The sequence below is a fragment of the Chryseobacterium caseinilyticum genome (assembly GCF_014837145.1).
Taxonomy (GTDB): Bacteria; Bacteroidota; Bacteroidia; order Flavobacteriales; family Weeksellaceae; genus Chryseobacterium; species Chryseobacterium caseinilyticum.
Map to the genome: position 1 here is coordinate 1,037,661 of NZ_JACYFS010000001.1, position 57,671 is coordinate 1,095,331.

At 35.8% G+C, this 57,671-nt stretch carries 57 protein-coding genes and 1 pseudogene (2 of these 58 cut by a window edge); 14 read left to right on the forward strand and 44 right to left on the reverse strand.

What is annotated here, in order from left to right; translation table 11 throughout:
* Window positions 1-1,173 carry the start of a glycosyltransferase family 117 protein gene (locus IC610_RS05000; RefSeq protein WP_191735503.1) on the reverse strand. It extends 2,316 nt beyond the left edge of the window, so only the first 1,173 of its 3,489 coding nucleotides appear in the window; its start codon is at window positions 1,171-1,173; its stop codon lies off the left edge, out of view.
* Window positions 1,174-1,397: 224 nt separating this feature from the next.
* Between IC610_RS05000 and IC610_RS05005 the strand changes: the two genes are divergently transcribed.
* The 5 genes from IC610_RS05005 (at window position 1,398) to IC610_RS05025 (ending at window position 7,852) form a co-directional block, all read left to right on the forward strand.
* The gene (locus tag IC610_RS05005; RefSeq protein WP_056080413.1) at window positions 1,398-2,435 is read left to right on the forward strand and encodes a PLP-dependent cysteine synthase family protein; all 1,038 of its coding nucleotides are present in this window, start codon (window positions 1,398-1,400) and stop codon (window positions 2,433-2,435) included.
* A gap of 106 nt (window positions 2,436-2,541) precedes the next feature.
* Window positions 2,542-3,804 carry an aminotransferase class I/II-fold pyridoxal phosphate-dependent enzyme gene (locus tag IC610_RS05010; RefSeq protein ID WP_056080416.1) on the forward strand — a complete coding sequence of 421 codons (1,263 nt, stop codon included), beginning with the start codon at window positions 2,542-2,544 and terminating at the stop codon, window positions 3,802-3,804.
* A gap of 448 nt (window positions 3,805-4,252) precedes the next feature.
* Window positions 4,253-4,717 carry a glucosaminidase domain-containing protein gene (locus tag IC610_RS05015; protein WP_056082378.1) on the forward strand — a complete coding sequence of 155 codons (465 nt, stop codon included), beginning with the start codon at window positions 4,253-4,255 and terminating at the stop codon, window positions 4,715-4,717.
* A 130-nt stretch (window positions 4,718-4,847) separates the two neighbouring features.
* Complete coding sequence (locus IC610_RS05020) at window positions 4,848-6,194, forward strand: SGNH/GDSL hydrolase family protein (RefSeq protein ID WP_191735504.1); 1,347 nt, start codon at window positions 4,848-4,850, stop codon at window positions 6,192-6,194.
* Window positions 6,191-7,852 (forward strand): MBOAT family O-acyltransferase, encoded by a 1,662-nt coding sequence (locus IC610_RS05025; protein ID WP_191735505.1) that lies wholly within the window; start codon window positions 6,191-6,193, stop codon window positions 7,850-7,852. The genes IC610_RS05020 and IC610_RS05025 overlap by 4 nt, the downstream gene beginning before the upstream one ends.
* Window positions 7,853-7,870: 18 nt before the next feature.
* Here the strand turns inward: IC610_RS05025 and IC610_RS05030 are convergent, their stop codons facing one another.
* Window positions 7,871-9,190 (reverse strand): GDSL-type esterase/lipase family protein, encoded by a 1,320-nt coding sequence (locus IC610_RS05030; protein ID WP_191735506.1) that lies wholly within the window; start codon window positions 9,188-9,190, stop codon window positions 7,871-7,873.
* 93 nt (window positions 9,191-9,283) lie between these two features.
* Here IC610_RS05030 and IC610_RS05035 point away from each other — a divergent pair, with 93 nt between their 5' ends.
* A complete protein-coding gene (locus IC610_RS05035; protein WP_191735507.1) occupies window positions 9,284-11,470 on the forward strand; it encodes a B12-binding domain-containing radical SAM protein in 2,187 nt (728 codons plus the stop codon).
* 229 nt (window positions 11,471-11,699) lie between these two features.
* On the opposite strand, the gene IC610_RS05040 is transcribed toward IC610_RS05035, so the two are convergent.
* The 3 genes from IC610_RS05040 to atpD form a co-directional block, all read right to left on the reverse strand.
* Window positions 11,700-12,530 (reverse strand): hypothetical protein, encoded by an 831-nt coding sequence (locus tag IC610_RS05040; protein WP_191735508.1) that lies wholly within the window; start codon window positions 12,528-12,530, stop codon window positions 11,700-11,702.
* An 86-nt stretch (window positions 12,531-12,616) separates the two neighbouring features.
* Window positions 12,617-12,898, reverse strand: coding sequence for a FoF1 ATP synthase subunit delta/epsilon (locus IC610_RS05045; protein ID WP_056082381.1), 282 nt, complete (start codon window positions 12,896-12,898; stop codon window positions 12,617-12,619).
* 79 nt (window positions 12,899-12,977) lie between these two features.
* A complete protein-coding gene (gene atpD, locus IC610_RS05050; RefSeq protein ID WP_191735509.1) occupies window positions 12,978-14,486 on the reverse strand; it encodes a F0F1 ATP synthase subunit beta in 1,509 nt (502 codons plus the stop codon).
* Between the two features lie 226 nt (window positions 14,487-14,712).
* On the opposite strand from atpD, the gene IC610_RS05055 reads away from it, so the two are divergent.
* Window positions 14,713-15,633, forward strand: a complete 921-nt coding sequence (locus IC610_RS05055) for a bifunctional riboflavin kinase/FAD synthetase (RefSeq protein WP_191735510.1) — start codon at window positions 14,713-14,715, stop codon at window positions 15,631-15,633.
* A 35-nt stretch (window positions 15,634-15,668) separates the two neighbouring features.
* Here IC610_RS05055 and IC610_RS05060 read toward each other — a convergent pair whose 3' ends face one another.
* Entirely contained in the window at window positions 15,669-16,022 is a 354-nt protein-coding gene (locus tag IC610_RS05060) for an MmcQ/YjbR family DNA-binding protein (protein ID WP_191735511.1), read from the reverse strand.
* A 302-nt stretch (window positions 16,023-16,324) separates the two neighbouring features.
* On the opposite strand from IC610_RS05060, the gene IC610_RS05065 reads away from it, so the two are divergent.
* On the forward strand, window positions 16,325-16,831 hold the full coding sequence (locus IC610_RS05065) for a DUF4920 domain-containing protein (RefSeq protein ID WP_191735512.1): 507 nt from the start codon (window positions 16,325-16,327) through the stop codon (window positions 16,829-16,831).
* 853 nt (window positions 16,832-17,684) lie between these two features.
* Here the strand turns inward: IC610_RS05065 and IC610_RS05070 are convergent.
* Window positions 17,685-18,791: a M14 family zinc carboxypeptidase gene (locus tag IC610_RS05070; RefSeq protein WP_191735513.1), complete on the reverse strand. Its 1,107-nt coding sequence runs from the start codon at window positions 18,789-18,791 to the stop codon at window positions 17,685-17,687.
* Window positions 18,792-19,641: 850 nt separating this feature from the next.
* Between IC610_RS05070 and IC610_RS05075 the strand changes: the two genes are divergently transcribed.
* Window positions 19,642-20,175: a helix-turn-helix domain-containing protein gene (locus IC610_RS05075; protein WP_191735514.1), complete on the forward strand. Its 534-nt coding sequence runs from the start codon at window positions 19,642-19,644 to the stop codon at window positions 20,173-20,175.
* Between the two features lie 77 nt (window positions 20,176-20,252).
* Here the strand turns inward: IC610_RS05075 and IC610_RS05080 are convergent, their stop codons facing one another.
* From IC610_RS05080 to atpB, 31 genes are all read right to left on the reverse strand, one after another.
* The gene (locus IC610_RS05080) at window positions 20,253-21,419 is read right to left on the reverse strand and encodes a proline dehydrogenase family protein (protein ID WP_191735515.1); all 1,167 of its coding nucleotides are present in this window, start codon (window positions 21,417-21,419) and stop codon (window positions 20,253-20,255) included.
* A 63-nt stretch (window positions 21,420-21,482) separates the two neighbouring features.
* Window positions 21,483-22,412, reverse strand: a complete 930-nt coding sequence (locus tag IC610_RS05085) for a UbiA family prenyltransferase (RefSeq protein WP_191735516.1) — start codon at window positions 22,410-22,412, stop codon at window positions 21,483-21,485.
* 13 nt (window positions 22,413-22,425) lie between these two features.
* The gene (locus tag IC610_RS05090) at window positions 22,426-23,352 is read right to left on the reverse strand and encodes a mevalonate kinase family protein (RefSeq protein ID WP_191735517.1); all 927 of its coding nucleotides are present in this window, start codon (window positions 23,350-23,352) and stop codon (window positions 22,426-22,428) included.
* 74 nt (window positions 23,353-23,426) lie between these two features.
* A complete protein-coding gene (locus IC610_RS05095) occupies window positions 23,427-24,905 on the reverse strand; it encodes an MFS transporter (RefSeq protein WP_191735518.1) in 1,479 nt (492 codons plus the stop codon).
* A 524-nt stretch (window positions 24,906-25,429) separates the two neighbouring features.
* The gene (locus tag IC610_RS05100; protein WP_191735519.1) at window positions 25,430-25,621 is read right to left on the reverse strand and encodes a hypothetical protein; all 192 of its coding nucleotides are present in this window, start codon (window positions 25,619-25,621) and stop codon (window positions 25,430-25,432) included.
* A 6-nt stretch (window positions 25,622-25,627) separates the two neighbouring features.
* Entirely contained in the window at window positions 25,628-26,806 is a 1,179-nt protein-coding gene (locus tag IC610_RS05105) for an acetyl-CoA C-acyltransferase (protein ID WP_191735520.1), read from the reverse strand.
* A 168-nt stretch (window positions 26,807-26,974) separates the two neighbouring features.
* Window positions 26,975-27,376: a hypothetical protein gene (locus IC610_RS05110; RefSeq protein WP_191735521.1), complete on the reverse strand. Its 402-nt coding sequence runs from the start codon at window positions 27,374-27,376 to the stop codon at window positions 26,975-26,977.
* Between the two features lie 170 nt (window positions 27,377-27,546).
* Window positions 27,547-28,629 carry a hypothetical protein gene (locus IC610_RS05115; RefSeq protein WP_191735522.1) on the reverse strand — a complete coding sequence of 361 codons (1,083 nt, stop codon included), beginning with the start codon at window positions 28,627-28,629 and terminating at the stop codon, window positions 27,547-27,549.
* A gap of 75 nt (window positions 28,630-28,704) precedes the next feature.
* Window positions 28,705-29,388 carry a hypothetical protein gene (locus IC610_RS05120; protein WP_191735523.1) on the reverse strand — a complete coding sequence of 228 codons (684 nt, stop codon included), beginning with the start codon at window positions 29,386-29,388 and terminating at the stop codon, window positions 28,705-28,707.
* On the reverse strand, window positions 29,354-29,836 hold the full coding sequence (locus tag IC610_RS05125; protein WP_228462851.1) for an RNA polymerase sigma factor: 483 nt from the start codon (window positions 29,834-29,836) through the stop codon (window positions 29,354-29,356). Before IC610_RS05125 ends, IC610_RS05120 begins: the two co-directional genes overlap by 35 nt.
* A 178-nt stretch (window positions 29,837-30,014) precedes the next feature.
* On the reverse strand, window positions 30,015-31,397 hold the full coding sequence (locus IC610_RS05130) for a nucleoside permease (RefSeq protein WP_191735524.1): 1,383 nt from the start codon (window positions 31,395-31,397) through the stop codon (window positions 30,015-30,017).
* Between the two features lie 18 nt (window positions 31,398-31,415).
* Window positions 31,416-32,015 carry a bifunctional nuclease family protein gene (locus IC610_RS05135; protein WP_191735525.1) on the reverse strand — a complete coding sequence of 200 codons (600 nt, stop codon included), beginning with the start codon at window positions 32,013-32,015 and terminating at the stop codon, window positions 31,416-31,418.
* A 190-nt stretch (window positions 32,016-32,205) separates the two neighbouring features.
* Window positions 32,206-33,153 (reverse strand): electron transfer flavoprotein subunit alpha/FixB family protein, encoded by a 948-nt coding sequence (locus IC610_RS05140; protein WP_191735526.1) that lies wholly within the window; start codon window positions 33,151-33,153, stop codon window positions 32,206-32,208.
* Window positions 33,154-33,270: 117 nt separating this feature from the next.
* Window positions 33,271-34,017 (reverse strand): electron transfer flavoprotein subunit beta/FixA family protein, encoded by a 747-nt coding sequence (locus tag IC610_RS05145; RefSeq protein WP_056080500.1) that lies wholly within the window; start codon window positions 34,015-34,017, stop codon window positions 33,271-33,273.
* Between the two features lie 140 nt (window positions 34,018-34,157).
* Complete coding sequence (locus IC610_RS05150) at window positions 34,158-34,865, reverse strand: SDR family oxidoreductase (RefSeq protein ID WP_191735527.1); 708 nt, start codon at window positions 34,863-34,865, stop codon at window positions 34,158-34,160.
* Window positions 34,866-34,945: 80 nt separating this feature from the next.
* The gene (locus IC610_RS05155) at window positions 34,946-36,502 is read right to left on the reverse strand and encodes a GEVED domain-containing protein (protein ID WP_191735528.1); all 1,557 of its coding nucleotides are present in this window, start codon (window positions 36,500-36,502) and stop codon (window positions 34,946-34,948) included.
* A gap of 126 nt (window positions 36,503-36,628) precedes the next feature.
* The gene (locus IC610_RS05160; protein WP_191735529.1) at window positions 36,629-38,008 is read right to left on the reverse strand and encodes a dipeptidase; all 1,380 of its coding nucleotides are present in this window, start codon (window positions 38,006-38,008) and stop codon (window positions 36,629-36,631) included.
* 127 nt (window positions 38,009-38,135) lie between these two features.
* Window positions 38,136-38,417: a hypothetical protein gene (locus IC610_RS05165; RefSeq protein WP_056080513.1), complete on the reverse strand. Its 282-nt coding sequence runs from the start codon at window positions 38,415-38,417 to the stop codon at window positions 38,136-38,138.
* 123 nt (window positions 38,418-38,540) lie between these two features.
* Entirely contained in the window at window positions 38,541-39,689 is a 1,149-nt protein-coding gene (locus tag IC610_RS05170; RefSeq protein ID WP_191735530.1) for a class I SAM-dependent methyltransferase, read from the reverse strand.
* A 3-nt stretch (window positions 39,690-39,692) separates the two neighbouring features.
* Entirely contained in the window at window positions 39,693-40,856 is a 1,164-nt protein-coding gene (locus IC610_RS05175) for a methylmalonyl-CoA mutase family protein (protein ID WP_191735531.1), read from the reverse strand.
* A gap of 86 nt (window positions 40,857-40,942) precedes the next feature.
* Complete coding sequence (locus IC610_RS05180) at window positions 40,943-41,299, reverse strand: FtsB family cell division protein (RefSeq protein WP_056080524.1); 357 nt, start codon at window positions 41,297-41,299, stop codon at window positions 40,943-40,945.
* A gap of 11 nt (window positions 41,300-41,310) precedes the next feature.
* Window positions 41,311-41,925: a uridine kinase gene (gene udk / locus IC610_RS05185; RefSeq protein WP_056031542.1), complete on the reverse strand. Its 615-nt coding sequence runs from the start codon at window positions 41,923-41,925 to the stop codon at window positions 41,311-41,313.
* Window positions 41,926-42,093: 168 nt separating this feature from the next.
* Window positions 42,094-42,399 carry an ATP-dependent Clp protease adaptor ClpS gene (locus IC610_RS05190; RefSeq protein ID WP_056080525.1) on the reverse strand — a complete coding sequence of 102 codons (306 nt, stop codon included), beginning with the start codon at window positions 42,397-42,399 and terminating at the stop codon, window positions 42,094-42,096.
* A gap of 11 nt (window positions 42,400-42,410) precedes the next feature.
* Window positions 42,411-43,766, reverse strand: a complete 1,356-nt coding sequence (locus tag IC610_RS05195) for a hemolysin family protein (RefSeq protein WP_056080528.1) — start codon at window positions 43,764-43,766, stop codon at window positions 42,411-42,413.
* A gap of 354 nt (window positions 43,767-44,120) precedes the next feature.
* The gene (gene atpG / locus IC610_RS05200) at window positions 44,121-44,984 is read right to left on the reverse strand and encodes an ATP synthase F1 subunit gamma (protein ID WP_056080530.1); all 864 of its coding nucleotides are present in this window, start codon (window positions 44,982-44,984) and stop codon (window positions 44,121-44,123) included.
* A 68-nt stretch (window positions 44,985-45,052) separates the two neighbouring features.
* Window positions 45,053-46,630 carry a F0F1 ATP synthase subunit alpha gene (atpA, locus tag IC610_RS05205; protein WP_056080534.1) on the reverse strand — a complete coding sequence of 526 codons (1,578 nt, stop codon included), beginning with the start codon at window positions 46,628-46,630 and terminating at the stop codon, window positions 45,053-45,055.
* Between the two features lie 33 nt (window positions 46,631-46,663).
* Window positions 46,664-47,167 (reverse strand): hypothetical protein, encoded by a 504-nt coding sequence (locus IC610_RS05210; protein ID WP_191735532.1) that lies wholly within the window; start codon window positions 47,165-47,167, stop codon window positions 46,664-46,666.
* Window positions 47,168-47,180: 13 nt separating this feature from the next.
* Window positions 47,181-47,720, reverse strand: coding sequence for an ATP synthase F1 subunit delta (gene atpH, locus IC610_RS05215; protein WP_191735533.1), 540 nt, complete (start codon window positions 47,718-47,720; stop codon window positions 47,181-47,183).
* A 2-nt stretch (window positions 47,721-47,722) separates the two neighbouring features.
* A complete protein-coding gene (locus IC610_RS05220; RefSeq protein ID WP_056080542.1) occupies window positions 47,723-48,217 on the reverse strand; it encodes a F0F1 ATP synthase subunit B in 495 nt (164 codons plus the stop codon).
* Window positions 48,218-48,320: 103 nt separating this feature from the next.
* The gene (locus IC610_RS05225; RefSeq protein WP_007844726.1) at window positions 48,321-48,539 is read right to left on the reverse strand and encodes an ATP synthase F0 subunit C; all 219 of its coding nucleotides are present in this window, start codon (window positions 48,537-48,539) and stop codon (window positions 48,321-48,323) included.
* Window positions 48,540-48,585: 46 nt separating this feature from the next.
* Window positions 48,586-49,698: a F0F1 ATP synthase subunit A gene (gene atpB / locus IC610_RS05230; RefSeq protein WP_056080546.1), complete on the reverse strand. Its 1,113-nt coding sequence runs from the start codon at window positions 49,696-49,698 to the stop codon at window positions 48,586-48,588.
* A gap of 450 nt (window positions 49,699-50,148) precedes the next feature.
* Between atpB and ffh the strand changes: the two genes are divergently transcribed.
* From ffh to IC610_RS05255, 5 genes are all read left to right on the forward strand, one after another.
* Window positions 50,149-51,510: a signal recognition particle protein gene (gene ffh / locus IC610_RS05235; protein ID WP_191735534.1), complete on the forward strand. Its 1,362-nt coding sequence runs from the start codon at window positions 50,149-50,151 to the stop codon at window positions 51,508-51,510.
* Window positions 51,511-51,550: 40 nt separating this feature from the next.
* Window positions 51,551-51,814, forward strand: a complete 264-nt coding sequence (locus IC610_RS05240; protein ID WP_191735535.1) for a TM2 domain-containing protein — start codon at window positions 51,551-51,553, stop codon at window positions 51,812-51,814.
* Window positions 51,815-51,943: 129 nt separating this feature from the next.
* Window positions 51,944-52,804, forward strand: coding sequence for an AadS family aminoglycoside 6-adenylyltransferase (locus IC610_RS05245; RefSeq protein WP_191735536.1), 861 nt, complete (start codon window positions 51,944-51,946; stop codon window positions 52,802-52,804).
* 125 nt (window positions 52,805-52,929) lie between these two features.
* The gene (locus IC610_RS05250; RefSeq protein ID WP_191735537.1) at window positions 52,930-53,820 is read left to right on the forward strand and encodes a hypothetical protein; all 891 of its coding nucleotides are present in this window, start codon (window positions 52,930-52,932) and stop codon (window positions 53,818-53,820) included.
* 57 nt (window positions 53,821-53,877) lie between these two features.
* Complete coding sequence (locus IC610_RS05255; protein WP_191735538.1) at window positions 53,878-54,264, forward strand: MmcQ/YjbR family DNA-binding protein; 387 nt, start codon at window positions 53,878-53,880, stop codon at window positions 54,262-54,264.
* 163 nt (window positions 54,265-54,427) lie between these two features.
* Here IC610_RS05255 and IC610_RS05260 read toward each other — a convergent pair.
* The 6 genes and pseudogenes from IC610_RS05260 to IC610_RS05280 form a co-directional block, all read right to left on the reverse strand.
* Window positions 54,428-54,901, reverse strand: a pseudogene (locus tag IC610_RS05260) (OmpW family outer membrane protein); the annotation flags it as partial.
* 39 nt (window positions 54,902-54,940) lie between these two features.
* Window positions 54,941-55,075: a hypothetical protein gene (locus tag IC610_RS20125; RefSeq protein WP_262891677.1), complete on the reverse strand. Its 135-nt coding sequence runs from the start codon at window positions 55,073-55,075 to the stop codon at window positions 54,941-54,943.
* An 82-nt stretch (window positions 55,076-55,157) separates the two neighbouring features.
* Window positions 55,158-55,835 (reverse strand): outer membrane beta-barrel protein, encoded by a 678-nt coding sequence (locus IC610_RS05265; RefSeq protein WP_191735539.1) that lies wholly within the window; start codon window positions 55,833-55,835, stop codon window positions 55,158-55,160.
* A 209-nt stretch (window positions 55,836-56,044) separates the two neighbouring features.
* The gene (locus IC610_RS05270) at window positions 56,045-56,551 is read right to left on the reverse strand and encodes a hypothetical protein (protein ID WP_191735540.1); all 507 of its coding nucleotides are present in this window, start codon (window positions 56,549-56,551) and stop codon (window positions 56,045-56,047) included.
* A 105-nt stretch (window positions 56,552-56,656) separates the two neighbouring features.
* Window positions 56,657-57,334 carry a porin family protein gene (locus IC610_RS05275; RefSeq protein WP_191735541.1) on the reverse strand — a complete coding sequence of 226 codons (678 nt, stop codon included), beginning with the start codon at window positions 57,332-57,334 and terminating at the stop codon, window positions 56,657-56,659.
* Between the two features lie 82 nt (window positions 57,335-57,416).
* Window positions 57,417-57,671, reverse strand: the final stretch of a protein-coding gene (locus IC610_RS05280) for a PhoH family protein (RefSeq protein WP_191735542.1). Its footprint extends 702 nt past the window's final position; 255 of the gene's 957 nt are visible here — the last part of the coding sequence; its start codon lies off the right edge, out of view — the gene reads right to left on this strand; the stop codon is at window positions 57,417-57,419.

Consider the following 57,671-nt stretch of genomic DNA (forward strand, 5'->3'; position numbering starts at 1 on the left):
ACCAGTTTTTCTGTAGGTTCCGGTTTTTTCATCTTTTTCGTAGATCTCTCCGGTTTTATCGGTTTTAAAACTTCCATCCTCATTTTTTTCAATACCGTTGGCATCTAAAAATGCAGTATAGTTCTGTCCGTAAATCGTTGGCCAGTCACCGTACTGTTCTCTGTTGTAATAATCAAGCATACCGATGGCAGTATCCGGATCATTAAGGTTCATTGGCGGGTTGGCGTTTGCTCTGATTGGAATAACCATCCAACATGAGAAACCGATAACCATAAATACGGAGGAAAGAGCTACCGTCTGATAAATTTTCTTTTTTGCTTTTCTTGCATATTTAATGATGAAATAAGAAACAGCAACCATCACGATAAATCCGGCAATCGTTCCTGAGTGGAAAGGCAGTCCTACTCCGTTTACCATAAAAATTTCCAGTCTTCCGAACATTGTCATGATCAGTGGGAAGATCAGTTTAAATACAATGATTAAAATTAAAAGCGTCACCCCATTGGCTACGATGAAATTCTTCCATGTAAATTCATAGTTTCTTGCGTAATAAACAAGACAAACTGCAGGAATTGCAAGCATACACATCATGTGAACACCTACAGAAAGACCTACAATGAAAAATATCAGTACAATCCAACGGTCAGCATCCGGAGCGAGATATTCGTTTTCCCACTTTGTAATCAGCCAAACAAGCAATGCAATAAACATCGATGCCATGGAATATACCTCGCCTTCTACTGCAGAAAACCAGAAAGTATCTGAAAATGTGAAACACAATGACCCGATTACCCCTGCGAACAGAATGGCAATTTCCTGATGTCTGTTGATTTCTTCAAATTCTTTATTCAGAAGTCTTCTTACGAAGTGCGTAATCGTCCAGAACAGAAAAAGAATTGTGAAAGCACTGAAAAGAGCAGACATTCCGTTGATCACAATTGAATAATTTTCGCCTTTGCCGAAAGCAAAAATACCAGCCACAGCACCCACGATTTGGAAAAGCGCGGCGCCCGGAGCGTGGGTCACTTCAAGTTTTACGGCAGAAGAAATGTACTCACCACAATCCCAAAAACTAAAGTTGGGTTCTATGGTTGAGAGGTACGTGATAAAGGCAATGGCGAATATCACCCATCCGAGAACGGTATTCCATCGCCTGAAAGTCCAGTTTTTCATAGTATTAAATCAATCATGCGAAAATAAGATTTTTAGATGATTTTATACTGATTTTAACAAAATTTAAAAAAAATGGCGTAAATTTTGGCTGCGAAATCAGAAAACTGCAAAACTCAAGTGAAGATTTTTAAACATCATTGCTGTAGTTTCAAACAAAAGTTTAGAGATTATTTATTTTTTTGTATTTTTGCGGTCAGATTTTTATTGAAAAAATTAATAAAATAATGAGTAATGTTTACGATAATATTCTTGGCCTTATAGGAAACACTCCTATGGTGAAGCTTAACACTGTCACAAAAGACATCCCAGCAACCGTATATGCCAAGTTAGAATCATGTAATCCCGGACATTCAACCAAAGATAGAATTGCTCTTCATATTATAGAAAACGCAGAAAAAAAAGGTTTATTGAACAGTGAATCTGTAGTAGTGGAAACCACTTCCGGAAATACCGGATTTTCTATTGCTATGGTGTGTATTATAAAAGGATACAAATGTATTCTTGCAGTAAGTGACAAAACGAAGGCCGAGAAAATCGCCTACCTCAAGTCTTTGGGAGCACAGGTTTATATTTGCCCGGCAAACGTTCCGGCAAATGATCCGAGATCATACTACGAAGTTGCAAAGAGAATCGCAGCCGAAACGCCAAATTCTGTTTACATCAATCAATATTTCAACGAACTTAACGTTGATGCCCACTACCAGACTACAGGTCCTGAAATCTGGGAGCAGACTCAGGGAAAAATCACCCATCTTTTTGCATGCACAGGAACGGGTGGAACTTTATCCGGATCAGCTAAGTTTTTAAAAGAAAAAAATCCAAACATCAAAATCATTGGTGTTGATGCTGACGGATCTATTCTGAAAAGTTTCCACGAAACGGGAGAAATCCATAAAGAAGATGTGCATCCTTATCAGATCGAAGGAATGGGAAAAAATTTAATCCCTTCTGCCCTGTTATTTGATAAAATTGATGAGTTTGTAAGGGTAAACGACGAAATGTCTGCCTACAGAACCAGAGAAATTGCTTTAAAAGAAGCTATAATGGGAGGTTACACAACAGGAGCTGTTACTCAGGGACTTATCCAATATGCCAATTCTCATCAGTTTGCAGAAAATGATCTTGTAGTTTTAATTTATCCTGACCACGGCTCGCGTTACATCACAAAAGTCTACAGCGATAAATGGATGGAAGAACAGGGATTCATCAACAACTGTTTTCATAATTATGATGAAGTTTTCAAAACAGAAATCATAAAATAAGAAATAAAATAAAAGCCTTTTGAAAAAAAACAAAAGGCTTTTTTCATTCTATATAATTTAACTAAATTTGTTCGTTAAAATTTACAATTAAACCCTTTACAAAAAAATGGTAGATATATTTGAAAGAATAAAGCAAAATCCGGGGCCATTGGGTCAGTTTGCCGATTACGCAGAAGGATATTTTGTTTTCCCGAAACTGGAAGGACCTATTGGCCCGCGAATGAGATTTCAAGGTAAAGAAGTAATTTTCTGGAGCGCCAACGATTATTTGGGATTGTGTAATCATCCTGAAGTTTTGGAAGCAGATGCAAAAGCAGCGGCAGAATACGGAATGTTTTATCCGATGGGAGCAAGAGCAATGTCAGGAGAAACCCAGCAGCACCAGCAACTGGAGAAGGAATTGGCAGAGTTTACACAAAAGGAAGCTTCTTATCTTTTGAATTTTGGATATCAGGGAATGGTTTCGTGTATCGATGCGTTGGTTACAAGACACGACGTCATCGTTTATGATGCCGATTCTCACGCATGTATTGTTGACGGAGTACGTCTTCACATGGGAAAAAGTTTTACTTTCAAACACAATGATATTGAAAGTTTAGAAAAAAACCTCGCAAGAGCGACAAAAGTAGCTGAAGAAAACGGTGGCGGAATTTTGGTAATCACCGAGGGTGTTTTCGGAATGAGAGGAATGCAGGGTAAACTGAAAGAAATCTGTGATTTAAAATCTAAATTCAATTTCAGACTTTTGGTGGATGATGCACACGGTTTCGGAACTTTGGGTAAAACCGGAGCGGGAGCTGGTGAAGAGCAGGGATGTCAGGATCAGATCGATGTTTACTTCTCTACATTTGCAAAGTCAATGGCTGGCTTCGGAGCATTTTTATCCGGAGATCATAAAATTATTCAGTTTTTAAAGTATAATCTCCGTTCTCAGATTTTTGCTAAATCTTTAACAATGCCAATGGTAATTGGAGGTTTAAAAAGACTTGAGCTTTTAAGAACGCGTCCGGAAATCAAAGATAAATTGTGGGAAAATGTAACCAAGCTTCAAGACGGTCTTAAAGAAAGAGGTTTTAACTTAGGAAATACCAACACCTGCGTAACTCCTGTTTTCATTCAGGGAACAACAATTGAGGCGACACTTTTAGCAAAAGACTTGAGAGAAAACTACGGTGTGTTCACTTCAGTTGTGGTATATCCGGTAATTCCAAAAGGAATGATACTGTTGAGATTAATTCCTACTGCGTCACATACAGATTCGGAAATCAATGAAACTTTAGCTGCTTTTGAAGGCATCAAAGAAAAACTGGAAACCGGTGTATATGCCGAAATGGAAAAAGAAATGAATATCGAGTACAAGCAGTTGTAAATTCAGAATTCATTCAGTATAATTCAGACCAGCGGAATATTTTCGCTGGTTTTTCTTTGTCTGCCGAAGTAAATTATTTAGATAAGATATTTAAAATCAGATCATTTTCTATTCCTGATTCTAAAAATTTAACTCAATTTGAATATAATTTTCACAATTAAAATTCATCAGTTAAACTTAAAATTTAGATTTCTCAAAAATTCGCCAAAAGCAACACATCCCTTGAAATAATTAAATATCCAACAACAATCTGTTAAATTATTACAATTTCATAATATGATATAGACTTTTTGACTATAAAATTTAAACAATTTATAAATCCTAATTTTTAACAATTTTTAACTAATTAAAGTCACAGGACGTCGATTGGGCGTTATATTCTGTTAAAAATTAGGCTGTTAGTATGTGTAGGGGTAAATTTGCAACCATGATTTCAAAACATACAATTATGAAACACAGTTTTAGGTACTTAAGAATTGTAATTTTGAGTTTGGTATTCAGCTTCGTTTCGTCACAGGTAAATGCACAGACACAAAGCTATATACAAAAAAACAAAACTCTCGCAGAAAAATTATCATCAAAGTACGGCATACCAAGTTCTGTAATACTTGCAATAGCATTCGTAGAAACAGGAGGCGGAACAAGCAGAAATTCCAAAGCATTAAATAATCACTTCGGAATTGTAGGCAAAAACAACATAGGTTCCAAATACAAACAATTTGAATCCAAAGAAGAAAGTTACGAAGCATTTTGCAAACTGGTCGTAAAAAAGAAATACTACACCGCCCTGAAAGGCACAGAAGATTTCGGAAAATGGGTAAAAGCAATGGCCGGTGCAGGCTACTCTACCCAGCCAGGAGAATGGATGAGAAGAATTAATTCTATCATTCACAAATACCAGCTCAAGGACTAAATTCTCAGAATTCAGAACAGAAAAAGAAAAAAGTAAAGCTTCAAAAATAATTTGAAGCTTTTTTTTATTTCATATTGTGTGGAATACTGAAACTGATTAAATTAGCATTCTAAATTTCCCCTAAAATTTTATGTTTGAAAATAAGAATTGGCGGGTGGTATCTCTGATTACCATTTGTTTCGGTATATACTTTATTCTCTCGGTATTGAGTTTTGCTTTTGGTTTCAGCTGGGAACCATTCGAAAAAGTAAATCTGATTACCGATGTTTTTAAAAAAAATGACAGAGAAAGTACAGAGGCAGGGAAATTGGCAAAATCAGATCCTAAAAAACAAAATTTAGCTACAGATTTTGAGCTGTATAAAAAACCGGATCTTATCACGCGTTTTTACAAAGATCAGAATGTAAATGTACTTCCCCATTTTTCGGAAAAACTTCATCAGATCAAATCCACAGGAAAAGGGAAACTCAGAATTGCTTATTTCGGCGACAGCATGATTGAAGGTGATTTGCTTACCCAGACTCTCCGTCAACTTCTTCAGAAAGAGTTTGGCGGTTATGGTGTAGGTTTTCTTCCCGTGCAGACCAATGTGGGAAGTTTCAGAAAGACTGCGTCCATTAAAGGCTCCGGGTGGAAGACCACTAACTTTATGGATAAAGGTGCAAAAAACATGTACATTTCAGGGTTCAGTTTCAGCGGACTGGGAAATTCTGTACTGACGGATAAATCGGTTTCATCTGCCCAAACTTTGCAAAAATATCTACTCTACGGAAACGCAGGTGGGGGAAGTATCAATTTCAATGGCAGCAATGTAAGGCTGAACGGAAATTCTCTCGTTAATTCTCAGTTGCTTTCCTCAGATACTTTGGCAACGGTTAATTTCAAAAGTAATTCTGCAGCAATGCCAGTCTACGGGATGAGTTTTGAATCTGAAAACGGAATTATTCTCGATAATTTTTCATTCAGAGGAATTACAGGAATTGAATTTAAAAAAATTGATGAAGACTTTTTGAAAGCTGTTCAGAATTCCAGTCAATATGATCTGATTGTTATGCAATATGGTGTAAACCTTCTCTGGAAGCCTGATACAGAAGATTTTTCATTCTACACCAAAAATATGAAACCTGTACTGGAAAAATTTAATAAAGCTTTTCCGAAAACAGACATTCTTCTTGTAAGCAGCGCCGACAGAGCCTTTATGTACAACGGAACGTACGAAACCGCAACCGGCCTCCCAAATGTTCTGGAAACTCAGGCACAACTGGCTTTTGATTATAATCTGGCATTTTTCAATCTGTTTGAAACGATGGGCGGGAAAAATTCAATCGTAGGCTGGGCATTGCAGAATCCACCTCTGGCGAATAAAGATTACATTCATCCCAATGCAAAAGGAACTGATGTTCTGGCTCAGAAAATTTATCAGGCGCTTATCAAAGATTACAAAAAATACAAACCAACTACCCCAACAGCAAAATGAAACAGTTAGAAAATCTTTTTTCTTCATTTGACTGGAATGCTTTTCTGAACCAGTTTCTATATGATCCAAAAAATCCTTTGCTATTCAACAATGGTTTTTTTGTATATTTTTTCACACTCTTCATATTGCTTTTTTTCCTGCTGAAAAATCATCACACGGCAAGAAGATATGTTTTTACATTTTTCTCCCTTTACTTTTTTTATAAGGCGAGCGGATGGTTTGTAGGATTGGTGGTGGTTTCAGCGCTCATTAATTTTGCATTATCCAATCTTATTTACAGATCAAAAGTTAAATCGGGAAAGACCTCGCTTTTGGTTTTAAGTATTGTGATCAACCTGGCGATTTTGTTTTATTACAAGTACACCAATTTTTTCATTACAATTTCCAATGAAATTTTTACGACAGAACTTCATCCTTTGCATATTATCTTGCCAATCGGGATTTCGTTTTTCACGTTTGAAAATTTAAGCTACACCATCGACGTTTACCGCGGAGATTTTGAACCGGCGAAAAAGTTCACAGATTATTTACTTTTCCTGTCGTTTTTCCCAAAACTGATGATGGGACCGATTGTAAGAGCACACGATTTTGTTCCGCAAATCAATAAACCTTATGTCATTTCTGAACGGGATTTCGCAATGGGGTTTTATCTCATTGTCTCCGGATTGATCAAAAAACTCGTTATATCAGATTATATCACACTTAATTTAGTTAATTACATCTTTGATACGCCCTCACTTCACACCGGACTCGAAAATTTATTCGCAGTTTATGGTTATGCAATGGTAATTTATTGTGATTTCAGCGGCTACAGCGATATTGCAATTGGAATTGCGCTATGGTTAGGTTTTAAAATTCCTGCCAACTTTTTCTCACCTTATCAAAGTAAAAATATTACAGAATTTTGGAGAAGATGGCATATTTCACTGTCTTCGTGGCTGAAAGATTACCTTTACATTCCACTTGGCGGAAACAGAAAATTCTCTGTTGCTTCGATTATTTTTGTTACTTTATTTTTAGTCGGCGCATTTTTAATGTCGGTGAATTTATTTAAATTAAATTATACATTCGCCTCTCTCGTTGCAATAGTTTTACTTTTAATATTTCTGCTTCCCGCCATTATTACCAAAAACTCAAAAGGAATTGCCGCCAATTTCAATCTTCTGACAACAATGCTTTTAGGCGGTTTCTGGCACGGTGCAAGCTGGAATTTCATCATTTGGGGAGCCATTCACGGTATCGGACTTGGACTTCATAAAATCTGGATGCTTCTCACCGGGAAAGCTTTGTCAGGAATTAATAATTCTGTGGTTTACAGAGTAATAATGGGAATTTTCACCTTTCACTTTGTCTGTTTTGGGTGGATATTTTTCAGAGCAGAAAACTATGATGCTGCCATCACCATGATCAATCAGATCCTTTATAATTTTGATGCCGAAGTATTCTTACCGTTCTACGACAATTATAAAAAAGTGATCTGGATGATTGTTTTTGCGATGATGATCCATTTAATTCCGGATGATTGGGCAGAAAAAGGAGTTGCTAAACTAAAAACAGTTCCACTCACGGCATACATCATTGTATTTTTTGGATTTTTAATTCTCTACGGATATTTTAAATCTGCAGAACAGGTTTTACCGATTTACCTTCAGTTTTAAAAAATAAAAACCTGCAGATTAATTTTCTGCAGGTTTTTTAATCACTTTCCAAATAGCTTCAGCTTGTTTTTCATAGCCTGGTTTCAGGTAATGAACGCCATCGCCACTTGCCTCTTTTCTTGCCTGAGCTTTCTTGAAAGAACCTTTTCCACCCGTTGCTTCAAAGAGATTAAAGAAAGCAACGTTGTTTTGTCCCGCACTTTCCTGAATCCAGCTGATTACTTCAATCGTTCTTCCTTCCCTTGGTGAATTATCCGGCGGACCGATCAGTAAAACCGGAAGATTTGGATTTTCATTTCTGAATTTAGAAATTACGTCAGTTACATTTTTTTGAAATTCTTCTTTTTCAACTTTTCCGAAAGCTTCGTTTGTTCCCAAAGCAATAATCAGAATATCTGACTTCATTTTTGAAAGTTGCTGAAGCTGAAGCGGATACTTCAGAAAATCACTGTATGTTGCGCCGTTCACTCCAACAGTATTAAAAACGACACCTTTATTCACATTTTTAAGAAACTGAAAACCATAAAACGTATTTCCATCCGGATGATTGGTTTTTATCAGAAAAACATTCTGAGGCTTTTTAAAATCAATTTCAGTTTTTGAACTGGCGAACTTATACGAACCTATTTCGTCAATATTCTGCTCAAAATCAGGATTATAATTTAAAAAATTCCTTTCAACTTTATAAACAGCGCCTTCTTTAGGCTTTAAAATCTTTTCCCCATTCATTGCGCGCAGTTTCGTTGTCGTTGTGTTATATTTAGAGACAATTTCATGAAAAGTCTGATTTGCCGAAGCTGTATGATTCAGTCTTTCAGTTTTTTTCTGAACAAAATCTTTCAGCGGCTGTCGTTCATTATACAGTGAAAAACTTCCTTCATTCATTTGAGCATTATTGTAAATCACAACCTTTTCGAAACTGTCTTCAGGATTTTTGAAAGAAATTTCCAAAAAAGATTCTTCTTGATTTCCAATCACAAAACCTGCAACACCGATTTCCGGAAAAAGTTTCTGTTCATGTACCAACCTGAAGGTTTCCCATGCCTGATTACTTGCAGACGAAAAATCCTCAGCACCATTTGTATTAGCAACCTGATACGGAAAGACCAGTCCGCGACCTGCATTTCCGTACTGATCCTGAAATTTTTTCCGAAGATAACCGGTCAGATGATCAGCCTGAATATGAGAATCTCCGATAAAAAGAATTTGCGTAACCTGATTTTTGGTTAACTTTTCAAAGAAAGGTTTTAAAACCATCTCATTTTCAATAGTTTGTGCTCTTGCACTTAAAGAGAATGCGATAAAAGCCGCTGATAAAATCGTAAGAGAAAATTTCATGATGTGAATTTAGAAATTTTTATCTGAAATTTATTCTATCCAAATGGAATATGTTGGTTTCATTTTAAACCGTAAATTTGCAAAAAATTTTTGTTGAAAGATCTTCTGCTCATTACTCCGCCTTTTACGCAACTCAATACGCCCTATCCTGCTACAGCTTATATCAAAGGTTTTTTGAATACAAAAAATATCTCAAGCTTTCAGATCGATTTGGGAATTGAGGTAATTCTGCAGTTGTTTTCGCGAAAAGGTCTGCACAAAATTTTTTCAGAAAATATCAGTCTTCATTTAATTTCAGAAAATTCCCAACGGATTTTCAGTTTAAAAGATGAATACATCAAGACGGTCGATCAGGTGATTTCTTTCCTTCAGGGGAAAAATCCGACGCTGGCAAGACAGATCTGTTCGATGAATTTTTTGCCCGAAGCATCAAGGTTCAATCAGTTGGATGATATGGAATTTGCTTTCGGAAACATGGGTTTGCAGGACAAAGCCAAACATCTGTCTACATTATACTTAGAAGATTTATCTGATTTTATAGTTGAAGCTGTAGATTCGGATTTTGGTTTCAGCAGATATGCTGAAAGATTGGGTAAATCGGCAAATTCTTTTGATGAGTTATACTTGAAAATTACAGGAAACAAAACATTTATTGATGAAATAACTTTAGAAATTCTTGATGAAAAACTAAAGATTGTTCAGCCGAAACTTGTATGTTTTTCAGTTCCTTTTCCCGGAAATTTATATTCTGCTTTTCGCTGTGCGAAGTTGATCAAAGAAAAATATCCTCACATAAAAACTGCGATGGGTGGCGGTTTTCCGAATACGGAACTGAGGGAAATAAAAGACAAAAGAGTTTTTGAGTTTTTCGATTTCATCACTTTGGATGACGGCGAAGTTCCATTGGAATTGCTATGCGAAAATTTAGATAAAAGGGAAAATTTAGAATTTAAAAGAACTTTTTTACTTGAAAATGAAGAGGTTGTATATATAAATAATTCCAAAAGACACGATTACAAACAGGCAGATATCGGAACGCCGGATTATACTGATTTACAGTTAGATCAATATATTTCGGTAATTGAAATTGCGAATCCCATGCACAGTTTATGGAGTGACGGACGGTGGAATAAACTCACGATGGCGCATGGTTGCTACTGGGGCAAATGTACTTTCTGCGATATTTCTTTAGATTACATTAAAATTTACGAACCGATTTCAGCCAAAATTCTGGTTGACAGAATGGAAGAACTGATTGCTCAAACCGGCGAAACAGGATTTCATTTTGTGGATGAAGCCGCTCCACCAGCATTGATGCGGGAAGTTGCCCTCGAAATTCTGAGAAGAAATCTGGTTGTGACGTGGTGGACCAATATCCGTTTTGAAAAAAGTTTTACAAGAGATTTATGTTTTCTGCTGAAACTTTCTGGTTGTGTTGCTGTTTCCGGTGGACTGGAAGTGGCAAGTGACCGCTTGTTAAAATTGATCGACAAAGGAATTTCTGTAGAACAGGTTGCCAAAGTAACAAGAAATTTCACAGAAGCCGGAATTATGATTCATGCTTATCTGATGTACGGTTACCCGACTCAGACGGTTCAGGAAACAATTGATTCTCTGGAAATGGTTCGCCAGCTTTTTGAAATGGGAATTTTACAGAGCGGCTTCTGGCACCAGTTTGCAATGACTGCCCACTCGCCGGTCGGTTTAAATCCTGAAGAGTTTGGTGTGACGCCATTAAAACAGGAAATTGTATTTGCCAACAACGATATTGATTTTACAGACAGAACCGGAATCGATCACGGAAAATTCAGTTTTGGATTGAAAAAATCTCTTTTCAATTATATGCACGGAATCAATTTTGAAATTCCTCTGCAGGATTGGTTTGATTTTAAAATTCCAAGAACAACGGTTCATCCCGATTATATTCACGACTGTTTGCTGGAGGAAGATGATTTTACATTTAAACCCAATTCAAAAATACTGTTTTTAGCTAAAAATGTAATCGCTGAGAATCGTTTAAAAAAGAAAAAACAAACTGAATATCCGTATACGAAAATTACAGTCCATTTGAAAACAAATGTTGTAAGCATCGATCTGGAGCCTGGTCACGCAGAATGGCTGATGAAAATGATGAAGGAAAATTATGTAGATCAGTCTCAAAAAATTACGCTTCAGCAACTTAAAACTCAATTTGAAAATACTTCCGAAAATTTTGAGTTATTTTGGTTTTCAAAACCGATACAGCAGTTGAAAGAAAATGGTGTGATTTTGAGTCTTTAAAATTTAAGATTCAAGATTTGAGATTTGAGATTTGAGATTTAAAGATATTAAATGTATTTTCAATTCGGATCGACAGGATTAAATTATAAAAACATTCTGAGATTCCTGAGAATAACCTAAAGAAAAAATTCTGAAAAAATATTTTCAGAATTTTATTTTTTACAGAAGCGTAGCTATTTTATGACAAGAAAATAAACGACTACATTTTTTTTCAGAACGATGAAGAAATTTATTTTTTATCTTTTTCAATTCCATCTCTCACAACTTCACCAACAGTTACCTTTTCCTGAATTTTTATAAAGTTCGGATCCATGATTGCCATTCTTTCGGCAATGGCTTTGTAAGTCGGAAATTTCAGAATGGAAGCTCTGCCAGACATTTCCCTGTAGAGAGTGAATGTTTTGCCACCTGCACTTTTGAGTTGTTTTGTTGTGGTAATATATCTTCCGATGTACTTACTTTTAGCATCATAAATTTCAATATCTACAAATGTTTTATCTGAAATAGTCTCTTCAGAACCAAAACTTACGGGCAGATTTGTAAAATAACCTACTGGTTTTCCGTTGCTTAAAATTTCACCAACATTGTTTACGGTAATATTTAATCTGTCAACTTTCGATTTTATGGTGTAGGCATCTTTGGTCCGGTTATCAAATTTTCGTTTAGGAGAATTTGTGAAGATGGCATCCAGATTTTTAATATTGATTCCTCTGTTGTCGATGACTTTAAGTTCTTTGATGCAGGTAAAAACTGCAGATTTTTCTTCACCCGAAAATGCTGATGGAGAAACATAATCCATCTCAAGTGTTTTATCCTGATTGTAAATACGGTTGAGTTTGATGTAGCTGTCGCGCACAGAATCTGTTACGCTTTTGTCGACAAATTCTATGGTGTACATTGGAGTTTCCTTCAGATCCATGAATGTGTAAATTCCACTTTTGTAATTCACTTTGGCAACGTGAACACCATCAATCGTTACAATTCCTCTTTTGGTTTTGATAATCTGGCCATTAAAAATACTGCTGCAAACGGAAAATAAGATGACGAAAAATATTCTCATGAAGACAGTTTATGATTTGGTTGAATAAAAAAAAAGTGTAACAAAGTTACACTTTCCTTGAAAATATATTTAGCTTTTCAATTTAATTATTCGCAAAGAATGATTCCTTTGTTATGATTAAACTCTACAACACCGCTTTTGATCGGGAAAGAAAAAATAGAATCTTTATCATTTTCTTTGGTAAGGTTTTTAGCAAAAGCTTCGTCCACAGACTGTGTAAAAAGTTTTACTTTACCACCAACGAGTGAAGAAACAATCCCTGCGTGATTTTTCATAATATGAAATTCACCGTTTTTCCCGGGAAGCAAAACTGAGCTTACTTCTCCTTCAAAAACTACGTGTTCCGGTGTTAAAATTTTTATGATCATATAAACAAATTTGAAATTTGATGTTTGAAATTTGAAATTACCAGGAATCTCAAATTTCAAATCTCAAATTGTTATTATTTTAAGCGTTATCCGCCAACATTTTTTCTCCGGCTTCAATTGCCTCCTCGATAGTTCCTTTCAAGTTGAAAGCAGCTTCCGGTAAGTGATCCAATTCACCATCCATAATCATGTTGAATCCTTTGATGGTATCTTTAATATCTACCAAAGATCCAGGGATACCTGTAAACTGTTCAGCTACGTGGAAAGGCTGAGATAAGAATCTCTGAACTTTTCTTGCACGGTAAACCACTGATTTATCTTCTTCAGAAAGTTCTTCCATACCAAGAATTGCGATGATATCCTGAAGAGCTTTGTATCTCTGAAGAATTTCTTTTACTCTCTGAGCACAGTCATAATGTTCTGCACCAATGATTTCCGGAGCTAGGATTCTTGAAGTAGAAGCCAATGGATCTACCGCTGGATAAATACCTAATGAAGCAATTTTTCTGTCCAGTACTGTTGTTGCATCTAAGTGAGCAAACGTTGTAGCAGGAGCAGGGTCAGTTAAGTCATCCGCAGGTACGTAAACCGCCTGTACTGAAGTAATTGAACCGTTTTTAGTTGAAGTAATTCTTTCCTGCATCGCACCCATTTCAGATGCCAAAGTCGGTTGGTAACCTACCGCAGAAGGCATACGACCTAGAAGTGCAGATACTTCAGAACCAGCTTGTGTAAAACGGAAGATGTTATCAACAAAGAAAAGTACGTCTCTTCCCTGTCCTGTTTCACCACCGTCTCTGTAGTACTCAGCTAATGTAAGACCAGAAAGTGCTACTCTGGCTCTTGCTCCTGGCGGCTCATTCATCTGTCCGAATACGAAAGCAGCTTTAGATTCTTTCATTGCCTCAAGGTCAACTTTAGAAAGATCCCATCCACCGTTTTCCATAGAATGCATGAAGTCATCACCGTATTTAATAATACCTGATTCAAGCATTTCTCTCAAAAGGTCATTTCCTTCTCTCGTTCTTTCACCTACACCGGCAAAAACAGAAAGACCACCGTGTCCTTTTGCAATATTGTTAATCAACTCCTGAATCAATACAGTTTTACCAACACCTGCACCACCGAACAATCCGATTTTACCTCCCTTTGCGTAAGGCTCAACCAAGTCGATTACTTTAATACCTGTGAATAAAACTTCTGCAGAAGTTGAAAGCTGATCAAATTTCGGAGCTGGTCTGTGAATAGGAAGACCACCTTCTTTAGAAATATTCTGAAGCCCATCGATAGCGTCACCTACAACGTTGAAAAGTCTTCCGTTTACCGCATCACCGATTGGCATAGTAATAGGATTTCCGTATCCAATAACTTCCTGACCTCTTTTAAGACCATCGGTAGCATCCATAGCGATACATCTTACTGTATCTTCGCCAATGTGCTGCTCAACTTCCAATACTACTTTTTCACCGTTTTCTTTTGTAATTTCTAATGCATCATAAATGCTTGGTACTACTTCTACGTTTGAAAACACAACGTCGATTACCGGACCAATGATTTGAGAAATTTTACCTACTATTTGGTTTGCCATTGCTAAATTTTTTCTTGGTGCAAATATAACGATTCTTCATAAACACGCAATTGCTAAAAAAAAGATTTTTATCATACTTTTTTACTAATTTACCAATCTAACAATGGATCAGTTTACCAATAATTTTTCCCGAAAATATTTGAATTTACTGCATTAATATATTGTTACACTATTACATTGGTACATTGTTACATTATCTTTATATTTGCAGTCAAATTTTTTCAGGTTGAAAGTTTTCAAAAATTTTAGCGATTATCAGTCTCAGAAGCCTTTGGCGCTGTCTCTAGGAATGTTTGACGGGGTTCATTTGGGGCATAAAAGCATTATTGACGAACTCACTAAAACAGGTTCTGAGAAAAATCTTGATACCGCAATTCTTACTTTCTGGCCTCATCCGAGATTTGTTTTTAATCCCAATGAAGACTTAAAACTTCTCAATACATTGGAAGAGAAACAGGTTCTGATGGAAAAATATGGTGTAAACAATCTTTTTCTTAAGGAATTTGACGAAGAATTCAGAAATCTTACCGGAGAAGAATTTGTAAGACAGATTTTAGTTGAAAAACTCAACGTAAAATATCTGATCGTTGGCTACGACCACGTCTTCGGAAAAAATAAAAGCGGAAATTTTGAATTGCTGCAGAAACTTTCAAAAGAACTCGGCTTTGAGGTTGAACAGATGGAAGCCATCAACATTCATGAAAACAACATCAGCTCGACCAAAATAAGAAATGCCCTTCTGGCTGGAGATATAAGAGAGGCCAACGAAATGCTCGGTTACTCCTACTCTGTTTCCGGAACTGTGGTTCATGGGAAAAAATTAGGCAGAACCATTGGCTATCCTACCGCTAATATTGAAACCGCATCATTAAAGCTTTTGCCTAAAAAAGGGGCGTACATCGTAGAAGTTTTTGTGAAAAATCTGCAGTACAGAGGAATGCTGAGTGTGGGAACAAACCCAACGGTAAATGGAGAAAAATTAACAGTTGAAGTTTACATTCTTGACTTTGAGCGTGATATTTATGATGAAAAAATCACTGTGAAATTCAGAGATTTTCTTCATGAGGAAATTAAGTTTGAAGGGATTGAAAAGTTGGTAGAGAGATTGGATGAGGATAAAAGACTGACGGAGGCTTTTTCGTTTTAAATTTTCCCATTCTTTATCATACTAATCTGTAGTTACTACAAATTCTTAATCTCTTCCATCGCTTTTTTCGTCAGAGACTGAAATACCAGATCGTAAGAATGATCAATCAGTTTTAAAATCAAATCTTTTTTCAAACCGTCCAGAGAAACAGAATTCCAGTGCGTTTTGTTCATGTGATAAGCTCCCGTGATTTGCGGATGTTGTTCACGAAGCTCCTCACTCCATTCAGGATTGGTTTTCACAGCAATGCTGAGCGGTTGCTTATCAAGTGATATGAGCAGAAACATTTTGGTTCCTACTTTCATTACCAAAGTTTCCTGATCAAAAGGAAAATTTTCTGTAACGCCTTTTTTTGCTAAACAGTAATCTAAAACTTCGTTGGCATCCATTTTTTATTTTTGACGAATTTAATAAAAAGCCAATAATAATCACGACTGTACTGTACTTTAAATTTCTTGTCCCGAGAGTCTATTTAACTTCATCCAACTTAATTTCACAACCATTAAAGATTCTCATTTTGATGAAAATTAGTGAGCTTTAAATCTAGAAAAGCTCTGACAGAGACAATTTTGAAAATTTACCTTTAAATCTTTTCTGAATAAAATCAAAAACCTTACAGGAAAATGCATGATTTTTATTTAATTTTTATTTGCATTCATTATAATTAGTATTTTTGTAAAAATTATTTTATATGAAAATCAAATCTTTGATATTGGTATTTGCGGTGAGCGCATCAACTTTTGCTTTCGCACAGGAAACCAAAAAAGCAGGTCCACCGGAAGGAAACGCTATCGTAGGCGACACTTACGGATCAGCTGTTGCGGCCAAATCTGAATCTAAAGCAATAAATGTTGACAAGCTTGGAAAAAAGCTGAAAAAAGAAAAGAAAATTGAAAATGTTGCTGTAAAAGGTACGGTAACCGACGTTTGCCAGAAAAAAGGATGCTGGTTGACGATAAAGACTGACGATAATTCTGAGTTTTTTGTAAAAATGAAAGATTATGCGTTTTTCGTTCCTACAGCGTTGAAAGGTAAAAACGTTGTAATGGAAGGAACTGCAGAGGTGAAAACCATTTCAGTGGACGAACAGAAGCATTATGCTACTGATGCAAAAAAATCTCAGGCTGAAATTGATGCCATTACAAAAACAAAAGAAGAAATCAGGTTTGTAGCTACAGGAATCAAAGTTGTGAACTAATTTCTAAAAAATTTAAACGGAAATCGGCGAAGCTTCTTGCCTCGCCGATTTATTGATGATAATTATTCCATCTCATCTGCTCCTGATGATTCTGTATTAGTAGAAATCTTTTCGGAAAAAAAATAATAGAGCCCAACAAATTGTTGGGTTTTTTTAGTATTTAAAAATGTATATAAATTTTTAAATAAATACGTAAAAACTAATTTGAATAATTTTGACAGTACAGCTCTGTGGAAGGTTCGTTACATCTGTTATTATCAAGATATTGACAATCGCCTTTATTTATTTCATATAAATATTTGCTCTAACTTTAGTTTTATTCCTCCTTTCTTGATAAATAATTGTACTTATTAAATATCTTAAAATAGTTATAAATGTAAATTGGAAAAAAAGCTATGAAAATAGAAAATAGAGTAATTTTTTTATCTAGTTTAGAGTAGTCTTCAAATAAACAAATATCAATTATATAAAATACATATATCATTATAGGAACAAGAATGCTGACAAGTTTATTTCTTTTCGAATAGAAAATAATTGTTGATATTGTATATAATATCGCAAATAAAACAAAATTAATTAAATAGTACATTATCCCCCCATGCCCACGTCCATGTTCATTTAAATGAAAAATTTGATTTTCAAAATAGTCTGTTGATAAGTGAAGAAGAATTGTTCCTGTTAAAAAATCTAATATTACATTAATCAACACATTTTTTCTAAATAAATATTTATAACAAACAATAAAACAAAACAATAAGATTAAAATGATTGGTTGTGAAAAATGTAATATCATAAATTTATTTTAAAATTGTTATTTGAAAAGCTTCTGTTCTGAAAAACCCTTTTTTATTTTTTATTCAAATGAAAATTTTACAGTCTCATCCAGTTTCGGGTATTTGGTTTCTGAAATAAACTTTTTCCCTCTACAGTCGATTTCTTTCCAACCCTTTTTATTTTTCACATCACCTACTGCAATAACATAAGGTACAAATGTGATTTCTTCGCTTCCCTCTTCGTAAAGTTCCCTGTACTGAACTGCAATATCCAAAATGCAGTCGTGATCAGTATTCAGCTTTACATTTCTGTAAATAATGTCATAATGCGTTTCTTTATTTTCAGGAATATTAAAATAAGTTTCCCAACCTTCAGTTCCACCTTTCAGTTTTGCTATTGAATTTAAGGCGTAATACAGAGCGATTGTGTAATACTTTCTTGTCTCTTTTCTCAGATAGTCATCCTGAAAATGTCCGCCTTCAAAAAGTATCGTAGGCAAACCTGCTTTTATGAAATTATCGCCGGTGGACGTAGGATAAAACTCGTCAGAATACCGACCAATATGATTAGGAATCAGCTTTTGCAGTTCACTGTTGACTTCAGCGATAACAGCCATGCATTTTTTCCTGTTCTCTGTAATTTTCCTGTCTGCGTCTTCTGACGGTGAGAGAAATGACAGCGTAGCGGGATGTATGCCGTCGGTTGTAAAAATCGTACGTTGCTCATGAAGATTGAGCGCGTAGTCATAATTCCCTGCTTCAATCTTTTTTTTCAGAAACTTCAGTTCCGCCGTCTGATTGGCGTGGAAATCCCGGTTGAGATCGAGCTCCTGGGCATTAAGGCGGATCCATTTATCAGATCCGTCAGGATTCAGCATAAAAATAAAATCAAGCGTAATCTGGCTCATAAGATTATTCTTCAGATCATCCTCATTTTCGAGGCTGTAAAGCAAATCGATCATTGCGTGGGTGGCATTAGACTCGTTTCCGTGCATCTGAGACCAGGCAATAACTTTTACAGAACCAGTTCCGATAGTCAGACAGTAAATTGGTTGATTATAAAACGATCTTCCAATCTCTGTAATCAAATCGCTGTAGCTGCTCTGCAGGAAGGAAAATAATTTTTGAGGAGAAATATAGCGGTTAGGGAAGTCAGGTTTAGGTTTGTAACAATCTTCGAATTTCATTCTAATAACAATTTACATCGTTCAAAAATACTACAATTTAAGTTAATTTTAAAATTTACATTTGTTACATAGTTAAACAATGTAAATTGTCAGATTGTCTGTGGATAAAATTGTTAATTAAGAATAATTTAATTAAATAAGTGTAATTATATGTGAATCAAATATTTATAAAATCTAATTGAAGCTTTAATTATCATTTACTTTAAGTATGAAATATCCACAAAATGCACATTAGAGCGTAAAAAACCTAAACATGTATATTGTGGATTACCAACTAAAGATTCTTTTTGTTACAGAAGTAAACTACTGAAAATATTGTTTATAACTTTTAAAATCATCAGAAAATAATGCTTGAAATAATCTAGCTAAAATAATTGGTGGAATTACAAGATAATGTAGACTGTGTAAAGCTTAACATATGTTAAAACTCCTTACAGAAAGTGGATACGGATCAATTAAGTCTTTATTAATGTAATTAGAAACGTTTTAAAAGCATTTTAAGGACGTTTCAGCCCGTCTCCTACTCTACGATGAGTTGACGGACGAAAAAACCAGTGATAGAAGTAGTTTATAGCGAATACAGAACAAATACACCCGTTGAAAGGTCTGAGAATTTTCATTTAAATAATTTACTTCATCTGTTACTTTAAGATCATTAACCTGCCAAATTTATGTGGATTAATATTGGAATGTATCTATGTAAAATATTTTGCAATATGTAATTTACTGTAAATTAACAATTTAACATATTTACTTTTGTATATCATCTGTATTATACTTGTTTACATTTGTATTTGTTTGATGTAAACTAATTATTTACATTTGTAATAGGTAATTTTACACATGTTTTATGAGTTTAAATGAAAGAATTTCGAGAGTTATAGAATATTCCGGTTTTACTCCGTCAGAATTTGCTGATGAAGTTGATGTGCAGCGTTCATCAATTTCTCATGTGACATCAGGTAGGAATAAACCTTCTTTAGAATTTATCATTAAAATAAAATCAAGGTTTCCTGAAATCTTGTGGGATTGGCTGGTTAATGGTGATGGTGAAATGCTAAAATCTGAACTCCCAAGTGAGGAAGAGATTGTTGAAGAGAAAACAAAGCCTACTTCACTCCCAGATCTTTTTACATTAATTACTGATGAGGAAGAGGAAGAAATTGAGGAAGAAGAAATAATTGAAAAAACGTCTCCACAGGAAAGCCCTTCAGAATCGTTTAAAACTTACGGGAGTAAAGCCAACGAAAAAATTTCCGATTCTCAGCGATTAGAGAAATCTACCAAAGAAATTGTGAGTCAAGTTATTGAAAACCAATCCAATAAGATAAAACGTATAGTTCTGTTCTACGAAAACGGAAAATTTGAAAGTTTTGAGCCTTAAAATATAATTTTACTCAATTGTATAGAAATGAAAAAAGCTCAGCCATGATGACCGAGCTTTATATATTTAGTAGAAAACTATTTGTTTCTTCTGTCGAGTTCTTTTTTAATTAAACCCAACTCTCTACCGGTTTGTCCGGCAACAGAAGTATTCTCTCTCGCTCTTCTGGTAAGATACGGAACAACATCTTTCACAGGTCCGTAAGGAAGGTATTTTGCAGCATTATAACCTTTAGCTGACAGGTAGAATGTAATGTTATCGCTCATGCCGTAAAGTTGTCCGAAATAGATATTAGGGTGGTTGTTTGGCAGACCCGCTGCTTTCATTTTATCCATCACCAGTTCAGAAGAAACCTCATTGTGGGTGCCAAAAAATGCGGAAACTTTATCTAAATTCTGCATTACAAAATCGATTCCCGCGTTATAATTTTTATCCGAAGCTTCTTTCGTTGGCTGGATTGGATCGGCATACCCTTTTTCGGTTGCTCTCGCCCTTTCTTTTTCCATATAAGCACCGCGAACGATCTTGTATCCGATGAAATAGTTCTTTTCTTTTGCACGCTGAAGATGCTGCTGCATGTACTCAAGACGGCCGGTTCTGTACATCTGTATCGTGTTCCAGACGATTGGTTTTTCCTGATTGTATTTTTCCATCATCTCTTCGCAAAGATGATCTGCCGCATCCTGCATCCAGGTTTCTTCGGCATCAACCATTACTTTTTTGCTGTGCTCATGGCAGAGTTTACATACTTCATCAAATCTTTTCACCACTCGCGCCCATTCTTCTTTCTGACTTGAAGTCAATTCAGAACCATTTCCAACAGCCTCATACAGATCAATTCTTCCGAATGCCGTTGGTTTAAAAACGATAAAAGGAATGGCCGGATTGCCTACAGAAAATTTAATAATATCTTTAATTTCCTGACAGACAGAGTCGAAAGTTTCTTCATCTTCCTTACCCTCAATTGAATAATCGAAAATACTTCCAACACCTCTTTTGAAAAGCTGTTTCACTGCTTTCATACTCTCCTCGCGCGTTTCGCCACCGCAGAACTGCTCAAAAAGTGTCGTCTTAACAATACTTTTTACGAACGGAAAATTGTTGTGAACGGTAAAGTTAAGAACGGAAGTTCCAAGACTTGTAAGTGCAGGCTGCTCAATCATTTTGAACATCCAGTACGCTTTTCTTAACTGCGCATCGCTTTTGTCGGCAAATGCAACTTTAGTGTCGTTAAAAATGGACATTATTTAAGTTAGATTAGATTTTTGCAAATGTAAACAAATCATTAATGCTGATAAAACTAAATTTCAGATTTTACCATAAATACCATTCAGCAACATTGAAATAATGCCGATGAACACCCAAAAACGCAAAATATTAAGGGTTATAAATTTGTTTCTTCTCGTAGAATTGATCAGTAAAAAAATGCAGGTAATAAAAACAAACAAACCTGCGGCAAAATAATATGCCATAAAGCCTGTAAGTCCACTTTTATCAACGATTTTACCTGAAACGAGCATAGTGATGACAATAAGAGAAATGATGATTGTGATTGTCGTTTTCTTTGAGAAAAAGTTTGGAATTGTGATGTACCCAAAAACATCATCCACTTTTCGCGTCAGTGTATCTTTCACAATATCGATGATGAGAAGAATTAAAAACAAAAAGATGGCCATAAGCAGTACTTTTCTGGAAAATGTCTGGTAATATACCATCATTCCAAAGAAAGGATAAAGTGTCAACGCTACAAAAGTGAGGTTGTTGACAATTAAAATTCTGCTCAATTTATGGCTGTAATACCACATGACAAACTGATAAAATATGAAAAACAACAAAACTCTATAAGAAATAAAAGTGGCGATTCCCAAGGAAATAATCGAAAGAAAAAGATAGATGTAAAGAAAATACTTTTGTTTAAGAAAGCTCTGAATCCTGCTCCTGAAAGGCTTTACGACATGATCTTTCTCAACATCGTAAAACTGGTTAATAATTCCGCCTGCTAAAATGGTGAGAACTGTGCAGAAAATTATACCGTGAACTTTAAAATCGAATACAAAACTGCTGAAATTTTCATCCTGATTAAAAAGGAAAAATGTGGAAACGTAAAGTGCAAAAGTGAGCAGAATGGCGACAAAAAAACGCGCTCCCAAAAGAAAACCCACAAACTGCGAAAGTCTGTAAAATAAAGATTTTACCGGAGGATTTAATGGTATTGGATTACTTTTTTCAGAACTCATTCCTGAAAAAATTTTAGAATCTGTAAATCACTTCTTTATCGAAACCATCAAGCATTTTTTCTGCTTTTTCGTAGTCTTTTGTAAAGCCTAAAATGTACCCACCGCCTCCGCTTCCGCAAAGCTTCAGATAGTAGGCATTAGAATCCAGACCTTTTTTCCAAATGTTGAAAATACTTTCCGGAATCATCGGACGGAAATGTTCGTAAGCCCAGTGAGAAAGCTTTTTAAGGTTTCTGAAGAATGGATTCATATCTTTTTTAAGGAAAGAATCGATGCAGGCATTGTTGTATCTGATAAATTCTTCTTTCAAAGTTTTACGGAAACCTTCGGTCTTCATTTTTTCAAAGAAAATCTGAATCATCGGTCCGGTTTCGCCTGTTATTCCTGAATCAATTAAAAATATTGCACCTTTTCCTTCTTCACCTTTAGGGATGGCAACTTTGCCTAGATTCTCTTTATTTTCGATGAGAATTGGAAGGTTCATGTAGCAGATCAGAGGATCCATACCTGAACTTTTTCCGTGGAAATAGCTTTCCATTTCACCGAAAACGGCTTTGATATTTTTCAGATCATCTTTAGAAATGCTGTCAGGATTGTGTTTTGTGAAACAGTATTTTTCAAAAATAGCTGCAACAAGAGCTCCAGAGCTTCCCACACCGTAACCCTGAGGAATATTAGAATCAAAGAAAAGTCCGTTAGAAATGTCTTCTTTGAAACGGTTAATATCAAGTTTGAATTGCTCAGGAAGCGCTAAATTATGAAGATAATCAGCGTATTTATTTAAATGAAAATTTGATTTTTTTTCCGATTCAGAATCTGAATCGGAAAACTTCAATGTCCCTTTATAAAAGCTGTAAGGAACTACAAGACCCTGTGAATCTTCTATCATTCCGTACTCTCCGAAAAGGATAATTTTAGCGTAAAATAAAGGGTTCGTCATTTTGTGTTAAAATGTTTCTGCAAAGTTAATCTATTCTGCCGAATATTTAACAAATTTTAAGCCATTTAAAATGCTTATATCTTGGTTTTTAAGAATCTGATCAGAACTGCACCTGTTGCGAAAAATGCCGACATTGAGATAAACGCATACTGCATATTGTGAAACTTCTGAATAAATACACTGAAGATAAGCATTCCGCAGATGATTGCTAATTTTTCCAATACGTCGTAGAAGCTGAAATACGTTGTATTTTCCATTGAATTTTCAGGTAAAAGTTTTGAGTAAGTCGATCTTGACATTGCCTGAAGACCGCCCATTACCAAACCGATTAAGCCTGCCAATCCGTAGAACTGAAGCTGCACATTCGGATTTTCTCTGTTTAAAGAATAGGCAGAAAGACAGCAGGCAATCCAGATGATAACTGCAATTGTGATTACATTTTTGTTTCCGATCTTTTTTGATAATCTTGAAAATAAAAATGCACCGAAAATCGCAATAATCTGAATCACTAAAATTGTGATAATTAATTTGTACTTATCTGCTTCTTTCGGGAAAATCACCGTACTTCCGAAAGGAACAGCCATTAGAAAAATGGTCTGCATTCCAACACTGTAGAAGAAGAAACTTGAAAGGAAAAACTTCAGAGCCTTGTCGGAGAAAAGCTTATTTCCCACTCTGAATAATTCTCTGAAGCTCTCTTTGGCAATGTCTTTATAAAAGCTGATATTATCTTTTAAAACCTCAAAAAATCCACCCTGTTCTTCATGTCTTTTGAATATGTTTTTATAATTTAAAAGTACCAGATCTTTTGGTAATTTATCTTTCACATCCCCAAACTGTGGTAAATGTTTGAAAGTATACTGTGAAAAACCAAACCACCATGCGCCTGTAAGTAGGAAGCTGACTCTGATGTAAATTTTAGCCTGCTCCGGCCCTTTCGCAACCACCTGAATTAAAACCAAACAGATAATCAGTAATACTACAGAGCCGATGTAACCGTAAATGTAGCCTTTTGCGGAAAGTGAATCCTGCTTGTCCGGCGTCGCAATATCCGGCAAAAATGAATTGTAGAATACCAAACTTCCCCAGAAGCCGACACTTGCTGTTATACTGAAAAGCAGTCCCAGAAAGAAATTATCCATACCGGTAAACATTGCCAGTCCCATACATGAGGTTGCACCCAGATAACAGAAAAACTGCAGGAAAGATTTTTTATTTCCAATTGTATCTGCCAATGAAGATAAAAACGGCGATAAAATTACAACCAGGAAGAACGAAATTGCGTATGAAAAACTTAAAACCGCTTCAGGTTCATAACCTTCACCGAAAATTTTAATCATGTGACGCACTGGAATTTCCTGCACCTCGCCGGCTTCTGCTACAAACTCTTTTTTGTTGTATGCAGTCGTTAAAATCGTATAATAAATCGGAAAAATTGCAGAAGTAATTACCAGCGAATAAACAGAGTTTGCCCAGTCGTAGACAGCCCAGGCTTTCATAATCTTCGGGTTATTCTTTATATTTTGAGTCGGTTGAATTTCAGTTTCAGACATTTTCAAACTAATTAGTTGCACAAAAATAGAAAAACCGCTGAACATTCGGAGGTTTTTATTTTTTTAAGGCTAAATTTTATTGATTTGTTAAAGTTAAGCTGGATTGAGAGATGACATCATTAATAAAGGTTTCGCTCCTGTAGGGCTTCGCATCGTTAATTTTTCTTGTTTGCCACAAAGGTTTTGCTTCGCCGGAGCATTTGGATTTTTTTAACAATCTAATATGTACATCCATTTTAGTTCAGGCTGTTTCAATTTGGGAAAGTTCAAACTATATTGGGTTCTCGTTTTCCCAAATTGGGAAACCAACCCTGCAATTAGATTCAAACTGTCCCAGGTTGGGACGGCAAGAAATTATTTTGGTTTAAACTTTCCTAAAATGGGATGGTGTGCTACTAATCAGTTTATTAAAATCCCAAACTTTCAGATCTAAAAATTAAAGAAAATGTTCATTTAAAAATAAAAAAACCAAAAACACGGATGCTTTTGGTTTTTATATGATGATTGAATTTAATTTGAAATTCTTAAGTTTTTCTACTGATCAATATTTGGACTATCAATACTAAAATTCCTACAACCTGAACGATTGTACCAATTGTCAGACCTATATTTCCGTTGAAAGGCCCCAAAGTGAAGTGAGTGATTTTCAGCCATGCACCTACAACAGTAATTAAAAATCCGATCAGAAAAATAACAATTCCCAGTTTAAATTTCATACAAGCTTATATATTTTCAATAACGACTGCAGAAGCACCGCCACCACCGTTACAGATTGCTGCAGCACCGTATTTACCGTTGTTTTGCTTTAAAACGTTTATCAAAGTAACGATAATTCTTGAACCTGAACTTCCAAGTGGATGGCCCAAAGCAACTGCCCCGCCATTCACGTTAACTTTTGCAGCATCTAATCCTAAGATTTTGCTATTTGCCAAACCAACAACAGAAAACGCTTCGTTGAATTCAAAAAAGTCGATATCTGAAATTTCTAAACCAGCTTTTTTAAGAGCAATTGGTAAAGCTTTTGAAGGGGCGACAGTAAAGTTTTCAGGCTCGATAGCGGCATCTGCGTAAGAAATGATTTTTGCCAAAGGTTTCAATCCTAATTCTTCCATTTTCTCTTTAGAAACAAGAATTAATGCAGAAGCACCGTCGTTTAAAGTTGATGCGTTGGCTGCTGTAACGGTTCCTTCTTCTTTTTTGAAAACTGTTGGAAGCGTAGGCATTCTGTCGAAATTTACAGCTTTATATTCTTCATCTTCAGCGAAAATTACCGGATCTCCTTTTCTTTGAGGAATGGATACAGGAACAACTTCTTCCGCGAATTTCCCTTCGCTCCAAGCTTTTGCAGATCTTTTATATGATTCGACAGCGAAATTATCCTGATCTTCTCTTGAGAAACTGTAATCTGTTGCACATTTTTCAGCGCAAACACCCATGTGAACTTTGTTGTAAACATCTGTAAGTCCGTCTAGAACCATTCCGTCCTGCATTTTTACGTCACCTAATTTTGTAGCGTTTCTTGCATTATAATAGTGAGGAACCATGGACATATTTTCCATACCACCTGCAACAATAACGTCCGCATCACCCGCTTTGATAGCCTGTGCAGCCATCGTCACAGCCTTCATTCCTGAAGCACAAACTTTGTTAATTGTCGTAGAAGGTGTTTCGTTTGAAAGTCCAGCTCCTAACGCAACCTGTCTTGCCGGAGCCTGACCCTCACCTGCCTGAAGAACGTTCCCCATGTAGATTTCCTGAACGTTTTTCGGGTCAAGATCAATTTTATATAATGCTCCTTTTACTGCTGCAGCTCCCAGTTTTGTAGCCGGAACTGTTGAAAGGCTTCCCATAAAACTTCCCATTGGAGTTCTTACTGCGGAAACGATGAATACTTCTTTCATATGTAAATTTTTATTGTTTTTTAAAGGTCATATGCAATCGCCATCACTTATCTTAAGTGTTTTTTGGATTGTAAAATATGGCGATTTCATATTTTTTTTAATTTTTAATTTTTAATTTTTTCTAAACCAAGTGATAATAATTTCCTGAAAACTTAATGTTTTGATCCCTTACACTTGGCTCTTTTCACTTTTTACCTGGCTCTTCACAAAAAGCATAATTAATGCTCCTAAAAACTCAACTGCCCATCCCCACTGTAGTTTCACAGTTCCAGCTAAGGCTTTTGTCCAGGATTTAAAAGGAAGAAAACTGAAATAGCTGGAGGCCTGATATTTTACGGCAAACAGAGTGAATACAAATAGAATCAACAGAAAAACTGCAAAAGTATTGACGAGCTTTCCTCTGTTATTTACAACCCCGAAAAGTGCACAGGTACAGAATATCCAGCAGAAAATTGCCAGAAAATGGTCGAGCTGCCAATAGTTCCAGTTTCCGATGATCGGAACGTGTACGAGAGGAAGAAAGCTTCCTACAACCACCAAAATCAATCCTAAAAGCTGTAAATTTTTCATTAATAATTTTAAGATATATCATTAATCTCAGAATGCCAAAGTACAAAAAAAAACATACTTTTTGTAAGTATGTTTTAAAATCAAATAATTCAAAATGAAGATATTGTTTAAATAAAATTAGATGTTTAAAATTATCAATTATTTAATATTAATTTAAAAATTTTATCAATTTAAAAATTAACACTCAACAATTCCAAACCAATCTGAAGACCATATTTGCTTGTTAGCAATGCGTCATTATTAAAAGTTGGGGTAAAATCTTTCTGAATATACAATCCCACACCACCATAACCAATTCCAAATTTACCTCCGACCAGAAAATTATTTACACCATTTGCCACAGTTTCCCTTTCCACAATTCTTTTTGAATATTCAGTTGAGAATTTGTTATAAATAACGCTTGTGGCTTTCACACCGCCATATAATCCTGCTAGAACGTAGAATTGCGTCTGTCTGTTATCCACATATTTCACATTTTCATGCTCTACATATTTAGGATTAAGAACCCATTTCAATTCTAACGGAACCAAGATGTAAGAATTGTTTAAGCTGGTTCTTTTAACCGTCCCTCTCGAAAAATCCTGTACAAAAAGATTTTTATCATCCTGCGCAAAAACTTTACCATATTTTGGAGTAAAATAATCTGTTCTTGAGCCAATTCCTACACGATAAAATACCGGACTTCTGAAGCCTCCCAATTGATTTTCATATCTGACAGAAAAATTAATAGAATTATATACGGTATTTTTAACATCAGAATCTTTGCTGTAAAATCTGAAAGGCTCTTTTTTAGTAGTCAAATTGACACCTACAAAACTTACAGAAAGCTTCACAGAATGCAGATAATCTTTGGGAAGCAACACTCTTTTTCCGCTGAATTGAATCTTTCCACTAAAAGGCTCAAAAGATAATCTGTACTTTCCATCAGGATTTAAAACTGCATTTCTAACTAACTCCTGCGTTGCACTTTCCAGTTCAGATTTCTCGTTTTCGATCTTGTCGTTAATGATTTGCTCATACTTTTGGGCAATTTCTTTTCTTCGTTTTAATCGTTCTTCAGTTACGGCAACTTTGTTTCCTTTTAAATTTTCATTTACTTTATCTAATTCGATATTCATATTAGATTTTTCGGCCAAGATAATGCTGTCAACTTTTTTTGTGTAATAATGCATTTGGGTATGCACATTCTGATTCTGAGAGAAGGCAAAAGCAGAAAGACAAACCGTTGCAATTAAGGTAATTTTTGTTTTCATAAAAGTTTATTTTTAGACACAATTATAGTTCTGTTTAGGTGTCAACAGTTTATTTTAAGATATTTTTATAAAAGATTATTCTGTAGCGGCAGAATCCGCAAAAACTTTGACGCCGAAAATACGCAGTGAACCCGGACGTCTGATTTTTAATTTTGAAGCATCCACAACACCAAACTGTTCACTTCTGCTTGACTCGACTCTGGTTTTATCTAATTCTCTGCCCAAAAGTAGTTCATCAGCAGTGGTGTAAGAAGTTTTCTTCTTTTCAGTTATATTGGTTTTAGAGTTGATATTTTGTGGCGTTTGTAATGCGAAAACAGGAGTATCAATAGGTTTTAATTCCTTTACTATTATTTCTGGATTTATCTGAGTCTGTATTTTTTCAATCGATTTTTCAGAAACAAATTTATTGTGATCATTAATCACATCCACTTTGTTGAAAACAGATTTCTTCGTAATTTCTTCGTTTGGAATTGTAGATTCTATCGCTTCTGTAAGTCTAAAATTATTTTCAGAAGGATTTTTAGTAATAATTGTGTTATTATTTAATGGTTTGTCTGTATTAAAATAAAATAATCCTCCAACCGAAATTAAAAGAACAATCACAGCAGCATATTTCCACCAGTGAAATGTGTGTTTTCGAAAAGTTTCAGACCCTGTATCCAATTCACTTTCAATCTGATCCCAAAGATTGGCGGAAGGCTTTATTTCAAGCTCTTCGTAATCAGTTTTTAACTGTTTCTGTATGTTTTTGTCCATTTTCTTTTGCTTTTAAATAATCTGCAATCCATTTTTTGGCTTTGCTGAGCTGGCTTTTGCTGGTTCCTTCTGTAATATTCAGAATTTCAGCAATTTCCTGATGCTTTTTATCTTCAAATACATAAAGATTGAATATCAATCGGTAACCTGTCGGCATTTGAGAAAAAATCTCTTCGATATTGATATTGTATAAATTCTCGTCCGAATCTTCTTCAAAATAATCATCAGCAATTTCAATATCGGAATACAGAATATTCCTGTTTTTCCTGACAAAAGTTATTGAGTCATTGACCACAATTTTCCTCAGCCAAAAAGGAAAACTTTTCCACTCTTTACAATCATTGATTTTATTGAAGCATTTGAGAAAAGCATTTAACAGAATATCTTCCGCATCATGAATGTTATTTGTATAAGAATTCGCTACTGCCAGCATTTTAGCTGAAAACAATTCGTAAAGTGCTTTCTGAGCTCTACGGTCCTGCTTTTGGCGAGTTTAAAATTCTTTTCTAAATCCTTCATGTATCAGTTTCTATCCTTAAGACAGCAAAAGTTTAAAATGGTTGCCCGAAAATAAAAAAAATTGCACTTTTTATTCAAAAGTGCAATGTATAAATTCGTGATGATCATTAATGACTTACATTTTCAACCGCCTTCGGATCGTGTTTATGTTTAAATAAAACCCAGAAAAGAATGGCCAGAACAAGCGCATAGGCTGCAAAAGAAAGCCAGATATTATGCCAGTCTTTCATCATTACGACTGATGATAAGGTTCCGTCAGGATTTACTGCTGAATGAAAACTTTCCTTTAAAATATTTAGAAAAGACGGATTATCAGGTTTGGTTTCCAGATAAGAAGATAATTCTGTAACGGTAGTAAACCTGTGTGTGAAAAATTTATCGATTGCCCAACCCGCGATATAGCTTCCGAAAACAGCCCCAAACCCGTTGGTCATCATCATAAATAATCCCTGTGCAGAAGAACGGATCTTTTTATCTGTAGTCGTTTCAACGAAAAGTGAACCGGAAATATTAAAGAAATCGAAAGCCATTCCGTAAACAATACACGACATGATGATTAATCCTAATCCGTATCCTTCAGGTATTCCGTAGGCAAAAAATCCGAATCTCAGTACCCATGCAAACATGGAGAAAAGCATCACTCTCTTGATCCCAAATCTCTTCAGGAAAAACGGAATTGCCAAAATAAATAAAGTTTCAGACACCTGAGAAATCGACATGATAATCGTTGATCTCTGTACTACAAAAGAATTTGCATACTTTGGAAAGTGCGAAAATTCACTTAAAAATACATCTCCATAAGCGTTGGTCAGCTGTAAGGCTGCACCCAAAAGCATTGAGAAGAGAAAGAAAAGTGCTGTCTTGTAATTTTTGAAGAGTTTAAAAGCATTTAAACCTAATTGTTCTGATAGAGGTGCATCTTTATCGATAAGCCTCTGTGGCGGGCATTTTGGTAACGTTAAAGCATAGATTCCCAGGATAATGGCAGCTACTCCTGCGATGTAAAACTGACCTTCGGTAGCTTTGTTTCCTGTAAGATTTGTAATCCACATGGCAACGATAAAACCTACTGTTCCCCACACTCTGATCGGTGGAAAATCTTTTACCACATCCAGATTACTGTTTTTTAAAACCGTATATGAAATTGAATTTGCCAGAGCAATTGTGGGCATGTAAAAACACATGGCCACGAGCATTACCGTAAAAAATGAGTTCGGATTATCGCTGTGAGGCAGGAAGAAAAGGGTGATCCCGTATAGGATTTGTAAAGCCGAGAAAATTCTTTCTGCGTTGATCCAGCGGTCGGCAATAATTCCGGTAATGGTCGGCATAAAGATCGATGCAATACCCATGGTGCCGAAAACCGCTCCAAACTGGGTTCCGTCCCACTGTTTTGTACCGAACCAAAAATTCGCCATCGTTATTAGCCATGCTCCCCACACAAAAAACTGCAGAAAGCTGAGGACGGTCAATCGTAATTTTAAATTCATTATTTATGTAAAAGATTCTTAATCTATTTTCTTTTTTCTTCGCTTGATTTCCTCCTGGATTTCAAGTGCGGTATCAAAATCTTCTTCTTTTACGGCATCTTCCAATAATTTCTGAAGCTCTTCCATTGAGATAGAAGTCAGGCTGTCTTCAGATGATGCAATTTCAGAGAAAGCTTCGTCTTCCTTGGCTACTTCTTCCAGTTCCAGTAAAATTCCAGCTTCATTTAAAACCTGTTGGGTGGTGAAAATGGGCGCGTCAAATCTCACAGCCATCGCAACTGCGTCAGAAGTTCTGGCATCCAGAATCAATTCTTCTTCAGTTTCTGAATTTCTAAAGTTGATATTTGAAAAAAATACGCCGTCTACAATCTGATAAATGATTACAGAAATCAGTTTATAATTGGTAGAAACAATAAATTTTGTGAATAAATCGTGGGTAAGCGGGCGCGGTGGATGAATGTCTTTTTCTAAGCCTAAAGAAATGGATTGTGCTTCGAAATTCCCGATAACCACGGGCAGTTTAACGTTTGTTTCTTCATGTTCCAATAACAATGCGTACGCCCCCGATTGTGTCTGGCTGTACGATATTCCGCGTATGATTAGCTGTTTATAATCCATGGCTACAAATATAAATTAATTTTTTATTGTAGGTTTTACTTTTTAAACAAAAATAAAAGCCCGGAAGCCGAGCTTTTATCTATATTGTTGATGTTTGTCAAAGGTCAATAGTGAATTTTGCTTCGCAAGTGAATTAATTTATTTTAAAAATTGACTAACGAAGAGAATTGACCATTCACAATACCCATTCTTATCCTTTGATTGCTTTAATTTTCTCATTCAATGCAGGAAGAATCTGGAAAGCGTCTCCTACCACACCGTAATCAGCTGATTTGAAGAACGGAGCTTCAGCATCACTGTTGATTACTACGATTGTCTTAGAAGAGTTTACTCCAGCCAAATGCTGAATTGCTCCTGAAATACCGATGGCAATATACAAATTTGGAGAAATTGCTTTACCTGTCTGTCCAACGTGTTCTGTGTGAGGTCTCCATCCGATATCTGAAACAGGTTTTGAACAGGCTGTTGCTGCACCTAAAGTGTTAGCCAAATCTTCCACCATTCCCCAGTTTTCAGGACCTTTCATTCCTCTTCCTGCAGAAACTACCACTTCAGCTTCTTTAAGATCCAATTTTCCTGAACTCTGTTCGTGAGAAATTACTTTAGTATCTTCATTAGCTACTGAAAGATTTTTCACTTCTTCAGAACCAGAAACAGCGCTTTCTTTTACACCGAAAGCATTTTGAGAAACTGTAAGAATTACTCCAGCTCCTTCAGCTTTAGCATGCATGAAACCTTTTCCTGAAAATGCTTTTCTTTTTACCTGAAACGGAGACTGGCTTTCCGGTGCTTCCAAAACATTGGTTATTAAAGAGAAATCTTTCATCACAGCTAACATTGGTGCTACTGAAGAAGCATCTGTAGTATGAGGAAAAACAAGAATATTTCCGTCCGCCACTTCACTTACTGCCTGAGCATAAGCTTTTGCTGAAAAATTTTTAAGACCTTCGTCTTTGATGTTGATTACGTTTGTTGCTCCATATTTATACAATAAATCTGAAGAATCTGTTGGGTTTACAGAGATTGCCGTAACGGTGCTTCCCGCCTGATCAGCCACAGCTTTAGCATAAGAAACTGCCTCAAAAGCTGCTTTTTTGTAAACTCCGTTTATATTTTCTGCGTATACGAATACTGACATAATTTTTAAATTTGAAATTTGAAGTTTGAGATTTGAAATTCTGATCGTTTTAAATTCTATTTTAAAAAAATACAAATTCTCTCAACTTGAATCTTTTTACTTTTTACTTGAATCTTACTAGATCACTTTCGCTTCTTCGTGAAGAAGTCTTACCAGTTCATCTAAATTATCCGGAGAAACCATTTTCACGGCTGCTCTTGGCGGAACTGAGTCGTACGAAACTCCCTGAACTTTTACCTCAGAAGAAACAGGCTCAACTACCTGCAAAGGTTTTGTTCTTGCAGACATAATTCCTCTCATGTTTGGAATAATCAAATCCTTTTCATCCACCAATCCTTTCTGACCAGCGATTACAGCAGGTAATTTTACAGAAATGGTTTCTTTACCACCTTCAATTTCTCTCACTGCAGTAGCCTCGCCACCGTTTACATCCAAACCAACAGATGCATTTACGAAAGGCTGATTCAATAACTGAGCAACCATTCCTGGAACAGAACCACCGTTATAGTCGATAGATTCTTTTCCACAAAGAACTAAATCATAACCACCGTTCTGAGCCACTGAAGCAATTTCCTTTGCTGTAGAATAGCTGTCTTTCGGGTCAAGATTTACTCTTACACCGTCGTTTGCACCGATTGCCAAAGCTTTTCTGATTACCGGCTCTGTTCCAGCGTCACCTACATTCATCACAGTAACTGTTGCACCCTGAGATTCCTGTAATTTGATAGCTTTTGTTAATGCGAATTCGTCTAAAGGGTTGATTACCCACTGAATTCCGTTTTTGTCGAATGCAGATTTGTCTGCCGTGAAGTTAATTTTAGAAGTAGTATCAGGAACACTACTAATACAAACTAATATTTTCATAAGTATACTATATTTTCTTTTTGCTGCGTCCAATAAAATCAGAGAAGCAATTTTGTTTGTTAAGTGTTGTAAATATAAATAAAAAATATATTATGCATGCATAATACTTATTTAATTATTATTCAGTGCATTATAAGTTTTTAACTCTTTGGTTTTGACGCCCTAAACTCAATCTTGCTTGGCAAAACTCTCGGATTCATTTTCAAAACATCGAGCACCAAATTGCCCATATCTTCAGGCTGAATTTTCCATTCATCTTTTTCTGAAGGCACGTTTCCATTGAAATTGGTGGCAACTGAACCCGGCATAATCACCGTTGATTTGATGTTGTACTTTCTTAAATCGATCATCGCAGCCTGCGTAAAACCGACAACACCGAATTTTGAAGCATTGTAGCCAGTTCCGTTTTCAAAGAAGTTGGCTCCGGCTAAACTTGCAATTGTGATATAGTACCCTTCCGTTTTCTTTAATTCTGGAACTGATGCTTTTAAAGTATGAAAAACTCCGGTAAGATTGGTTTCAATCATAGAATTCCATTCTTCCGAAGTTAATTCGTCAACAGGTTTAAAAACACCCAGACCGGCATTGGCAATAACGAAATCCAGTTGTCCGAACCGTTCTACGATTGATTGCACAGCCACATTTTCGTCATCCATATTTCTGACGTCTGACACAATTCCCAGTACGTTCTCTGAAATCTTCTTTAAATCTTCCTCTGCTTTTTCTACATCTTCCTTTTTTCTCCCCGAAAACGCTACAGAAACTCCGTTTTTCAATAAGATTTCGGCAATTCCTAAACCAATTCCTTTGGTTCCGCCTGTAATGTAAGCTACTTTATTCTGAATCATAATTTAAAATTTTTAATTTCCCTAAAATAAGAAAAACGCCCCGAATGGAGCGTTTTGAATGTACTAAGATTTATCAGTATTTATTTTTTGATGAATTTCTCAGTTGAAATACCATCTTTAGTCTCTACATTGATTAAATAAGTTCCTGCAGGAAGACTTCTTACATCTACTTTATTACTATCCAAACTAACATTTATTTTTTTACCTGTAAGATCTACAACAGATATCGCATTGATTTTTGAATCTGTTTTAATATTTATAAAGTCTGAAGTTGGATTTGGATGTAACACCGTCTCTATATTTTTGGCTTTAATATCATTCACAGCCAAGACATTTCCAACAACTAAAGTATAGTCTTCAGCCTGACCATTCCCTAAATTCCCACAAGGATCTGACAATGCAGATATTAACGATGTAGCAGATGAATTAAAATTATATTTAACTCTCATTCTTTTGTAGCCATCAGTCACCCCAGCAGGCACAGCAATATCTCCTGACAGGACATTGCTTGTAAGAGTTCCCCCTATATAATTACCTGTTGTTGTAAAGTATGATTCTCCAGCATCAGCAAAGTCTCCGTCACCATTCCAGTCTATAAATACAGTAGCTCCAAATCTATTTGGTGCAAGACCAGTAGCTTCGATTGTAATTGGATACGTAACACCTGGTGTTACAGAGATAAGCGTTGTGGTATTGTCTTCATAAGCAGGAGAACCTGTCGCAGCAGGAGACGTTTTAGTTATACCATTTAATGAAACAGAAGAAATAGGATATACTGCTGCACTAGCTGTCAAAGGACCGCAATAGGCTACCGTATTATTAGTAATAAAACTTATTTCAGTACATCCTACTGCATCACCATTTGAATTGGTTGGTGTAACCGTAGCATAATATGTAGTATTTGGTGCGACCGTAATATTTGTTGTCGTTCCTGCAACTGTAAAATTAACTAAATTTGAACCACCAGAGGTAGTTCCAACTTTAACTTTATAATTCACTGCAGTAGGTGTAGCAGACCAGTTTAGCTGCAGATTTCCAGCTGATACTGTAGCACCATTAGTTGGGGAGGAAATTGTAGTACATGCAGGAATGGTTGTTACGCTTTCCTGATTTAAAATTATATCATCAACAAAAATATTACCTGTAGTAGTACCGCTTCTTACAAACCACACACCAATTCCATAAGTTTCTCCCGGCTGGATGACTCCGGCTGGAATAGTGCCGGTAAGTGTGGAGCAAGTAGATATTGCAGCAGCAGTAAGATTAACAGGAGTTCCGTAGGTAGTGATACTCCATGAATTAGTTCCTAAATCGTACTTAAAATACGCCAAATTTAAAGTTCCTGCAATAGTAGCTCCTTTTTTATAGCTTACAGACACATCAACTTTCTGACCGTTCCCAGTCTGCCCTATTGTAGTAAGATCAATCATAAAACCTGTGGAAGGAAAAGAAGCGCTAACAGCAAGTTGCCCTCCGTTAGTCCCTGCACAGGCAGCAGATGTTGATTGAGTACCTCCTCCAAACTGTTTGTAAATTGTAGTTGTGTAACCAGGAGTTTCAAAATTCCCAGTGTAAGAGTACTGAGCATTTAATCCTAATCCCAATCCGATCAGGCACGATAGTAAAATTTTCTTCATACATTATTATTTAATTATCGTAAATATATCAATATCACTTAATATAGAAAAACTATTTATGTTAAAATTCAAAAAAATCCTCAAGAAATTTCTCGAGGATTAAACTTTACAGCAAGGAAATAGTTCTTATTTCACATAATTCTCAAAGAAAAGTGGGATACTTTCAATTCCTTTATAAAAATTGAACAATCCGTAATGCTCGTTTGGAGAGTGAATCGCATCAGAATCCAAACCAAAACCCATCAGAACTGATTTGGCTCCTAAAACCTGCTCAAACATTGCAGTAATAGGAATACTTCCGCCACCTCTGTAAGGAAGAACTTCTTTACCGAAAGCTGTTTCCATAGCCGTTTTTGCAGCCAAAAATTCTTTGGTATCCGTTGGTAAAACGTAAGGCATTCCTCCATGGTGTGGCGTAACCTTTACCTTCACAGTATCTGGAGCAATTTTTTCAAAATAGGTTGTAAACTTTTCCGTAATCTCTTCCGGAGTCTGATAAGGAACCAGACGCATTGATATTTTAGCAGAAGCTTTTGAAGGAATTACGGTCTTCGCACCTTCGCCAGTGTAACCACCCCAAATTCCGTTGCAGTCTAAAGTTGGACGGATAGAAGTACGTTCTAAAGTTGTATAACCTTTTTCACCTTCAACACCGCTCAGGCCGATTGATCTTTTGAATTCATCCGGGTTGTCTTTAAGTTTATTCATATCAGCTCTTTCCTCGTCAGAAACTACATCTACATTATCATAAAAACCGTCGATTAAAATACGCCCGTCGTCGTCGATCAGTTTCGCAATCATTCTTGAAAGCACATGGATAGGGTTTGGTACAGCACCACCATAAAGTCCGGAATGCAGATCTCTATTTGGTCCTTCCACCTCTACTTCCACGTAGCTTAAACCTCTCAAACCTGTGGTAACAGTAGGCTGTTCGTTGCTGTAGATATGTGTATCTGAAATTAAAATACAGTCACATGATAATTTTTCTTTGTTTTCATTGACCCATTTCCCTAAGCTTACAGAACCAATTTCCTCCTCACCTTCGATAATAAATTTTACATTACATGGAACAGAATTGGTCTGCATCATTGCTTCAAATGCCTTTAAATGCATAAAAAACTGCCCTTTATCATCAGCAGAACCTCTTGCGAATATTGCTCCGTCAGGGTGAAGATCTGTTTTCTCGATGTAAGGTTCAAAAGGAGGCCTTCTCCACAATTCCAACGGATCGGCAGGCTGAACGTCATAATGTCCGTAAACCAAAACCGTAGGCAGGTCTGGACTGATCATTTTTTCGCCATAAACAATAGGATAGCCGTCGGTTTCACAAATTTCCACCTGATCTGCTCCGGCAGTTTTTAAATAGGAAGAAACCAGTTCCGCACATTTCAAAACATCATTTTTGTAAGCCGGATCGGCTGATATTGAAGGGATTCTCAGTAATTCAAACAATTCATCTACGAAACGGAGTTTGTTTTCGCCGATGTATTTTAAAGTCTCTTGCATTGTATATTTTTATTTTGCTAAAAGTAAAAAAATTGATGGTGTGGCACAAAGAAATCAAAAGATTTTTACCTTTCGCCAACAAAAAAGTCCCGCACTGCTGCAGGACATTTTATATTTTAAAGAAAGCTTAGTGCCCAACAGGCTCAGCAGGAGTTTCAGCAGGTTTTGCTGTTGCTGTACTTGCTGTACTGTCTGTTTTTGGAGCTTCAGTTTCGTGCGCACCGTGTGCAGGCGCGGCATGAGCCGGTGTTGCTGTGTGACCGTGAGCATCGCCTCCCCCCTGATGATCGTCTGAGTATCTTTCTACTCCTTCTTCAAGTCTGAGCGTGTTTTTATTTCCTCCGGCCTGAATTTTTTTACAGCTTACCGCTACTGCTGCAATTGCCAAGGCTACCACTAATTTTTTCATATACAGATTTATATTTTAATACTATCAACTGAACAGCGTTTTATCAGATTTCAATCAAACGGTTTCAGGTTTAAATTTATAATTGTTCAAAAATAAGAAATATTGCATTTTTTGGCAAAGATTTCAGACTGATTTTAAAATAATTTTTCCTTTTTTGGACTGTGTAAAAATTAGATACGATTCTCCACCATCTTTCAGCTGGTATTTCTTCTTAATTTCTTCAGGTTTTAAAGGATAATTTTTTGAAATGATATTAAACTGATATTTCTTTTTAATCTGCTTTGCATCAACAACTTCCATCTCTAAAATCCTTCCCGGAAAACTTTCATTTTTGGTATCAGATGTGTATAAATGGGTATTTGGATGAAGTTTGTTCAGTTTAAAATATTCGGATATCAAATTAAAAATTCCTGCTTTTAAAATGGTATTATTCGGAATGTATATAAATTTCTGCGGTTCAGAATAGGTGGAAGACGCATTTTTCTCTGCATTCATTTCAAAACTGAAATTATTTTCATCGCTTTCAAGATTGACACAGTTGCAAAGAATTTCGCCTAAATAATTTTTATGAAGAAAAACCACAATTTCTTTCACATCATTTTTCACGGCAATAATTTCAATCCGTGAAACATTTTTTAAGACGGAAAGCAGATATTTTAAATCAATGAGAGGCGAAAGTTTAATAATTACCTGTTCGGATACCGAAAGCAGATGATCCTGAATTTCAAGAATGTTTGGGGAAAGATCTTCCAGAAGAAAAACTTTGTTTTTATTCTGATCTCTTCTGGCGGGATCAAGATAAATTGTACTAAAAGTTTCTGTATTTTCGCTCAGAAAATCTTCTAATTTCTGATTAATAAATCTTGCTTTTTTACCTAATACATCCCAATTGTTTTTTACAATATCTAAAAGTTCAGTGTTTTGTTCAACCAATGTAACTTTCTCAAAATTTTCAGATAAATAGTAAGCATCAATTCCGAAACCGCTCGTCAGATCGATGAATTTATTTCCTTTTAAAATTTCTGATTTGTAAAGTGCTGTCTTTTCAGAAGAAGATTGCTCCAGATTGAGTTGAGGAGGAAAGATAATCCCATCTTGTAGCAAAAATGGAAACTTTCTCTGAGCGACCTGCTTTCCTTTGATTTGCTGAACGATGTTCTGCATTGAAACACCAGGAAATGGGGATTTTTTCAACAACAAAGAATGCAAATCTGCGTTTAGATTTGTGTTGATATAATTTTGAATATCAGGATTTACAATTTTATGTCTCACAGATCACTCAAACATTTCAGCCCAACGAACACCTTTTATTTCAGCTGGATTGTATAATTCTTCAACAAATTTTTTAACTTCTAATTTCGGATATAAATTCACGCCAATGAGTTTTATTTTTCCTTCTTCTACCCACTTTTGCTCTTCTACAGCCTGATCATAGATTCTTTTCTGAATAATTCCTTGTTTTAAAGATTCTAAATATCCACCTGCTTCTTCAATTTCAAGAAAGAATTTCCAAGACTTATCTGCAATCTGCTGAGTAATATCTTCAACATAGTAACTGCCGTTTGAAGCGTCTTCAAAGACATTGATGATGCTTTCGTAGGCCAGAACAATCTGCTGTTTAAATGAAATTTCCTCAGAATTTTCAGAACTTTTTTCAATGCTGTAATTGTTGCTGTAAACCGCGTCTGCACCGGCAATCATTGCGGATGCAAGCTCAAGTGTGGAACGGATCAGATTATTTTCGCTGTCTGAAACTGATTTATTTCTTAAAGAAGTTTCAACAAAAATATAAGGTATCAGATCCAAATCAAATTCCTTTGAAAACTGGTTGAAAATAAGTTTAAAAGCCCTCACTTTAGCCATTTCAAAGAAATAATTTCCTCCAACAGCAATTCTGAAAACCAGTTTATTTAAAATTTCTGCACTGTAAATTTCCGTCAGTTCCTTTGCTTTTGCCAAGGCTATTCCCAACTGTTGAACAATAGAAGCTCCGGCATTCTGATGAAGCGAAATATCTATACAAATACTTCTTCTGAACTGTTTTGCCAAAAGTTCTTTCACCAACTGATCCTTAATAACACCAGCTTTTTCATCAAAAACATCAATCAGTGAGAAATACTGATCTTCTTCCTGTGGACTGATGTGACCCGCCAAATCTTCATTATTGACGAAAATTGTTTTTTCCTCAAGGTTTTCAACGTTTTCATCAAGCAAAAATGCGAATACATCCTCTTCCAGACTTTCGTGATATTTCGCAACCAGATGCGTACTTTCCTCAATTTTAGGAAGGTTTACCAAAGGTTTCTGAACATTAGTGTAAAATGGTTTCACCTCAATTCCTTCGAGATTGTCTTTCTGAAGAACAGACTCTATATCGTCGGTTTTAAGCTGTTTTTTAACCAAATTTTCCCAGCTGGAATAAGTTTCTGTATGTGACATGGGTAATGAGTAACGGGTAATTAGTAATAATTTTCGCAGACTTATGTTATGATTAACAGCGAATAGATTTGATTATTCACAATAAATCACTTTTTTGCGACTTTTGAACTGTCTGCTACAAGGATGAAAATCTCTTCGTTGGGTTTTTTCATAAAATAATTTTCGCGGGCATATTTTTCTTTCTCATCTTTATTATTCATGAGTTTTTTGTAGAATTTATCGTTCTTTTCGTACTCAGATTTGTAATAGATGAGCTGTTCCTCATATTTATCAATCTCCCCGTTGATTTCGTGGATTACCAGAAACGAAGTTTTATCAAAGAAAACCATCCATACGAGGAAAAGACCGATGGTAAGCGTGTATTTATTCAACACGTATTTTCTGATGAATTTGATAGCGTCAGACTGTGGTTTTATTTCCCTGATCAGTTTATTTTCCTTCATGAGAAGTCATTTTAATGTTTTTTGAGCGAGTTTTTGATTACTGTAGTTAAAAAATCAATAGCTACAGAATTCTGTCTCATATTCGGAATAATTAAATCTGCTTCGTTTTTTGAAGGCTCAATGAATTCCTGATGCATTGGCTTCAAAGTCGTTTGATAACGGTGCAGAACTTCATTCAAATCCCTTCCTCTTTCCTGTGTATCTCTTTTAATTCTTCTGATTAATCTTTCATCAGAATCTGCATGGACGAAAACTTTTAAATCAAATTCTTTCAGTAGTTCTTTGTTGGTTAAAACCAGAATTCCTTCTACTACCAAAACATTTTTAGGCTCTACTGTCACGTGATCTCCTGTTCTTCCATGCGTTACGAAGCTGTAAATCGGCTGTTCGATTGCTTCGTTATTTTTCAGAGCCTTTACATGCTTTATTAAAAGATCAAAATCAATGGATTTCGGATGATCGTAATTTAAAGCTTCTCTTTCCGTAAGGGTAAGACTGTGATTATCATGATAATAATTGTCCTGAGACAGCATATTCATCCCATCAATATCAAGTTGCTGGATAATCTTATCCACAACTGTAGTTTTGCCGGATCCTGTACCTCCCGCAATTCCTATTACAAGCATTTTTCTTTAAAGTTTTGACAAAGATAGTATTTTTTTGAAAGTGGGATGCGGGAAGTTGGGTGATGGATGTTTTATTGAGGAAGAATTCCAAATTTGTGATTAAAAATTTTTGATTCGAGCAAAAATTTAACAAAAAAAACTCTGACATTTTTGTCAGAGTTTATATTTTTAAACGATTTCGCTGGTTAAGCTTCGTGAAATTAGTTTTTCGTGCATTGGTTTTAAAAGATCAAGTGAGCCGGTTTTTACAGTACATTTACCTTTGAAATGAACGAGCATTGTGCATTGCTCGGCCTGTATCGGGTCATGTTTGCAAATCTGAATCAGTGCTTCGATGACGTCATCAAACGTGTGAACGTCGTCGTTGTGTAGAATCAGTTTGTAAATTTCATCTGTCTCATCCAAAACCAGAACTTCTTCTTCGTACTGTCTTTTTGGATCTTCATAATCTTTTATGCTGTTATAAAAAATCATTGTTCTATTATTTAAACGTCTAATTTATCTAAAATATCGTCGACAATATTGGGTTCAATATATTCTAATTCAACCATTTCGACGCTCTTATTATTCATTTTTAAAATTTTAAAATGATAATTTTCAAGGTCAAATTCCTGATTTTCTTCGGGAATATCTTCCAGGGCATGTAAAATAAATCCTGCCAAAGTATTGTATTCACTTTCTTCAGAGAGCGGTAATTTTTTGGGAAGGGAATCGTTAATTTCATCCAAAGGCTGCGTAGCTTTTACCCAATAAGTATTTTCTCCGATTTTGTCTACCAGTTTTTCTTCATCATCTTCTTCATCCTGAATTTCACCGACCAATTCCTCAAGAATATCTTCTAAGGTAATAATTCCTTCTGTTCCACCAAATTCATCAATTACAATCGCTAAATGCTGCTTTTTCTGCTGGAAAATCTTAAGCAAATCTGAAATTTTCTTGCTTCCCACCACAAAAAACGAATCGCGCATCAGTTCTCTTAAATCTTCATGATTCAAAACACCTTTACGCTTTACAAATTCTCTTATAATCTCTTTAGTATAAAGGATTCCGATGATATTGTCGATAGAATTTTCATAAACAGGTATACGGGAATATCCGCTGTCCATAATTTCGTTGATGATCGAATTTACATCGGCGCTGAAATCAATAGAAGTGATATTCTGTCTCGGAACCATGATCTGTTTTGCCGAGTGGTCGGTAAAATCAAATGCATTTTTAATGATTTCGTAGTTTTCCTCTTCAATTTCTCCGCTGTCGGCCGATTGTTTCACCAAAAGCTGAAGTTCTTCTGTAGAGTGAATTTCCTGTTCAGATGCGGGATGAATTTTTATTAATCTTAAAAATCCGTTAGACATTAAGTTCATCAACCAGATAAACGGTTTAAAAACGGTATAGAAAACACGTAAAGGAACTGCAGTTGCCATTGTTGTAGCTTCTGCCTTTCTGATTGCAATAGATTTAGGAATTAATTCTCCAAATACAATATGCATCACAGTGATAATCAGGAAACTACACACCAACGATATGGTTGTAACCGTTGATTCGCTGAAATTGATATTTAATGAGTGGAATAGATTGTCTATCACATGGTGCATTGCACTCTCACCTACCCAACCTAAGGCAAGTGAAGCCAAAGTAATCCCGAGTTGCGTTGCAGAAAGGTATTCATCAAGGTGTTTGATGATGTGCTCTGCCTGTTTCGCCATCGAGTCGCCCTCAGCGGCTTTGAGTTGAATTTGGGAATAACGAACTTTAACAATTGAAAATTCTGCGGCTACGAAAAAGCCATTGAGTAATACAAGAAATAAGGCCAGCAAAAGCCTGACTATGTCCGAGTCCATTTAGAAATTATAATTTATCATACAAAGATAGACAAAATATTTTTACGGAGAGGGTAAATTGTAGGTTAAGGTTAAGGTTAAGGCTGAGTTTAAGATTTAAGATTTAAGATTTAAGATTTAAGATTTAAGATTTAAGATTTAAGATTTAAGATTTAAGATTTAAGATTTAAGATTTAAGATTTAAGATTTAAGATACAAAATTCGGTGGTTGAATATATACTGCAAAATTTTTGAGATAAATTCCAAAAAAATTAACAATCAATCATCGCACATCAACCATCAATTATCAATTATCATTAATACAAAAAAGCACCGGAAAAAACCGATGCTTTTAAATATTTTAAGAAAAACTTCTTATGAATTTTTCAAGGCTTCTGCACCTGAAACGATCTCTAGGATTTCGTTGGTGATGGCTGCCTGTCTTGCTTTGTTGTAGAAAATAACAAGGTCATTTTTCAGTTCCTGTGCGTTGTCGGTCGCTTTGTGCATAGCCGTCATTCTCGCACCGTGCTCAGATGCTACAGAATCTAAAACAGCTTTGAACATTTGAGTTTTAATTGATTTAGGAATCAGATTATCCAAAATCTCAGCTCTGTTCGGTTCAAAGATATAATCTGTTTCTGCAGGAGCTTCTTCGTTTTCCGGCATTGAGATCGGTAACAGTTTTTCTGTAGTTACTTCCTGAGTGGCAGCGTTTACAAATTTATTGTAGATCACATACACTTCGTCAAAAGTACCTTCTCTGAAGCTTTTCATCACACCTTCGGTTACGTTGGCAACAGAATCAAAATTCAGATTATCAAAAACAGCACTGTCGTTTGAATATACTTTACGGCTTCTTCTTACGGCATCGAAAGCTTTTTTACCAATGGTAAGCACCTCAATTTCGTGGTGAGCATTATTCTGAAACTGAATATTCAGTTCCTTTACAATAGATGAGTTGAAAGCACCTGCCAAACCTCTGTTTGAAGTAACAGCGATGTAAAGCACTTTTTTCACTTCTCTTTTCTGAGCGTAAACAGAAACCTGATCAGGATCAGAGCTTGCATTCACATTCTGAATAATCTCCTGAAGTTTTTCAGAATACGGTCTCAGCATTACAATTGCGTCCTGTGCTTTCTTCAGTTTCGCTGCCGAAACCATTTTCATTGCACGGGTAATCTGCATTGTAGATGAGATTGACGTAATTCTGCCTCGTATTTCTTTTAAGTTTGCCATTCTACGGATTCAAGATTTAATATTCCTGATTCAAAATTTAAATTTGAATCAGGAATTTTGAATTGATTTTAGTTATATTTTGAAGCTAAATCATTAGCTGCCTGCTTAAGAACTCCTGTGATATCGTTGTCGATTTTCCCAGCTTTCAGAGCAGCCATTGTTTCAGGGTGCTTAGATCTTAGGAAAGCGATATATTCTACCTGGAATTCTTTAACTTTCTTAATAGGAACGTTTCTCATTAAGTTCTCAGTACCTGCGTAAATCATTGCAACCTGACTGTCTACAGGAAGCGGAGAGTTTACCGGCTGCTTCAACAATTCCACGTTTCTTTCTCCTTTAGAGATTACCGCTAATGTAGAAGCATCAAGGTCTGAACCGAATTTAGCAAACGCTTCAAGTTCTTTATACTGAGCCTGGTCTAATTTAAGAGTACCAGACACTTTTTTCATTGATTTGATCTGAGCATTACCTCCTACTCTCGATACAGAGATACCTACGTTGATCGCAGGACGAACTCCTGAGTTGAAAAGGTCAGACTCTAAGAAGATCTGTCCGTCTGTAATAGAGATTACGTTGGTTGGGATATACGCAGAAACGTCACCCGCCTGAGTTTCGATAATCGGAAGTGCAGTTAATGAACCGCCACCTTTAACGATTGGCTTCAATGACTCTGGTAAGTCATTCATCTGGCTTGCAATAGTATCGTCAGCGATTACTTTTGCAGCTCTCTCCAATAATCTTGAGTGAAGATAGAAAACGTCTCCAGGATAAGCTTCACGGCCCGGTGGTCTTCTCAATAGTAGAGAAAGCTCACGGTAAGCAACAGCCTGTTTAGATAAATCATCATAAATGATCAAAGCAGGTCTACCGGTGTCTCTGAAGAACTCACCAATAGAAGCACCAGCCATAGCAGAATAAACCTGCATAGGAACCGGATCTGAAGCGTTAGCTGCAACAATTACTGTATAAGCCAAAGCACCTTTATCAGATAAAGTTTTTACAATCTGAGCTACTGTAGAAGCTTTCTGCCCGATTGCAACATATATACAATATACAGGATTTCCTGCATCAAAAAATTCTCTCTGATTGATGATGGTATCAATAGCAACAGTAGTTTTACCTGTCTGTCTGTCACCAATGATTAATTCTCTCTGACCTCTTCCTACAGGGATCATAGAGTCAATTGCAACGATACCTGTCTGTAGAGGCTCAGTTACCGGCTGTCTGTAGATAACACCAGGAGCTTTTCTTTCCAAAGGCATTTCGTACAATTCACCTGTGATAGGACCTTTACCGTCGATAGGGTTACCAAGAGTATCAACTACTCTACCCAACATACCTTCTCCTACTTTGATAGAAGAGATTCTGTTTGTTCTTCTTACGGTATCTCCTTCTTTTACCAATTTACTTTCACCTAAAAGGGCAACACCAACGTTGTCTTCTTCTAAGTTTAGTACAATACCTTCTACATCGCTAGCAAATTTTACCAACTCTCCGTATTGTACATTTTCTAACCCGTAAACACGGGCAATACCATCACCGATGGTAAGAACTGTACCTACTTCCTCAACATTTGATTGAGTATCGAAGTTGGCCAATTGCTGTTTTAAGATCGCAGATACTTCTGCTGGATTTATTTCTGCCATTGTATGGTTGTTTTTTCTTTTTTAAATAATTTTTTATCGTCCTAAGCTGATATTTACACCGTTTCTAGGTCTCGAATCCTGAATAATCACTGTAGAAGACTGGCTTGTATTTCCAAGTTTACTTCTAAGATTTTCGTTATTATATTTATTAATAAAAATATCAATCTTGTCCTCGTCGATCACTCCGTTCTCATCAATAATATTTGATTTATAGAAACCTTTAATAATATCTTTATCTCTTAAATCAGTAAGAAGTTCTTTCCCACTTTCCAAAAAACGTACTGTATATATAACCTTTGTCCACGTGCTCGGCTCATTTCGAGCTAAGGGAGTCGTTTTTGGAACAGTGTAGGTTGTAGGCAAAATTGAAAAAATTTCATTGCCTTTCAAATCAGAAATAACCTGACTTGTCCCAGTGTCTTCAACATTGTAAGCAAGCTTTTCGTCTATAAAAACCTGATCCCTTTTAAATTTTACTTTCTGCGCAAAAGTTACAACAGAAAAAGCAAGCAAAGAACTCAATAAAATTTTCTTCATCTTAATCTGTGTTTTAATTTAAATGAAAATCTTTCTTGATATTATTAAGTTTAGACTTCACAGAGGCATCTACCTGCTGATCTCCTACTCTTAAAATGTAACCTCCTAAAATTTCAGGTTTTACTATTACATTGATATCAAAGTTCGAATTTGGCTTAACCAGATTTGATGATTTCAAAATCTCATTCAGATTATCATTGGAAAGCTGAGTGGCTGTAGTAAGAGTAACTCTCTGTACACCGTTGATATCTTCCACTTTGTTGATAAATTCCTGAGCGATATGTTTCAAATGATTTTCACGACCGTGTTTGATCACCAAAGTAATTAAATTCTGGGAAACCGGTGACAAACCTTTAAAAATCTCTTTAGCAACCTCTACTTTCTTTTTTGCATCGATGTAAGGTGTTTTGAAAAATTTGTTTAAATCTTCAGATTCAGACATCAGTTTCTTCACATCTTTCATTTCAGAAAATACAGTAGCCGTCTGCCCCGATTCATTGGTGAACTCGAGCAATCCCTGTGCGTATCTTTTAGCTACTTTAGATGTAAGCATTCTTAGTTAAGGTTTGATTTGTTTAAATAATTTTGAACAAGTTCGTTTTGCGCTTCGCTGTTATCCAGTTTTTGCTTAAGGATAGATTCTGCAATGTTTACAGACAAAGTACCGATTTGAGATTTGATATCTGCCATAGCAGCATTTTTCTCAGAAGTGATAGTCTGTTTCGCAGCTTCGATCATTTTTTCACCTTCAGCTTTAGCAATATCTTTAGCTTCAGCAACGATTCTTTCTTTGATTTCTCTTGCTTCTTTTAAGATACCGTCTCTTTCGATTTTAGCCTCACGAAGAATTCTTTCGTTGTCAGCTTTAAGATCTTCCATTTCCTTTTTCGCAAGTTTAGCCTGATTCAATGCATCAACAATAGAAGTTTCTCTGTCGTTTACTGCATTTACAATTGGTTTCCAAGCAAATTTCCCAAGGAGAAATAAAAGGATCACAAAAGTAAGCGTCATCCAAAACAAAAGGCCAATTCCAGGTTCTATAATTCCCATATCTGTAAGTTCTTTTTAAAATGTTATTTTATGGATCATTTTTTTTAAAATTCTCAGCAGCTGCCAACCGCATTACTGCTGAGAATATTTTTTTGAGGATAGATTACTTGATGAAAGCACCAAAGATAATCGCGATAAGACCAGCACCTTCGATAAGACCAGCAGCAATAAGCATTGCTCCCTGAATTTTACCTGCTTGCTCTGGCTGTCTTGCGATAGCATCCATAGCGTGACCACCGATTTTACCGATACCTAGACCTACGCCTAATACTGCTAAACCGATACCTACGTAAATTAATCCTGCTCCAGTTGATAAATCCATAATAAATAAATTATATTAGTTAAAATTATTTTAAATTCTTTTTTAATTAGTGAGCGTGCTCTTCGTGGTGATCCTGAACTGCGATACCGATAAACAATGCCGATAATACAGTAAAGATGTAAGCCTGTAAAGCTGCTACCAATAATTCAAGTACCGATACAAACAATGCCAATGGTACAGATGCAAATCCTAATAAAGGAGATTTGAAAATGAAGATCAAAGAGATGATCGCCAAAATCATAATGTGACCAGCCGTTACGTTGGCGAAAAGTCGCATCATCAATGCAAAAGGCTTTGTAAAGATCCCGATGATTTCAATAGGAACCATGATCGGGTATAATAATAAAGGTACCGGCGGCATAAAGATGTGTTTCCAGTAATCTTTATTGGCACTGAACAATGTAATTAATAAGGTAATGATTGCCAATACTGCTGTAATTGCGATATTTCCTGTAAGGTTAGCTCCGAACGGAAAGAAAGGAATCAATCCGAAAAGGTTGTTGAACCAGATAAAGAAAAATGCAGTCAGTAAATAAGGCATATATCTTTTATACTTCACAGATCCGATGTTTGGAATAGCTACTTCGTCTCTGATGAATACGATAACCGGCTCCAAAAGTCTCCCCGCTCCTTTCGGTAACTGAGATTTTTTATAGTTTCTTGCCATTCCGATGAAAATTACAGCCATAAATATAACTGAAAGAAGCATCGCTGCAGTATTTTTAGTAATAGAAAGATCAAAGTAAGAATCAGCTGCAGATTGTTTTCCCGAAATCATCCCGAAAAGTCTTGCTTCCTGAATTCCTTTTGTAGAAACTACTTTACCGTGTTGTAAAGTATAGCCATCGTGCTCATGACCGTGTGCGATGTCGCTGGAAAGGAAAGTATGCCATCCTGCGTTGTCCTTAATAATAACAGGAAGAGGAACAGAAACGTGATGCTCTACACCGTTATCATCTTTAGTAGTCCATAAATGCCATTCATTTGAATCACCGATGTGCTCCATGATCATTTCTGTAGCATTGAAGCCTTTTTCGCCCTCTTTGTGCTCTACTTTTTCAGCAGATTTTTCACCTTCAGATTCGTGCTGTGCAGAAGCAAAACTACCGACCAGTACAAATAAAAATGCGAAAAATAATGAAGAAATCTTTCTGTTCATATCTCTTTTTTAATCGTGTGCAAATATATCGAATTTATTACAGTCTGCAAATATTAAAAATTGATTTTTATCATCAAAAAAATCACGATTTGTTAATCAATTTTATCACGCTCAAATATATAAGAAAAGACGATATTATAAAACATACCACAAGAAAGAGAAAATTCCCTTTTGATTTCTCCATCAATACTAAAGAAATCGCAAGCCACACCACATCCTTACCTATATTTAACACCAAAAATTTCATCGCCGAATTCTCTTTTCCGTACATATATTTTTTAAAAATAATGTAGACAGCAGAATTAAAAATCAGTATTAAAAGAATTACAATAAAACAATCGAAAAAATACATTTTGCAAAAATAAAATTATAATTGAAAAACAGCGACATAAGGATGTTTTAAATTCTTAAAAAAAAGCTTATTTTTGCAAACCTTATATATTATTTTTTATGTTTAATAGTTTACAGGATAAATTAGATAAAGCACTGCACAATATTTCCGGCAGAGGAAAGATCACCGAGATTAACGTTGCAGAAACAGTAAAAGAAATCAGAAGAGCGTTGGTGGATGCCGACGTTAACTATAAAGTTGCCAAAGACCTTACCAAAAGAGTTCAGGACAAAGCTTTGGGACAAAACGTTTTGACATCGCTTACTCCGGGACAGCTGATGACTAAGATCGTTCACGACGAATTGGTAGATTTGATGGGAGGATCGCAGGAAGGCATCAACCTTTCAGGGAAACCGTCTGTAATCTTAATTGCAGGTCTTCAGGGTTCAGGTAAAACTACTTTCTCAGGAAAACTTGCCAATTATTTAAAAACAAAAAGAAGCAAGAAACCTCTATTGGTAGCATGTGACGTTTACCGTCCTGCTGCAATCGATCAGCTGAAAGTTCTGGGCGGACAGATCGGAGTTCCTGTTTTCACTGAAGAAGGTTCTGTTGATCCTGTTTTTATTGCCAACAATGCAATTGCATTTGCCAAAGCGAACGGACATGATATTGTAATCGTCGATACTGCCGGTCGTTTAGCAATTGACGAGCAGATGATGAATGAGATAAAATCTGTACATCAAAATATCAAGCCTAACGAAACGCTATTCGTGGTTGACTCGATGACAGGTCAGGATGCTGTAAATACTGCAAAAGCCTTTAACGATACATTAAATTTTGACGGGGTTGTTTTAACGAAATTAGACGGTGATACGCGTGGTGGAGCTGCCTTGACGATCCGTTCGGTTGTTGAAAAGCCAATCAAATTTATATCTACCGGAGAAAAAATGGAAGCCTTGGATCTTTTCTACCCTGAAAGGATGGCCGACAGAATTTTAGGAATGGGAGACGTTGTTTCCCTTGTAGAAAGAGCTCAGGAGCAGTTTGACGAAGAGGAAGCGAAAAAACTTCACAAGAAAATTGCTAAAAATGAGTTTGGTTTTGATGATTTCTTAAAGCAGATCAACCAGATCAAAAAAATGGGTAACATGAAAGACCTTATGGGAATGATCCCGGGAGTTGGAAAGGCCATTAAAGATGTTGAAATCAGTGATGATGCATTCAAACACATCGAAGCGATTATTCATTCTATGACTCCGGACGAAAGAAGAAGGCCTTCTATTATCAATACCCAGAGAAAAAACAGAATTGCCAAAGGTGCAGGAAGAAAAATTGAAGATGTCAACGCTTTGATGAAGCAGTTTGACCAGATGGGAAAAATGATGAAGATGATGCAGGGACCACAGGGAAAACAAATGATGCAGATGATGAGCAAAATGCCTAATATGCCTGGAATGGGCGGAATGTTCGGGAAATAAAACAGCCACAAAAAAATCACAAACTTTAAAAAAATAAATTATGGAAACACACGGAAATTACAACCAGCCGTACAAATCTGAAAAGAAATTAGTTGCAGGTCTTTTAGGTATTTTATTAGGTACATTGGCAATACACAAATTTTATTTAGGATATACAAAAGCAGGTGTAATTCAGCTAATCTTAGGTATTGTAACTTGCGGAATTTTCGGAGTTGTAGGATTTATTGAAGGAATTATATACCTAACAAAATCTGACGAAGAATTTGACATGACCTATGTCAAAAATCAGAAAGAATGGTTTTAGGTTATTAAAAGATGCATAAATTATAAACTCTCAGATTTTTCTGGGAGTTTTTTTGTTTTAATTTTAATAGGCAACTCATACTTTTTTATTGTTTATTTTTAATGAAGAAATTTTTCAAAATTTTAAAGAATGAAAGTCAGAGAAGAAAAGTTGGAAGCCATCATTGAATGGGCAAAAAAGAATGAAGAAGTGCGTGCGCTGCTTCTCACAAGTTCGCTCGCAAATCCTTTGGCACCCGTTGATGACTTCAGCGATTTGGATATTGAACTTGTTTTCGATAATAATTCAAAATATATCTTAGAAAAAGATTGGGTTATGAACTTCGGAAATCCGATTGCAATAATTGAAGAAGATGAAACCTTTTTCGAAGGGATACATGCAATGAAGATGGTGTTGTTTGAAGATGGTGTAAAGATAGATTTTAAACTTTACAACAAATCAAATTTTCTGAGAGAAACTAAACACCAAAGATTACCGGAAGATTGGGATATTGGCTACAGAATACTAATGGATAAAGACGGAATTACAGAGCAAATGCAACAGCCGACCTATCAGATTTCCCTCATCAGAAGACCTTTTGAAAAAGATTTTCTAAAAATAATAAATGATTTCTGGTGGGACACGACTTATGTGGCAAAATGCCTTGCTAGAAACGAAATATTTTATGCAAAATACATGTCGGAAACTGTGATCCGCACAGAATATCTGGTTCCGCTGATAGAATGGTATATTGCAGCTGATCACGGTTGGAATATCACCACAAACAAACACGGAAGACTTTTCAAAAAGTATCTGAATAAGGAAATTTGGAATAAAATAGAACTAACATTTTCTGGCAGTAGTATTGAAGATAATTGGAACGCATTGTTTGCAATGGCTGATTTGGTTTCAGAAACCGGAAACAATTTGGCTGAAAAATTAGGATACATTTACCCAAAGAAACTGGAGGATGATATTTTAAAGTACCTGAACAGTTTAAGATTCAAATGAATAAAATTTTATCCTGTGCACCGAAAAATTTTAATACATGATTTGTGCGTGATTTATAATCAGTATTTTAGTTAAAAGTTTCGGCATTGGTTTAAAGACGATCTCTGCAACCATAAAAAAAACAAATGAAAAAACTGCTTTTACTTTTAATAATCCTGACATTCAATTTTTCAGTGCAAGATGAATGTAGCTTTTCAGGTATTAATGTTTGGCCGACTCAACAAAATATTGCGCCAAATTCAATTTTTGTTATTGAAGGATATGCTGATTCTCAGGAACTCATCATACAACTTAATAAAAAGAATAAAATTTATTTAAAAGGAAATTCAGAAAGAGTTCCCATAAAGGTTTTGCGAATTTTAAAAGGTCAGTATGGGCTTACACAGGCAATTTTACAGCCGGAAAGAGAACTTCAAACCGGAAAAACGTATGAGCTTCAAATTGACGGTCTTGGAGAGTTTGAAAAACAGGACTATACAGTTGCAAAATGGACAGTCAGTTCAAAAAAAGATCTCGACAAACCTGTTTGGGACTGTTTACCGTCTTACAAAAACAGAACTTTCAGAGCGTTGGGATGTGGCCCAGAAAGGTTCATAAACTTTTGTGGCATATTGAAAGACAACTCCCCCACTTTAATTTACGCCAAAGTTTTCAACAGAACAAACAAAACACAGTCTGACTATTTTTTAACAGTTGAAGGTCAAAATATTTCAATTGGACATGATATGTGCAGCGGAGCATTCGCTTTTCATGAAGACACTGAGTACGAAGTTCAGTTTGGTCTGATGGATGCCAGTGGGAATGAAAATATGGAATTAACTGAACCAGTTAAATTTACAGGTCCGACAGAAAAAGATGAATCTGACAGTGAACCTGTCTGCAACTGCACTACAAAGTCAGCAGTAAGTGCAAAAGCAGACAGCAAATCAAACCTTTTAATTTACTCAATTTTGGGAGGAGTGATAGCTGCTATTGGTATAATAATATATCTGAAACAAAAAAGGGCTGTCTACTAAAAAGGGTTTTCGGAGACAGAGCTGACTTACTTACATTAACACAGAAATGAATTGCTCATGAAAACCAAATCACAAAACTTTAATTACAGCGATTTTGAAGCAGTAAAAAATATTGCGCTCACTTTCCCGGGAACTGAAGAAAGCACGTCGCACGAGGGCACGCCTTCAGTAAAAGTACGTGGTAAATTGATGTGCAGACTTCACGACAGCGGAGAATTTATTCCTATACGGCTTGATTTTGAAATCCGTGACAAATATTTAGAGACCTACCCAGAAATTTTTCATTTACCTGATCATTTTAAAAATTACCCTTACATCTGTATGTGGATTAGCAATCACAATCAAAAATTAATCACTGAAGTTCTTGAACTGAGCTGGAGAGGTCTTGCTACTAAAAGGCAAATAAGGGAATATGATGAAAATAAATTGGCAAATGGCTCGTAAAGTGACCAAACATTATCCAAACATATATTTACTAATTTTATCTCAATGCTTTTCAGTGAAAATCATTGTTAGTCAGAATTTTTAAAAAATCTGTCATTAAGTTCAGAACAAAAAAATCCTGAGAAAAAAATCTCAGGATCAATTTAATAAAGTTATTTAATGGCTATTTATCTGTTTTCTCAGCTTTTGATTTAATGAAATAAGAAAACCCTACATTGACGCCAAAGTTGTTTGTTGATGTTTTGTATTCAACATTTGAGTAGGTGTCTTTAGTGTAAAACTGATCAAATCCAAGACCTAAATTCAGCCCTAAAGATTGTGTTGCCATGTAAGTAACTCCACCTTTCACCTTCCAAGCCAGACCATCTGTAACTGTTTCAGTTTCAAATAAAAGTAAGGGATCAATTGATGAACTATTAAAATCATATTTTAATTTATTGGTCGAGTAACCAATACCGGCACCTAAAAAAGGGATAAACTTACTGCCTGTTTTGAAATAATAGGTTGCTGTAGGCATCACAGAAAATGAAGAGACGGTGGTTTTATTTGAATTCTCTTTTGTTGAAATACTGTTAAAACCCAAATCGATACCGACTGCCAAGCCATCAGTAACAAAATACCCAACCGACGGCGTTACTGAAAATGAACTTGTTTTAACTTCACCATATTTAACTCCCTATACCTTTGTAAAAGAATTGGTATTGTTGAAACCCAAACCAGTATTTCCACTGATCACCCAATCTCCTTTTGTCATTTGCACATTGGCAAATCCTAGAATAAGCATTGTGCTTATTGTTAATAATTTTTTCATAGTTTATTGATTTAAAACAGCGAAAGTAAAAAAAAATCCTGAGAAAAAATCTCAGGATTTATAATTTATAAAGGATTGCTAATTACTTAGACTGACCGAATACATATTTAACACCGATTGTTACAGCAGTTAAATCTAAACCGAAGTTATAGTTGTTTGTAGCAACACCACCTTTTGGTTTGAAGTTGTTGTAACCAAATTCACCGATTGTAGCTTCGATAGTCCAGTTTTTGTTTAAGAAATAATCTAAACCTGGTTTTACAGTTACACCTACAGCAGTAGCTTTAGCTTCAGAAGAAGAAGATACTGTAGTTACAGTGCTTCCTGAAGTAGTAACATAAGTAGTTTCGTTTTCAGCTTTACCGAAAGCCATAGGAACAGCTAACTGACCGAAGAAATATAATTTGTCAGATAAAGTCCAGTATTTTCTTGCGAAAGGCTCAATTACGAAAGCAGGAGTTCTTTGCTCGTTAGTTGTAACATTAGTTACAGAACCAATTGTAGTTGTGTTGATTGAAGTAATCTTAGAAGTAGCAAAACCTACACCTAAACCTACAGCAAAGTTATCAGCTACAAAGAATCCTGCAGTTGGAAGAATGTTGAAATCTTCTACTTTATTGTTTCCGCTGTTAGTTTCAGTTTGAGAGTAACCTACTGAACCTGTTAAATATACAGTTCCTTTAGCGATAGGTGCAGGAGTTGTCTGAGCGTTTCCTAATCCGAAAAGTGCGATTGCACTAGCCATTAATAATTTTTTCATTTTGAATAATTTTATACTTTCTTGGTGCAAATGTATAGTGACAATTTTCAAAATTAAAATTTGTTAATATGATTGATATCACCCGTTAACATTGAGTTTTTATAACAAAAATTCGCACCGCGAGGAGATAAGTTTAATATCGGCAAGTATATCAAAAAAAAATTCCGATTTTGCAACCGGAAAAAAAATATTGTTGATTTTTTATCAATTTACTTTAGGAAGAAATTTACACCAAGATTAATGGCTCCGAAATTAGAGTCTATTCTTCTGTCTCTTCTCTCCCAGTCTCCCCTTTCGCTTCCAATATTCTGGTATCCCAAATACAGTTCTGCTTTAGGAAGCTGGAAACCTACTTTAGGATAAACATACAGACCGCTGTTGATGCCATCTTTTGTTGAAATAGCACCACCCAGATCCAATCCCACAAAAAGCGGAAGTCCGTTGAATCTGTATTTCCCTGAAGCTGCCAAAGGAATAAATCCGAAATCATCCCATCTGTCTTTCCCGAAAAAATGAGAATATCCTGAAGCAATACCTACATCCAGACCTTTCATAACGGTCCACATATAAGCTGCATCAACTCCCAGTGTAAAAGCTGCAACTTCAGAAGCGTCCCCTACCGGAGCACCGATGTGACCTCCAAGTTTAAAACCTGCCTGAGCGTTTGCAAAATTTCCAAATAAGGCAAATACACCCAATAAAATTAACTTTTTCATTTCTCTTTAGTTTAAAATTAATGATCCCTACCACATTGCAAAACCAATGCCGCAAAAAAAAGCAGAGCGAAAATGCCCTGCTTTAATTTTATTTAATTTAAAGTTTTAGTTTCCTCCAAATTTGAAACCAACACCTACTTGAACGAAGCTGTTTTTCACACTTTCTCCCTCAGAAGGATTTTTCACTAAATTAGATACTCCGAGGTTGTATCTTGCATCAAAAAACAATCCGTTTTCTAAAGTGAATTCAGCTCCGACAAAAGGTGCCAAATTTAAAGTTTTTACTTGATCTTTAATATCCTGCACTCCATTTTGAGTCATTGAAGTATCCATCCCAGTACCACTAGTAGAGCCAGAAACTGAGTATTCTCCTTCAGCAGTTGTAATAATTCCGAAATTCATCCCTGCAGCAATAGCAAAATTTTCAGACGGGAAAAATTTTAATCCTACTGGCACCTGCACACTTCCAAATTTGTAATCTATTTTTGCACTTGCATTTACAGTTACTCCGTTTGCGCTTCCGCTTGCAGTCTGTTCTTCTTTACCCCCTATTGGCGAGTACAAAACCTCTCCCATGATACCAAACTGATCATTGAATTTGTATTCTACAAAACCTCCGGCATAGAATGTAGATTTGTTGGCATTAAACGTTGCCCCATCTCCATCTTTTGCTTTCAACATAGAATAAGAATATCCAGCTTTTGGACCGAATTTTATTGACTGTGCATTGGCAGCTGTAGTTCCCAAGATCGCAAATGATGCGATAAGTAATAGTTTTTTCATCTTTTTTAATTAATAGTTTAACATTTATTAAGACTCCAAATATATCACAATTTCAAGAACTTTCAAATATTTTCCAAAAATATTACGCGTTATGCTTTTTATCTTCCTCGTTGTACGCCAAAATAATCTTTTTCACAACCGGGTGTCTCACCACGTCTTCCTCTGTAAGATGCACAAAACCAATCTCTTTCACGTCTTTCAGAATTCTCATAGCTTCACGCAGACCGGACTGTTGTTTTGGCGGCAAGTCAACCTGACTGGGATCTCCGGTGATGATGAATTTAGCATTCATACCCATCCTCGTAAGGAACATTTTCATTTGGGAACGTGTGGTGTT

Coding starts and splice junctions, on each gene's coding strand:
- IC610_RS05100 (WP_191735519.1), bottom strand. CDS start 25,621: ATGAAATTTAAACTGGGAATTGTTATTTTTCTGATCGGATTTTTAATT.
- IC610_RS05005 (WP_056080413.1), top strand. CDS start 1,398: ATGAGTAATGTTTACGATAATATTCTTGGCCTTATAGGAAACACTCCT.
- IC610_RS05255 (WP_191735538.1), top strand. CDS start 53,878: ATGAAAACCAAATCACAAAACTTTAATTACAGCGATTTTGAAGCAGTA.
- IC610_RS05115 (WP_191735522.1), bottom strand. CDS start 28,629: ATGAAAACAAAAATTACCTTAATTGCAACGGTTTGTCTTTCTGCTTTT.
- IC610_RS05040 (WP_191735508.1), bottom strand. CDS start 12,530: ATGAGAATATTTTTCGTCATCTTATTTTCCGTTTGCAGCAGTATTTTT.
- IC610_RS05075 (WP_191735514.1), top strand. CDS start 19,642: ATGAGTTTAAATGAAAGAATTTCGAGAGTTATAGAATATTCCGGTTTT.
- IC610_RS05135 (WP_191735525.1), bottom strand. CDS start 32,015: ATGGATTATAAACAGCTAATCATACGCGGAATATCGTACAGCCAGACA.
- IC610_RS05095 (WP_191735518.1), bottom strand. CDS start 24,905: ATGTCTGAAACTGAAATTCAACCGACTCAAAATATAAAGAATAACCCG.
- IC610_RS05180 (WP_056080524.1), bottom strand. CDS start 41,299: ATGAAGGAAAATAAACTGATCAGGGAAATAAAACCACAGTCTGACGCT.
- IC610_RS05130 (WP_191735524.1), bottom strand. CDS start 31,397: ATGAATTTAAAATTACGATTGACCGTCCTCAGCTTTCTGCAGTTTTTT.
- IC610_RS05270 (WP_191735540.1), bottom strand. CDS start 56,551: ATGAAAAAGTTAATTTTATTGGGTGTATTTGCCTTATTTGGAAATTTT.
- IC610_RS05175 (WP_191735531.1), bottom strand. CDS start 40,856: ATGTCACATACAGAAACTTATTCCAGCTGGGAAAATTTGGTTAAAAAA.
- IC610_RS05245 (WP_191735536.1), top strand. CDS start 51,944: ATGAAAGTCAGAGAAGAAAAGTTGGAAGCCATCATTGAATGGGCAAAA.
- IC610_RS05165 (WP_056080513.1), bottom strand. CDS start 38,417: ATGAAAAAATTAGTGGTAGCCTTGGCAATTGCAGCAGTAGCGGTAAGC.
- IC610_RS05025 (WP_191735505.1), top strand. CDS start 6,191: ATGAAACAGTTAGAAAATCTTTTTTCTTCATTTGACTGGAATGCTTTT.
- atpA (WP_056080534.1), bottom strand. CDS start 46,630: ATGGCAGAAATAAATCCAGCAGAAGTATCTGCGATCTTAAAACAGCAA.
- IC610_RS05070 (WP_191735513.1), bottom strand. CDS start 18,791: ATGAAATTCGAAGATTGTTACAAACCTAAACCTGACTTCCCTAACCGC.
- IC610_RS05030 (WP_191735506.1), bottom strand. CDS start 9,190: ATGAAATTTTCTCTTACGATTTTATCAGCGGCTTTTATCGCATTCTCT.
- IC610_RS05085 (WP_191735516.1), bottom strand. CDS start 22,412: ATGAGTTCTGAAAAAAGTAATCCAATACCATTAAATCCTCCGGTAAAA.
- IC610_RS05110 (WP_191735521.1), bottom strand. CDS start 27,376: ATGAAAAATTTACAGCTTTTAGGATTGATTTTGGTGGTTGTAGGAAGC.
- IC610_RS05105 (WP_191735520.1), bottom strand. CDS start 26,806: ATGAAAGAAGTATTCATCGTTTCCGCAGTAAGAACTCCAATGGGAAGT.
- IC610_RS05045 (WP_056082381.1), bottom strand. CDS start 12,898: ATGATCATAAAAATTTTAACACCGGAACACGTAGTTTTTGAAGGAGAA.
- IC610_RS05220 (WP_056080542.1), bottom strand. CDS start 48,217: ATGGGAATTATAGAACCTGGAATTGGCCTTTTGTTTTGGATGACGCTT.
- ffh (WP_191735534.1), top strand. CDS start 50,149: ATGTTTAATAGTTTACAGGATAAATTAGATAAAGCACTGCACAATATT.
- atpB (WP_056080546.1), bottom strand. CDS start 49,698: ATGAACAGAAAGATTTCTTCATTATTTTTCGCATTTTTATTTGTACTG.
- IC610_RS05155 (WP_191735528.1), bottom strand. CDS start 36,502: ATGAAGAAAATTTTACTATCGTGCCTGATCGGATTGGGATTAGGATTA.
- IC610_RS05010 (WP_056080416.1), top strand. CDS start 2,542: ATGGTAGATATATTTGAAAGAATAAAGCAAAATCCGGGGCCATTGGGT.
- IC610_RS05060 (WP_191735511.1), bottom strand. CDS start 16,022: ATGGATGCCAACGAAGTTTTAGATTACTGTTTAGCAAAAAAAGGCGTT.
- IC610_RS05190 (WP_056080525.1), bottom strand. CDS start 42,399: ATGATTTTTTATAACAGCATAAAAGATTATGAAGATCCAAAAAGACAG.
- atpG (WP_056080530.1), bottom strand. CDS start 44,984: ATGGCAAACTTAAAAGAAATACGAGGCAGAATTACGTCAATCTCATCT.
- IC610_RS05240 (WP_191735535.1), top strand. CDS start 51,551: ATGGAAACACACGGAAATTACAACCAGCCGTACAAATCTGAAAAGAAA.
- IC610_RS05145 (WP_056080500.1), bottom strand. CDS start 34,017: ATGAAAATATTAGTTTGTATTAGTAGTGTTCCTGATACTACTTCTAAA.
- IC610_RS05065 (WP_191735512.1), top strand. CDS start 16,325: ATGAAAATCAAATCTTTGATATTGGTATTTGCGGTGAGCGCATCAACT.
- atpH (WP_191735533.1), bottom strand. CDS start 47,720: ATGCTTACATCTAAAGTAGCTAAAAGATACGCACAGGGATTGCTCGAG.
- IC610_RS05020 (WP_191735504.1), top strand. CDS start 4,848: ATGTTTGAAAATAAGAATTGGCGGGTGGTATCTCTGATTACCATTTGT.
- IC610_RS05225 (WP_007844726.1), bottom strand. CDS start 48,539: ATGGATTTATCAACTGGAGCAGGATTAATTTACGTAGGTATCGGTTTA.
- IC610_RS05160 (WP_191735529.1), bottom strand. CDS start 38,008: ATGCAAGAGACTTTAAAATACATCGGCGAAAACAAACTCCGTTTCGTA.
- IC610_RS05250 (WP_191735537.1), top strand. CDS start 52,930: ATGAAAAAACTGCTTTTACTTTTAATAATCCTGACATTCAATTTTTCA.
- IC610_RS05195 (WP_056080528.1), bottom strand. CDS start 43,766: ATGGACTCGGACATAGTCAGGCTTTTGCTGGCCTTATTTCTTGTATTA.
- IC610_RS05140 (WP_191735526.1), bottom strand. CDS start 33,153: ATGTCAGTATTCGTATACGCAGAAAATATAAACGGAGTTTACAAAAAA.
- IC610_RS05265 (WP_191735539.1), bottom strand. CDS start 55,835: ATGAAAAAATTATTAATGGCTAGTGCAATCGCACTTTTCGGATTAGGA.
- udk (WP_056031542.1), bottom strand. CDS start 41,925: ATGCTTGTAATAGGAATTGCGGGAGGTACAGGATCCGGCAAAACTACA.
- IC610_RS20125 (WP_262891677.1), bottom strand. CDS start 55,075: ATGAAAAAATTATTAACAATAAGCACAATGCTTATTCTAGGATTTGCC.
- atpD (WP_191735509.1), bottom strand. CDS start 14,486: ATGGCAAACCAAATAGTAGGTAAAATTTCTCAAATCATTGGTCCGGTA.
- IC610_RS05015 (WP_056082378.1), top strand. CDS start 4,253: ATGAAACACAGTTTTAGGTACTTAAGAATTGTAATTTTGAGTTTGGTA.
- IC610_RS05080 (WP_191735515.1), bottom strand. CDS start 21,419: ATGTCCATTTTTAACGACACTAAAGTTGCATTTGCCGACAAAAGCGAT.
- IC610_RS05120 (WP_191735523.1), bottom strand. CDS start 29,388: ATGGACAAAAACATACAGAAACAGTTAAAAACTGATTACGAAGAGCTT.
- IC610_RS05090 (WP_191735517.1), bottom strand. CDS start 23,352: ATGACGAACCCTTTATTTTACGCTAAAATTATCCTTTTCGGAGAGTAC.
- IC610_RS05210 (WP_191735532.1), bottom strand. CDS start 47,167: ATGAAGAAAATTTTATTGAGTTCTTTGCTTGCTTTTTCTGTTGTAACT.
- IC610_RS05275 (WP_191735541.1), bottom strand. CDS start 57,334: ATGAAAAAACTATTACTTATCGCATCATTTGCGATCTTGGGAACTACA.
- IC610_RS05150 (WP_191735527.1), bottom strand. CDS start 34,865: ATGATTCAGAATAAAGTAGCTTACATTACAGGCGGAACCAAAGGAATT.